The 52,884-nt window shown below is 50.9% G+C and carries 47 protein-coding genes and 1 tRNA gene (1 of these 48 running past the window's edge); 31 read left to right on the top strand and 17 right to left on the bottom strand.

Annotation, left to right across the window (positions count from 1 at the left end; genetic code table 11):
• Window positions 1-284: 284 nt before the first annotated feature.
• Window positions 285-1,283, top strand: coding sequence for a diguanylate cyclase domain-containing protein (locus JNC80_RS14575; protein WP_376710702.1), 999 nt, complete (start codon window positions 285-287; stop codon window positions 1,281-1,283).
• 339 nt (window positions 1,284-1,622) lie between these two features.
• On the opposite strand, the gene chrA is transcribed toward JNC80_RS14575, so the two are convergent.
• The 5 genes from chrA to JNC80_RS14550 form a co-directional block, all read right to left on the bottom strand.
• Window positions 1,623-3,026 (bottom strand): chromate efflux transporter, encoded by a 1,404-nt coding sequence (chrA, locus tag JNC80_RS14570; protein WP_376710701.1) that lies wholly within the window; start codon window positions 3,024-3,026, stop codon window positions 1,623-1,625.
• 11 nt (window positions 3,027-3,037) lie between these two features.
• Entirely contained in the window at window positions 3,038-3,856 is an 819-nt protein-coding gene (locus tag JNC80_RS14565; RefSeq protein ID WP_376710700.1) for a chromate resistance protein ChrB domain-containing protein, read from the bottom strand.
• 302 nt (window positions 3,857-4,158) lie between these two features.
• Entirely contained in the window at window positions 4,159-4,941 is a 783-nt protein-coding gene (locus JNC80_RS14560; RefSeq protein ID WP_376710699.1) for a hypothetical protein, read from the bottom strand.
• Window positions 4,942-4,952: 11 nt separating this feature from the next.
• A complete protein-coding gene (locus JNC80_RS14555; protein WP_376710715.1) occupies window positions 4,953-5,606 on the bottom strand; it encodes a HupE/UreJ family protein in 654 nt (217 codons plus the stop codon).
• Window positions 5,607-5,733: 127 nt separating this feature from the next.
• Window positions 5,734-6,120, bottom strand: coding sequence for a hypothetical protein (locus JNC80_RS14550; protein WP_376710698.1), 387 nt, complete (start codon window positions 6,118-6,120; stop codon window positions 5,734-5,736).
• A 70-nt stretch (window positions 6,121-6,190) separates the two neighbouring features.
• Between JNC80_RS14550 and JNC80_RS14545 the strand changes: the two genes are divergently transcribed.
• The 3 genes from JNC80_RS14545 to JNC80_RS14535 all read left to right on the top strand — a co-directional run bounded on the left by JNC80_RS14545 (window position 6,191) and on the right by JNC80_RS14535 (window position 8,375).
• Window positions 6,191-6,472, top strand: coding sequence for a metal-sensing transcriptional repressor (locus JNC80_RS14545; RefSeq protein ID WP_376710697.1), 282 nt, complete (start codon window positions 6,191-6,193; stop codon window positions 6,470-6,472).
• Window positions 6,473-6,597: 125 nt separating this feature from the next.
• Window positions 6,598-7,941, top strand: coding sequence for an MFS transporter (locus tag JNC80_RS14540; RefSeq protein ID WP_376710696.1), 1,344 nt, complete (start codon window positions 6,598-6,600; stop codon window positions 7,939-7,941).
• Window positions 7,938-8,375 (top strand): YqaA family protein, encoded by a 438-nt coding sequence (locus JNC80_RS14535; protein ID WP_376710695.1) that lies wholly within the window; start codon window positions 7,938-7,940, stop codon window positions 8,373-8,375. The genes JNC80_RS14540 and JNC80_RS14535 overlap by 4 nt, the downstream gene beginning before the upstream one ends.
• A 267-nt stretch (window positions 8,376-8,642) precedes the next feature.
• Here JNC80_RS14535 and JNC80_RS14530 read toward each other — a convergent pair whose 3' ends face one another.
• Together JNC80_RS14530 and JNC80_RS14525 are read right to left on the bottom strand one after the other, a co-directional pair.
• Window positions 8,643-9,443, bottom strand: a complete 801-nt coding sequence (locus tag JNC80_RS14530; RefSeq protein WP_376710694.1) for a hypothetical protein — start codon at window positions 9,441-9,443, stop codon at window positions 8,643-8,645.
• Window positions 9,444-9,557: 114 nt separating this feature from the next.
• On the bottom strand, window positions 9,558-9,890 hold the full coding sequence (locus JNC80_RS14525) for a hypothetical protein (RefSeq protein ID WP_376710693.1): 333 nt from the start codon (window positions 9,888-9,890) through the stop codon (window positions 9,558-9,560).
• 147 nt (window positions 9,891-10,037) lie between these two features.
• Here JNC80_RS14525 and JNC80_RS14520 point away from each other — a divergent pair, with 147 nt between their 5' ends.
• Window positions 10,038-10,370: a helix-turn-helix domain-containing protein gene (locus JNC80_RS14520; RefSeq protein ID WP_376710692.1), complete on the top strand. Its 333-nt coding sequence runs from the start codon at window positions 10,038-10,040 to the stop codon at window positions 10,368-10,370.
• An 18-nt stretch (window positions 10,371-10,388) separates the two neighbouring features.
• Here the strand turns inward: JNC80_RS14520 and JNC80_RS14515 are convergent, their stop codons facing one another.
• The 4 genes from JNC80_RS14515 to JNC80_RS14500 form a co-directional block, all read right to left on the bottom strand.
• Window positions 10,389-11,207, bottom strand: a complete 819-nt coding sequence (locus JNC80_RS14515; RefSeq protein WP_376710691.1) for a site-specific integrase — start codon at window positions 11,205-11,207, stop codon at window positions 10,389-10,391.
• A 211-nt stretch (window positions 11,208-11,418) separates the two neighbouring features.
• Window positions 11,419-12,519 (bottom strand): AAA family ATPase, encoded by a 1,101-nt coding sequence (locus JNC80_RS14510; RefSeq protein WP_376710690.1) that lies wholly within the window; start codon window positions 12,517-12,519, stop codon window positions 11,419-11,421.
• 306 nt (window positions 12,520-12,825) lie between these two features.
• Complete coding sequence (locus JNC80_RS14505) at window positions 12,826-14,559, bottom strand: tyrosine-type recombinase/integrase (protein WP_376710689.1); 1,734 nt, start codon at window positions 14,557-14,559, stop codon at window positions 12,826-12,828.
• Between the two features lie 95 nt (window positions 14,560-14,654).
• Window positions 14,655-14,744, bottom strand: a tRNA-Ser gene (locus JNC80_RS14500).
• 368 nt (window positions 14,745-15,112) lie between these two features.
• On the opposite strand from JNC80_RS14500, the gene rplU reads away from it, so the two are divergent.
• From rplU to JNC80_RS14440, 12 genes are all read left to right on the top strand, one after another.
• Window positions 15,113-15,496 (top strand): 50S ribosomal protein L21, encoded by a 384-nt coding sequence (gene rplU / locus JNC80_RS14495; RefSeq protein WP_022712234.1) that lies wholly within the window; start codon window positions 15,113-15,115, stop codon window positions 15,494-15,496.
• Window positions 15,497-15,520: 24 nt separating this feature from the next.
• Window positions 15,521-15,790 (top strand): 50S ribosomal protein L27, encoded by a 270-nt coding sequence (rpmA, locus tag JNC80_RS14490; protein ID WP_022712235.1) that lies wholly within the window; start codon window positions 15,521-15,523, stop codon window positions 15,788-15,790.
• Window positions 15,791-15,931: 141 nt separating this feature from the next.
• Window positions 15,932-16,603 (top strand): GNAT family N-acetyltransferase, encoded by a 672-nt coding sequence (locus JNC80_RS14485; protein ID WP_376710688.1) that lies wholly within the window; start codon window positions 15,932-15,934, stop codon window positions 16,601-16,603.
• 227 nt (window positions 16,604-16,830) lie between these two features.
• Entirely contained in the window at window positions 16,831-17,889 is a 1,059-nt protein-coding gene (obgE, locus tag JNC80_RS14480; RefSeq protein ID WP_376710687.1) for a GTPase ObgE, read from the top strand.
• A 7-nt stretch (window positions 17,890-17,896) separates the two neighbouring features.
• The gene (gene proB / locus JNC80_RS14475) at window positions 17,897-19,066 is read left to right on the top strand and encodes a glutamate 5-kinase (protein ID WP_376710686.1); all 1,170 of its coding nucleotides are present in this window, start codon (window positions 17,897-17,899) and stop codon (window positions 19,064-19,066) included.
• The gene (locus tag JNC80_RS14470; RefSeq protein ID WP_376710685.1) at window positions 19,056-20,336 is read left to right on the top strand and encodes a glutamate-5-semialdehyde dehydrogenase; all 1,281 of its coding nucleotides are present in this window, start codon (window positions 19,056-19,058) and stop codon (window positions 20,334-20,336) included. Before proB ends, JNC80_RS14470 begins: the two co-directional genes overlap by 11 nt.
• Before the next feature lie 21 nt (window positions 20,337-20,357).
• Window positions 20,358-21,017 carry a nicotinate-nucleotide adenylyltransferase gene (locus JNC80_RS14465; protein ID WP_376710714.1) on the top strand — a complete coding sequence of 220 codons (660 nt, stop codon included), beginning with the start codon at window positions 20,358-20,360 and terminating at the stop codon, window positions 21,015-21,017.
• 138 nt (window positions 21,018-21,155) lie between these two features.
• On the top strand, window positions 21,156-21,581 hold the full coding sequence (rsfS, locus tag JNC80_RS14460) for a ribosome silencing factor (protein WP_028233940.1): 426 nt from the start codon (window positions 21,156-21,158) through the stop codon (window positions 21,579-21,581).
• A gap of 95 nt (window positions 21,582-21,676) precedes the next feature.
• Window positions 21,677-22,159: a 23S rRNA (pseudouridine(1915)-N(3))-methyltransferase RlmH gene (gene rlmH, locus JNC80_RS14455; protein ID WP_151160304.1), complete on the top strand. Its 483-nt coding sequence runs from the start codon at window positions 21,677-21,679 to the stop codon at window positions 22,157-22,159.
• A gap of 200 nt (window positions 22,160-22,359) precedes the next feature.
• Complete coding sequence (locus tag JNC80_RS14450; RefSeq protein WP_376710713.1) at window positions 22,360-23,730, top strand: murein hydrolase activator EnvC family protein; 1,371 nt, start codon at window positions 22,360-22,362, stop codon at window positions 23,728-23,730.
• Window positions 23,720-25,057, top strand: a complete 1,338-nt coding sequence (locus JNC80_RS14445) for a S41 family peptidase (RefSeq protein WP_022712243.1) — start codon at window positions 23,720-23,722, stop codon at window positions 25,055-25,057. The genes JNC80_RS14450 and JNC80_RS14445 overlap by 11 nt, the downstream gene beginning before the upstream one ends.
• A 76-nt stretch (window positions 25,058-25,133) precedes the next feature.
• Window positions 25,134-25,646, top strand: a complete 513-nt coding sequence (locus JNC80_RS14440) for an RNA pyrophosphohydrolase (RefSeq protein WP_376710684.1) — start codon at window positions 25,134-25,136, stop codon at window positions 25,644-25,646.
• Window positions 25,647-25,711: 65 nt separating this feature from the next.
• Here JNC80_RS14440 and JNC80_RS14435 read toward each other — a convergent pair whose 3' ends face one another.
• Window positions 25,712-27,622 carry a PAS domain S-box protein gene (locus JNC80_RS14435; RefSeq protein ID WP_376710683.1) on the bottom strand — a complete coding sequence of 637 codons (1,911 nt, stop codon included), beginning with the start codon at window positions 27,620-27,622 and terminating at the stop codon, window positions 25,712-25,714.
• 349 nt (window positions 27,623-27,971) lie between these two features.
• On the opposite strand from JNC80_RS14435, the gene JNC80_RS14430 reads away from it, so the two are divergent.
• Both JNC80_RS14430 and JNC80_RS14425 read left to right on the top strand, forming a co-directional pair.
• Complete coding sequence (locus tag JNC80_RS14430) at window positions 27,972-28,226, top strand: GlsB/YeaQ/YmgE family stress response membrane protein (RefSeq protein WP_022709794.1); 255 nt, start codon at window positions 27,972-27,974, stop codon at window positions 28,224-28,226.
• Window positions 28,227-28,310: 84 nt separating this feature from the next.
• Window positions 28,311-28,970 (top strand): YoaK family protein, encoded by a 660-nt coding sequence (locus JNC80_RS14425; RefSeq protein WP_376710682.1) that lies wholly within the window; start codon window positions 28,311-28,313, stop codon window positions 28,968-28,970.
• A 9-nt stretch (window positions 28,971-28,979) separates the two neighbouring features.
• Here JNC80_RS14425 and JNC80_RS14420 read toward each other — a convergent pair whose 3' ends face one another.
• Entirely contained in the window at window positions 28,980-29,861 is an 882-nt protein-coding gene (locus tag JNC80_RS14420; RefSeq protein WP_376710681.1) for a LysR family transcriptional regulator, read from the bottom strand.
• 111 nt (window positions 29,862-29,972) lie between these two features.
• On the opposite strand from JNC80_RS14420, the gene JNC80_RS14415 reads away from it, so the two are divergent.
• The 4 genes from JNC80_RS14415 to JNC80_RS14400 all read left to right on the top strand — a co-directional run bounded on the left by JNC80_RS14415 (window position 29,973) and on the right by JNC80_RS14400 (window position 34,967).
• Window positions 29,973-31,469 carry a CoA-acylating methylmalonate-semialdehyde dehydrogenase gene (locus JNC80_RS14415; protein ID WP_376710712.1) on the top strand — a complete coding sequence of 499 codons (1,497 nt, stop codon included), beginning with the start codon at window positions 29,973-29,975 and terminating at the stop codon, window positions 31,467-31,469.
• 767 nt (window positions 31,470-32,236) lie between these two features.
• Complete coding sequence (locus tag JNC80_RS14410) at window positions 32,237-33,019, top strand: DUF6065 family protein (RefSeq protein ID WP_376710680.1); 783 nt, start codon at window positions 32,237-32,239, stop codon at window positions 33,017-33,019.
• Between the two features lie 108 nt (window positions 33,020-33,127).
• Window positions 33,128-34,015, top strand: coding sequence for a pyridoxal kinase PdxY (gene pdxY, locus JNC80_RS14405; protein ID WP_376710679.1), 888 nt, complete (start codon window positions 33,128-33,130; stop codon window positions 34,013-34,015).
• A 265-nt stretch (window positions 34,016-34,280) separates the two neighbouring features.
• A complete protein-coding gene (locus JNC80_RS14400) occupies window positions 34,281-34,967 on the top strand; it encodes a carbonic anhydrase (RefSeq protein WP_075657241.1) in 687 nt (228 codons plus the stop codon).
• A gap of 64 nt (window positions 34,968-35,031) precedes the next feature.
• On the opposite strand, the gene JNC80_RS14395 is transcribed toward JNC80_RS14400, so the two are convergent.
• Window positions 35,032-35,871 carry a lytic murein transglycosylase gene (locus tag JNC80_RS14395; protein ID WP_022709787.1) on the bottom strand — a complete coding sequence of 280 codons (840 nt, stop codon included), beginning with the start codon at window positions 35,869-35,871 and terminating at the stop codon, window positions 35,032-35,034.
• A gap of 521 nt (window positions 35,872-36,392) precedes the next feature.
• On the opposite strand from JNC80_RS14395, the gene ffh reads away from it, so the two are divergent.
• The 8 genes from ffh (at window position 36,393) to JNC80_RS14355 (ending at window position 47,850) form a co-directional block, all read left to right on the top strand.
• Entirely contained in the window at window positions 36,393-37,973 is a 1,581-nt protein-coding gene (gene ffh, locus JNC80_RS14390) for a signal recognition particle protein (RefSeq protein ID WP_376710678.1), read from the top strand.
• Entirely contained in the window at window positions 37,970-38,287 is a 318-nt protein-coding gene (locus tag JNC80_RS14385; RefSeq protein ID WP_028233597.1) for a chorismate mutase, read from the top strand. Before ffh ends, JNC80_RS14385 begins: the two co-directional genes overlap by 4 nt.
• A gap of 103 nt (window positions 38,288-38,390) precedes the next feature.
• The gene (gene rpsP, locus JNC80_RS14380; RefSeq protein ID WP_022710765.1) at window positions 38,391-38,810 is read left to right on the top strand and encodes a 30S ribosomal protein S16; all 420 of its coding nucleotides are present in this window, start codon (window positions 38,391-38,393) and stop codon (window positions 38,808-38,810) included.
• Window positions 38,811-39,130: 320 nt separating this feature from the next.
• Complete coding sequence (locus tag JNC80_RS14375; protein WP_376710677.1) at window positions 39,131-39,760, top strand: LemA family protein; 630 nt, start codon at window positions 39,131-39,133, stop codon at window positions 39,758-39,760.
• A 144-nt stretch (window positions 39,761-39,904) separates the two neighbouring features.
• On the top strand, window positions 39,905-40,699 hold the full coding sequence (locus JNC80_RS14370; protein ID WP_376710711.1) for a TPM domain-containing protein: 795 nt from the start codon (window positions 39,905-39,907) through the stop codon (window positions 40,697-40,699).
• Window positions 40,700-40,711: 12 nt separating this feature from the next.
• The gene (locus tag JNC80_RS14365; RefSeq protein WP_075657243.1) at window positions 40,712-41,359 is read left to right on the top strand and encodes a TPM domain-containing protein; all 648 of its coding nucleotides are present in this window, start codon (window positions 40,712-40,714) and stop codon (window positions 41,357-41,359) included.
• 198 nt (window positions 41,360-41,557) lie between these two features.
• Window positions 41,558-46,366: an NAD-glutamate dehydrogenase gene (locus JNC80_RS14360; protein WP_445482809.1), complete on the top strand. Its 4,809-nt coding sequence runs from the start codon at window positions 41,558-41,560 to the stop codon at window positions 46,364-46,366.
• A 164-nt stretch (window positions 46,367-46,530) separates the two neighbouring features.
• Complete coding sequence (locus JNC80_RS14355; protein WP_376710710.1) at window positions 46,531-47,850, top strand: MFS transporter; 1,320 nt, start codon at window positions 46,531-46,533, stop codon at window positions 47,848-47,850.
• Window positions 47,851-47,896: 46 nt separating this feature from the next.
• Here the strand turns inward: JNC80_RS14355 and purH are convergent, their stop codons facing one another.
• The 3 genes from purH to JNC80_RS14340 form a co-directional block, all read right to left on the bottom strand.
• Window positions 47,897-49,525 (bottom strand): bifunctional phosphoribosylaminoimidazolecarboxamide formyltransferase/IMP cyclohydrolase, encoded by a 1,629-nt coding sequence (gene purH, locus JNC80_RS14350; RefSeq protein WP_376710675.1) that lies wholly within the window; start codon window positions 49,523-49,525, stop codon window positions 47,897-47,899.
• A gap of 135 nt (window positions 49,526-49,660) precedes the next feature.
• Window positions 49,661-51,388: a heparinase II/III family protein gene (locus JNC80_RS14345; protein WP_376710674.1), complete on the bottom strand. Its 1,728-nt coding sequence runs from the start codon at window positions 51,386-51,388 to the stop codon at window positions 49,661-49,663.
• A gap of 176 nt (window positions 51,389-51,564) precedes the next feature.
• Window positions 51,565-52,884, bottom strand: the 3' portion of a protein-coding gene (locus tag JNC80_RS14340; RefSeq protein ID WP_376710673.1) for an RsmB/NOP family class I SAM-dependent RNA methyltransferase. Its footprint extends 120 nt past the window's final position; the window shows 1,320 of its 1,440 coding nt (coding positions 121-1,440); its start codon lies beyond the right edge, outside the window — the gene reads right to left on this strand; its stop codon occupies window positions 51,565-51,567.

The raw sequence follows: 52,884 nt of genomic DNA, 5'->3' as shown, positions 1-52,884 counted from the left end.
GTGCATAAAGCAGTGACAATCTACCACTTTATGCTTGATGGTGCAGCGCCAGCAAGAGAGGGAAACAAAGGTAAAACCTCTTCTGCCGTTATAAGCACGTTAATGTCATCTATTTACGTGTCGTGCTCTTCTTCGCAATGTCACCGATTCACGGTAACTTACTTCACATGCCTTTGTAGTGCGTGACCTAGATAGATTCATGCTGAAGTATGTTGCTTGGGGTTTAATAATTTAGAAGTTATGATTATATATAATTTCAGCTGTAACAAGCAGTAGGACTTTTTATGTCAGGCCAACTTCAGAAAGAAATCAAGCGTTTAAGACAAGAGTTGGCTGAAAAAGAGAAGCTTATAAAAGAGCAAGCTCAAACATTTTCACACTACAAAAAGATATATGGTCAGTCCTCTATCGTTGCCCAAATAGGTATTTGGGAGTGCGCGTTACCTACTGAGGAATTGACTTGGTCTGATTATACCTATGATCTGTTTGAATTGCCGCGAGGAACTCGACTTGATAGGTCTCATACTTTGGCTTGTTATACTGAAGCCTCTCGTGCGGAGCTTGTGAAGCGACGTTCAGATGCAATTGCTGCGCGTAGCGGTTTTACATTGGAAGCTGAAATAATAACTTTTGGCGGTAAGAGCCGCTGGATACGTATTACGGCATCAATTGAGTGTCAGAACGACATACCTGTTCGGATTTTTGGCATGAAACAAGATATCACTGATCAAAAACTGTCATTTGATCATATGATGTATCTTGCGGAATATGATCAGATGACTGGTTTAGCGAACAAAAGCCAATTCCTTCTGAAACTATCATCTGCCATTCAAGGAGATCAAGTAGCTAGCGGACATGGATATCTGTTGTTAATTGACTTGGATGGATTCAAGCCGATCAATGATGAATATGGCCACATCGCAGGTGATGAATGTCTGAAAGAAATAAGTAATCGACTAAAATCGATTAATCACTCTTATAAAGAGATATTCAGAATTGGTGGTGATGAGTTTGCCATTATCACTACTGACAGTCAGGACATAAAAGCTGTTCAAAAATTTGCACAGCGCATTATTGATTGTTTGAGCGAGCCATTCATATTCGAGAAGCAATTTCTGAAGCTCGGAGCGTCAATTGGCATCGCAAGAATAGTTGGTGATTCAGTACCGGACGTGTTTGTTAATGCAGATACGGCTTTATATGCGGCTAAAGCGGCAGGAAAGGCCACTTATCGTTGTTATAATCCGAATATGGGTAGCTGCGCAGTCCGTATTTCAGTGTGACCTTCTTCGCACTGCTAATGTAGCTTTTGACTGAGAATGGTCGACAGATAGTGTAAGTCAAGCCAATTAAAGTGAAACTATCATTCAATAATTAATTGATTTAATAGAATTAACTGGCGGAGAGGGTGGGAGAAGTTTCCTGTTTCCGCGTATTCAATAAATACAGTGCTTTACGCTTTTGCCCTCCATGGCGGCGAAAAATATATGTACCATATGCACGTATCAGTCGTATGGCATAGTTTTCAAAGCAATCAATGATGTTTTTAATTTGCAATTAATTGCAATTCTGTTGAGGCACATGTCACATAAACAAATGGACAAATTTTGTAGTCGTTGACGCTAGAAGCTGCCTTCGACGGCACGAAGAGCTAGTCCGGCAATTGCAGAGACAGCCAATGTCATCAACATTCCAGCTTTGAAACGAAACATTGCAATCATAGTTGCAAGTGTAAAGGCTGCGGCAGTCCAATCAATTGAACTAAGTATTGGCACATCCGGTCTGACACCCCATAAATCGAGTGATCTGACTTCGCGGAAGATCACATGCAGTGCGAACCAGAGTGCAAGATTAAGGATCACACCGACGACCGCGGCGGTTATGGCTGTAAGAATTGCAGAGGCGATCTTGTTGCCGCGCAGAGCTTCGCTATAAGGCGCACCGACGAAGATGAAGAGAAATGATGGCGCGAAGGTCACCCAAGTGGTGAGCAACGCCCCAAGACAACCTGCTAGCAGCGGGTCGAGCAGTCCTGGCGTGCGATAGGCAGCCAGGAACCCCACAAATTGCAACACCATAATAAGCGGACCAGGTGTTGTTTCAGCAAGGCCAAGCCCATCGACCATTTCTCCTGCTGTCAGCCAGGAAAAAGTATCTACAGCTGCCTGTGCTACATAGGATAAAACCGCATAAGCTCCACCAAATGTGACTATGGCCATCCCGCTAAAGAAAGTACCAATCTGCGCCCAGATACTGGATCCTTCAGAGATGAGCCACAGAAACAAGACAGGGCTAAGCCAAACAGGAAGCCAGACCAATAGTGTATAGATCGTATTCTTCATGGATGGTTCTGTATGAGTGAGTTCACCCCGATCAAACATCCGATCAATAATACCATCAAAGCCAGCTACCGTCCTTTTACCGGCATGCCCTTCGCCAGTGAAAAGCTTGGGTGCAATCTGATTGCCAATCCAACCTGACATTCCAGCTAATATGATGATAATTGGAAACGGAATGTGAAAAACGTAAATACCTATGAAAGCAGCAAATGCCATGCTGACCATGATACGGTTTTTCAGCGCTCGTTTTCCTATCCGTAATACAGCTTCTACAACTACAGCCAGCACGGCTGCCTTCACGCCGAAGAAAGCTGCATCAATGAAAGGAGTGTGCCGATAGAAGACGTAAAGGATGCTTAGACCGAGCATGACTAATGCACCGGGTAAAACAAAAAGCATCCCTGCTATTAGCCCGCCTTTTGTACGGTGCATGAGCCAGCCTATATAGGTAGCAAGCTGCTGTGCTTCTGGACCGGGAAGCAACATACAATAATTTAAAGCATGTAGAAAACGTTGCTCACTAATCCAGCCGCGATCCTCGACCAGCTCTTTGTGCATCAGAGCAATCTGGCCAGCTGGTCCGCCAAAACTAAGCATCCCGATCTTGGCCCAAACGCGGGTTGCTTCGGCAAAGCTTGGCACAGCATTTTCCACTGCAGCTGTATTTTTAGATGTGGTTATTGACATTGCCACTTCCCTCAAGCGGATTTAGTGGCTGATGGCCAGTTGTGTGTTTCTTCACTTGCGTCCCGACACCAACGGTAGAAAGCATCATAAAGCAACATACCAGCTTCGAGTTGTTCTAGGTCATCGCGAAACATGCGGGACAGGCCAAGGGATGCAGCCAAAAAGCCCGCCGCTTGCGGCGCCAGATCAAGCCGCGCTGTATCAGCGGCGCGTATTATCATTGCAAGCCGATCCAGAGGTGCTGATGATAGTCCTAACTCTTCAATCATGGTGTCAAATGTACAACGCTCGCCACGATGGCTCCAGAAGACATCTTCAATATCGAAAGGGGTAGCATTGAACTGCTCTGCGACAGACATGACTTCCGAAGCGGCTACGAATAGAAAAATAGCATTCGGATCAATAAAACGCCGGATCAGCCAAGGACATGCAATGCGATCGACCTTTGGGCGCGTGCGTGTGACCCAAATGGTTCGCCCTGTGCTATCACGCTTAGGTAGCTTGTCAGGCTTAATGAGTAATCCACCGGCTGCACGCCAAGCCTCAAATCCGCCTTCAAGTGTTTCAGCCCGAATGCCTTCATAACGAAGTCTGGCAGTAACACCCTGACCAAGTTTCCGACCCTGCTGGCAAACAACAATAACTGATTTTCCGGCAAAATCTTTCGACCAATTAGCAACACTAAGAGCTTCGCGACGGGCTGCTGCTGGCAGTAAGCGCGGGTCAGCGAGAGTATCTTCATCTATGCGCACATCAATAATGGTCGGTGATCCTGGCAAACCGATCAGGCGAATGAGTTGAGAAGTGGTAATTTCTGAATTTGACGGCATATCGTCCATCCCTTTGAATGGGAGTGTGGACGCGAACTTTGGGCTGCCGCCTCACGGGGTTGTCGCGGATAACCCCTTACTAAAATAATAGACACAGGCTGCAGCAAACGCAAGAACATTCACACACTCATCACCTGTCAGGCTGGTTGCTTCAGACATATTAGCAGATAAAAAAATCCAACATCCACCTCTATTGTCTGCACTTGGAGCAACTCTGCAAAAGGGTGTTTACCCCTACAAACGCTTTATTCTTACGTATGTAGGGGTATTCAATTCACAGTCTAATTGAGACTGAATGTGAATTATGTCATTGGCCTAATCTCTGAATATTGCCCATTTGTTTTGAGTGTAATTGTCACGTCTGCATCCGTTCTGTTTCGCCAGAACCAACCATGATTTCCAGTAAATGCCGCTTCTAATACACCAGTATCGTCACCAACACCCCGCCCTTTCTCATAAGAGACTTTGTTACCGCCGCCATCGCCATGTGTATCGAAATTCACAACTGCACCATTGGCTGTCCAAAAATATTCGACGCGTGCGCCCTCATTCATGACCATTTTCACCTCAATACCCTGACCGGGTGTCAAGACAAACGACATTTCATCAGAACGCTTTGACGGATCAGTCTGGGTAACTTCGGTTGAACTGCTGCCCTCTACACCTGCACGTGCCTCTGCCGCCGGTACAATTGAAATACTGGGGGCAACTGCAGGCTGGGTATTCTGAACCGGACTGGATGCCGCCTCTACAGGTGGAGGCATGTTACCCATAGCCGCAATAAGCATCTCGATACGGCCGAGCCTTTGCGTAATCGCTTGGATATCTTCGTTAATTACATTTGAGGTAACAGCATTGGTTTGCGCTGCGTCGTCAGCAGCTTCTTTAGCCAATTGCGTTTTAATTTCCCCCATCTCGGTCAAGCCAAGCAAACGGCCAACCCCCAACGGGTCTACTGCATACTCAGACGGGAGAACAACCGTCACCAAAATGGCGATTGCACTTAAACCCGCGAGAATGGTTGAGCGCTTGAGCTGTGCTGAGGTTGGCAAATCTGCACGGTTCGGAAGGTCTGTATTATACATTTATTTTGTCCTCAGGCTGACAGAATAAGACCGGCAAGCTGATATCCCATCAGCACAAATCCGGCGCACATCATTGCTACATTTACGGTATAGGCATATTTCCAAAAGCTACGGGTTCGTCTCCAATAGCCCATGAAGATCAATATCATGCTCAGAGCCAGCATTTGCCCGATCTCAACCCCTACGTTGAAGGCAAGCAGATTGGGCACCAAACCATCCGGTGAGATATTGTATTCAAGGATTTTCGTTGACAGGCCAAAACCGTGGAAAAATCCGAATATAAGTGTCGCCACCTTGGTGTTAGGCTGAAACCCGAACCAACGTTGAAACGCCCCCATATTGTCTAAGGCTTTGTAGACAACAGACAGACCAATAATCGCGTCGATTATATAGCTATTAATACCGATGTTAAAATAAACACCGAGCAACATAGTCGTTGAATGCCCAAGTGCAAAAAGACTGACATAAATACCAATATGTTTTAAACGATAGAGAAAGAAAATAACGCCAAACAAAAACAAAATATGATCATATCCAGTGACCATATGTTTAGCGCCAAGATAAATGAATGGCAGAATATTCACACCACTGATCTCTTGAATATACCCCTTGTCACCTTCTGCGACAGCGTGCGCGAGAGCAGCTTCATTTCCAAGCAGAAACATCTGCACAATTAATATTAATAATAATGCGGGCTTCAGCCACATATCGGCCTTTAGCCCAATTCGGTTATCCGAAGGGCGCATTCGTAGCTCCAATTCTTATCATTCCAAACCGCGTATAAGGAAGTTTTCAGAGGAATGAGTACAGTCTTGGAGGGCGTTCAAGCTGAAGGCGGCGATCCGACAAAACGTGATCTGCCAATAATAAAAGCCAACGCTGATTTGCTACAAAAAGTTTGACTGATTGGCGTTCGAGAATTGCCGGTACTTCATGAGAATGATCGGGTTGATGTTCATGAACATGACCCGCTATTTTTTCTGAAGCCTCACCATCAACATGCACATGGCTGCTATCGGAACGGACAGACTGCAATTCTGCATGACGAATAGTCTCATAACTCACTCGTGTAATGGAGCTGTCTGGCGCAGCAAGCCCGAAGAATGAAAATACAAGCGCCAATGCCACTGCGACTGCAGTTGCAATGTTCAAAAAATGAAGGCGCTGTTTAGTTTTCATCTAATTTTCATTATTGTAAAAGTGTTAATTTTCTATTGCTGTATCCCCTCGGGGGGGATAGGATGCCTATATGACTGAACATACACACAACCATGCGTCCCACCCTGATATTGTAAAACGTCTCAAGCGCGCTAGTGGCCATTTAATCAGCGTCATTAGTATGATTGAAGCCGAACGCCCGTGCTTAGATATTGCCCAGCAGCTTTATGCTGTTGAAAAAGCAATTGCTCAGGCGAAAAAGGCGCTCATTCAAGATCACTTGGACCATTGTCTTGAAGACGTGGTCGGAACGATCGAAAAAGATAAACGTAAAACGATCGAAGATTTTAAAGAGATCACAAAATATCTTTAACTGCGATTGCGTCATGAAGGACGGCTTTCCGGCCTCTATCAGTCCTGCCCACATATGGGATGCAAAAAATACTGACTTGTTCACGAGAAACCTATCACGGCACACAGACTTGAAAGCATCCAAGCATGTTAAAGATACTAGAGAACCGTACGTATCGGCACTTATTTTTAGCCCAGGTCATTGCTCTGATTGGTACAGGGCTTGCCACTGTTGCTCTCGGTCTGCTGGCATATGATCTGGCAGGAAATGAAGCCGGTGCCGTACTTGGCACCGCTCTTGCAATTAAAATGATTGCCTATGTCGGCGTAGCACCGGTAGCCGCAGCATTTGCGGATCGCCTGCCTCGTCGTACCATGCTTGTATGTTTGGATCTCGTACGTGCATCCGTAGCCCTGCTTCTGCCTTTCGTTACAGAAATCTGGCAGGTTTATGTTTTAATATTTGTGCTGCAATCCGCATCGGCAGGCTTCACGCCAACTTTTCAGGCCACTATTCCAGACGTGCTTCCCGATGAAAAAGAATATACCAGAGCCCTCTCACTATCGCGTTTAGCTTATGACCTTGAAAGCGTTGTTAGCCCGATGTTGGCTGCCGCATTATTGACAGTCATCAGCTTTCACAATCTCTTTGCCGGCACTGTGGTGGGTTTTCTTGTTTCTGCGGCTTTGGTCGTTTCAGTCGTACTGCCAAGCCCTAAACCAGCAGAAAAACGCGGCGTTTATGATAGAACAACACGAGGCATGCGGATCTATCTGGCCACACCACGTCTACGCGGTTTATTAGCGCTCAATCTGGCCGTCGCGGCAGCAAGTGCCATGGTCATTGTAAACACCGTGGTTATTGTTCAGGGAATATACGGCCTTGATCAGAGTTCGACGGCCATTGCTCTTGCAGCGTTTGGTGGCGGCTCTATGATTGCAGCATTCGCATTACCAAAACTACTCGACAATATACCGGATCGTAACGCAATGTTTGCGGGCGCTACCATTTTGGTTATCGGCCTGATTGCAGGAACAATCGTTGCAAACTACTGGGTTTTATTGCCGCTTTGGTTTGCACTGGGCTTTGGATATTCGCTGACACAAACACCTTCAGGACGCTTGTTGCGCAGATCGGCTCATGCCGAAGATCGTCCGGCCATCTTTGCCGCACAGTTTGCCTTATCACATGCATGCTGGCTGATTACCTATCCTGTAGCTGGATGGTTTGGTGCCAAAGCAGGAATGCCAGCAACATTCTCTATCCTTGCGGTTATAGCAACTGCCGCGGTAATACTGGCATCCCGTGTCTGGCCATCTGCTGACCCAGAAGAACATGAGCATGAACACAACAATTTAGACGCGGAACACCCCCATCTAGAAGGCGCACACCTCCATAATGGTGTCTATAAACATTCACACACCTATGTCATAGACAGCCATCACACACGCTGGCCAAGCTCCGTTATGAGAGACGATGCCGCTCAATGATTGATATCGCCGCTTATGCGGGACTTTTCTTCAGTGCATTGGTTGCGGCAACGCTGCTACCAATGCAATCTGAGGCAGTATTAGTTGGGCTGCTTGTAAGTGGTAAACAGTCCCCCGCATTTTTAATAGTCGTAGCAAGTCTCGGAAACATACTAGGCGCGGTGATTAACTGGCTTCTGGGTAAAGGAATTGAACATTATAGAGACCGCTCATGGTTTCCTGCTAAAGGAACCGCGCTGACGCGAGCACAAATGTGGTATGCTCGTTATGGAAAGTGGTCTCTATTATTAAGCTGGTTACCAATCGTAGGGGATCCGCTCACTGTCGTTGCTGGTATCATGCGCGAACCTCTACGGTCATTTATCGTGCTTGTGGCAATAGGAAAAATCGCTCGCTATCTCCTCATTGGCATAGCAACACTCAGTGCAATATAATGATAGAGACCTGCTTGAGCCGCGATAATTGCTAGTTATCCAAACTGACAAATATCTTCTAAGAGGCCGTGTGCAATTAATTGCACTCCGTTTGGAGTTCAAACCCAAAAGCGTCCTGCTCTGCCTCGGTATTTTTTATTGTTCTCTTCCCCGTAAGTGAAAAGAGAGCGTAGCGATCTTTTCATCTTATCTATATGTCCGTTTCTCTGTCCCTCTGGTTAAATAGATAAGTTATAATTTATTACAGTGGACATAGAGTAGTGGACATTAACCCTTCGCCACTGTTTGTTTCTGAAGCTTGGCTATTTTTGTCATCAATCTATTAGCTTCTTTGATAGGTACGCTGCCTTCTGACTGTAAGGTAGTTAGGTACGTTTCTAGTGCGATGTCAGGGTTTTTTAAAACTACTGGAAGATTAGGCCAATGGTAAAATTTGGTTTCACGTTCTTCGGCTTTAATGCGCGCCATAAACATTTCCCAGCCGTCGTACTTTACGACACACTTGAGTACTTCTTGAGCGTCTTCTCCGAAGATTTGGACTATTCCTCGCAGATATCCCATATGACTTGGCTGGACCGTGAGTGAGATTTTTTCACCAGCTTTTAGTTTCTCTAAATTTGATGCACCTTGCATTGCTTTCGCAATGTGGTTTTCTAAACGCTCGACCAATTGCGGCTGTTGCTCTGTAACTGCAAACTCAAAATTGGGCAGAGTATTTAGTTTGATTTTGAGGTTTCGAGCTAAGTCTGCGTTGAAGAACACTAATCCATGCACCCACGTTCTGCGTAGAAACGCGACATGATCGGATTGGCACATACCTGAACCAACACGAAGCAAAACATATTTGCCCTCTTTGCTATTCAATAAATCAAGATATCGAAACGTGTTGTGATGCTTTTCTAAAACTCGTCTGATCGTGCGCTCATTTACGTTCAACTGCGATGCAATTAAAATGCGCGTGCTTTTTAGCCAGAAATAGCCTTCAAACTCATACGTGCTATTTTGTGTAACATATTCAGCTAGTTTGGCTGCTGTTCCCTTGAGCTTTTCAACTTCTACGCTGTTCATATACTCCACTCTCGGAATGATACTGATGAAACAACGTATAATTACTGTTTATTGATAAGAGCTTTCCCTTATGAATAAAGTTTGTCACTCAAGTTTTGCATGCAGTTGGACGGTTTACCAAAATACCGCAATTCCAATAATCGCAGCGGCAACCAGTAATGCCGCAATCATTGCATATCGATTTTTAGATGGTTTTGTATTCGCAGGGCTTTGCATCATTTTCCCTTTAGCAGATTGATAGTCTTCTCTGCTCAGTTGCCCAGCTAAATATTGCACACGTAAATCTAGAAGCTGCTCGGGAAGAGATGCCTTGCCCTTGGGGGACTGCGTTACCTGATCTTTCGAGCTAGCTCTTTCTCGGTTTGGTACAGAGAGAATAGTCTTCTTCTGTTTCTCCGATGCTACCTGATCGCTTGACCGGTGATCCGTATTTTTGCGCAGCCCCATAACAACCTCGGTGCAGTGTTGATGATGTCCTCTACCCGTAAGCTATTTATCTGATGTTGCAAGTAGATGGCGGAAATAAAGTTTTCCGCAATCCTAATCACTGCTTTTTGACCAAGTTGCCACGTACACACATCACTGGAGTGTGCCATGGATGATTTACGCAAAAGATTTGGTCGTTTGGTTGCTGTGCATCGGCGTAAGGCCGGTATGACGCAAGAACAGCTTTCTGCTGTTGCGAATATAAGCGTTGATATGATCTCCAAAATCGAAACGGGAGCAACCGGAGCGCGCTTTCCGTTTATTGAACGCTTGGCTGAAGCTTTGAAGGTTGATGCGGCGGAACTGTTTACATCTGAGTTGCCAACAACAAGGCGCAATCCTGCTCTCTCCGAATTGAATATCCGGTTGTCCGGCTTGGATGAAGGTGAGCTGTTATGGGTCAAAGGCATCATTGAAGCCGCACTGAAGCCAAGAAAATAACGGCGCATATCTCAACACTTATAGAACCCGCGTTATCGCAGCATCATTGAACAGATCGGTATCACGTATATAGCGGTTCAGGCTGGTTTCGGATTTATGGCCTGTTGTTTGTCTGATCTTATAGCTTGATGCTCCGGCTTGTGCTGCCGAGGTTGCAAAGCCTGCACGTAATGAGTGACCAGAGTAATGTGCTGGGTCATAGCCAGCTTCAGCTATACGGGATTTTACAACAGTGCTGACCGCTTCACCGGAAATGCGCTGGTTGCTGATATTGCCGTGCTTATCAATGCCACGGAATAGAGCGCCTTCACAAATATCAGCCAGACTGATCCATGCCTGAATGGCCTGAACTGCACAATGACGGGTTCGGCCAAATGGAACAGCGATCATTCTGCCCTGTCCTTCCTGATCGGTCTTTGACTGCCGCAGGTGAACAAGCAATCCCTTGGTCACAAACTCAAGATCATCAAAGTCAAGGTTAGCCAGCTCTGATCGGCGCATTGCTGTGGTGAAACCGAGAAGCAGTAAGGCACGGTCACGAATATCTTTCGGGCGATTACTCAACTTGGATAAGACTGCAAAGAGATCATCACGCAGCAAAGCAGTCGCCTGCCGCTGCTTCACACCATAAGAACGTCTGATACCTCGCATTGTCGCTCTTACCAGTTCCGACTTTGCCGGATCGTCATATCCAAGTGCTTTGTGCGCTTTAGACATTGCAATCAATCTTCGTTGAATTGTGGCCACAGCATATTTGCCAGCCATCTCAACAAGATATTCAGCAATGCCTTCTGGTGTTGCGGGGAGACTGCGCTGTGTGGAGGCGTAATGCGCCATATCTGCCCTGTAGGCGCGTTTAGTATTGTCAGAGACGGATTGATGCAGAACTGCTTGAACGGCCGCTGGGGCGGCGTTAATCGCATCAACCCTAAGATTGCAATTAATTGCACAAGCATTTTCGTCAAAGGGTTCTGTGCAATTAATTGCAATTTGGCTTTCGTGATCGTTGGAGACCAGCTCTTGATGGTGTCGAGCGAACATCATGACCTCAATCCATGTCGCTTATTTGCTGCATGAACAGCTCACGGCGAATGGCATTCAGATGACCAAGATTGTTCCGTACAACTTTGATTAATTTACTCACAGCATGAAGCGGAGCACCGCATGGCTCGAAGTCGCTTTCAGTGCCTAGTCTTTCCAGTTCTGCGCAGCCAGCCCATACGAGCTGTCGCGATATAGGAACGGCATCCACATAATAAGCTGCCATTGCGACAGCATCCCGTATTCTGAAGTCCGGTATGTAATGATTGAAGCAATCTGCCACTTCAGCATTTTGCACAGAGAACCGTGTGATCGCCAGTTTGCCAATGCGGGTATGCTTATCAAAACAATAGAGCGGCATGCCATGAACGTATTCGGATGCTGATAGCTTCTTGTCCTGTATGTAGGGGGCAAATCGGGGCGAGGTCATAAATGCTTCCATCCACAAAACCGGAAGCATAATGCACATTGGTTCACGGGTTCGACGGCAAGCAATCGATGTGATCTCCAGCAGATCACGTGGAACACCGGCTTCAGCGAAACTGACCAGCAAGCCAGCAAGATTACCTGCACCTACGCGCTTCTCCCCTCGGGCTTCAATTCCCGAGGAATACCACGCTGCAACACCTCTAAGAACCAATGGGAGTTGTAAACTAACTGCCATTGTAATTCTCTCATCAACAGAGCTGCTACCAACACGGCAGCGCAATGGCTCGAAGGCAGAGTGTTTTCTGGCAGCGCAAGCCAGATAATCGGTAGACCGGTCTTTGGGACCATCACACAGGCAGCGCACAACACTGGCAATCACGGCCAAGCTCTTATCAGCACCGCCACGCCATTTTGCATCGCATGCAAGAGCCGCAAATGTGATGGCATTTATAGAGGCAATGCCGATGTCCTCAAAGGCGATAATTAACAGGCGTCGCCAAATCGCATTCCCTCTCAGGGTGTGAAACCGATAGGCAGCTTGTACTGCAATATCATACTCACCGCGCCGGATTGCCTTTTGCAACAGGCTGGATGCCTGCCAAGGATCAGCCGAATTTATAAAGTTGTCTATAAATTCAAAGGAAGGATTTTTCGTTGGTGTCATAGAGCCGTTGTTCATTACAGATTTCCATAGTTTTCTCTATGAAAAATCGTAGCAAATACCGACCTAAGTCCAAGTAATTATTCGATTAGTTCAATAATTATCATTCCCGATACTATGCGTTTCTTCTTAGTAATATAGCTACCCCATTTGGGATGGAAAATGGGGTGGCGTGGGGTTGTGTCGCTCTTGTGTCAGCCTCAGGCCGCGACAACCGGATTTTGTGCAATTAATTGCACAAGAGAGCCTTGGCAATTCATTTAAAACCGTGTGCAATCGTTTGCACTTGAGTGCGTTCGCTAGCCAGCAGTCTCATTTGTCTGGTTATTCATCTGTCAGCATATCTTTCCAAAGCGCTTCAAGTACTGGATAGGCTATTTGATCAATGCTTGGTTGGAGGAGTGCTGCAGTCGGTCTTGAGCCATAGCTTTTATGTGCATCTTTTGAGCCCGCTGACGAGTGCCCAAGCAGATGTCTGCTGATGTTTTCAGAAACCTGTGCTTCATTCAGGGCATCCGTAAAATTATGCCGGAATGAATGGAAAGCTGTTTTTGGGCGACGAATATTAGTTTTTTTCATATAGAGGGACCACCATTTTGAGAAGTTTCCAGAGTAGCTTCCTGATGCAGTAGGCTCAATTTCATGGAAAATTCGTGATCGTTTTGCTGCCTGAGCATCCCTGTAGAACTCTAGGAACCCGAGGTTCAATAAATGCTTGTGTAAAGGCACAATTCTAATCGACGTTTTCGTTTTGAGTTTTTTGTTGCTAGCCTCATCGAGACATACATCGAAGAACCATACGCCTTCTTCTTGCTTTAAATCATCAACGCCAAGCTGTATAATTTCTGCAAGACGCATGCCAGAGTACAGAGCTACTAGTGGTATCCAGTAATAGGCATCTTTTATTTTATAGCTGCCAATTACGCTGCGGCGTGAAGCGGACTTGCTACCACGGTACAGTGGGGAGGTGAATATTTTTTCCAGCTGCGACTTCGAATAAGGATTGCGTGCATCAATCGGCGCCTCCTTTGCATTCGTTGTAAGCTTGATATTGCGACCTGGCATATCTGAAATACGCTCTTCATCTACTGCCCATTTTAAGAAAGTGCGTATCATGGAAAAATATTTGTCTTGTGTTCTGTAAGACAGTTTTTCATTGGCTTCTGTATCAATGTTAGGGGCGATGTATTTTTTAGCTAGAGGGGTGTTCGCCAACAATATCTTTGGAGGTAAACTCATGAGTGTGTCTCTGATTTTTATAATGTCGTCTTTGTTTACCTCAGTTATTTTTTTATCATCGCCAGTGACGGAAGTGAGTAAGTTGAGGGATCGTAAATGATCTCCTTGTGTTTTATCGGTCCAGCTGGTTTTTCTTAGTTTTACGTAATCCTGAATTGCATCTGACAACAGCAAGGACGGTTTATCATTCTTATCGGTTTCTTCCTCTTCACTCATAGGGTGCGGGGGAATATGGGTCGGCATAATCCCGTTAAATATCGGGTCGGTCGTATAACCCTTGTAGGGTGTTCCGCTTAGTTCGGAGATTAAATAGCTCTTGCGTAAAATCATTGCTTTAGTAATGGTCCGGCGCAGATAATCACGCATTTCCAGATCTGTTTTCTCTGGGGCTAATTCTTTCAATATAAGTTCTGCATCATGAGTGCAGAGTACATCGTATTTTCCGGTTGTAAGCGTCTGTTGAAGCTTCTTCCTGCTTTCTTGAATGCTGAATATTTCTTCGTCGACATTGATCAGCGGATCGTCAATCACGTCAGTCGCGAATTCAAGCGCTCGGTTGAGTTCATCTTGGAAGTACCTGCGCGCAACTTCGTGTATTTGCGCAATCGTAATTTTGGCCAAGTTTTCCTCCCGAAAGAAAATGTCGAATGAGTTGCTCAGAAAGCGGCATCTGATTTTCGCTAGCGAACGATTATCTGTTTGTAAGGAGAACTTGATTTCTAAAGCTTTAACTGCTGGGCGCCATTTATGTGGCACCGTTGCACGAAAGTAGAAAATGTTGCCGCGACGAGAGAGGCGAGGCATGTTTTTACGAGACAAATTGTACCCCGATGTACCAATGAAATGTACCAGTGCCTCGGTGGCATACGCATCGCAAAGTATTATTGAATTGTTTTAAGGGGTTATCATAAAACTGGCGGAGAGGGTGGGATTCGAACCCACGATGGAGTTGCCCCCACGCCGCATTTCGAGTGCGGTACTTTCAACCACTCAGCCACCTCTCCGCTGTGTCATCATATGAAAGTTTCAGACTAAACAATCTGTTTTCATATCAAATCATGCGATTTGCTGAATGTGTGTCGCGCTCATAACGCGGACAGCGGATTTAGACAAGTCCTAATCGTTCAGAACGCACCATAATTTCGCAGATAATGTGCTTTATGGTCCGAAAAACCTTGACGCGGCGGTGTTTTTGCCACTATATGCGGCCACGTCGCAGGAGGATGAGAATCCCCTTTGACTTTTGTTGTGTGTTTATCAGACCTTAAACTGATGTTTTTGCTAAGATAAATAATCAAACTGTCACGACTGACAAGAAGACGGTCCCTGCCTCGCGGGAGAACCGGAAACGAACGACCCGAAAGGAAAACAAATGTTCGCAGTCATTAAGACAGGTGGTAAGCAGTATCGCGTTGCCGCCAATGATGTGCTTAAAGTTGAAAAAGTTGCCGGTGAAGCCGGTGATGTTGTAGAATTTGCAGAAGTTCTGATCGTTGGCGAAGGTGAAAACGCCACTGTTGGTGCTCCGCGCGTTGAAGGTGCTGTTGTAACTGCGGAAGTAGTTGAACAGGGCCGTGCGAAAAAAGTTATCGCGTTCAAGAAGCGTCGCCGTCAGAACTCCAAGCGTACACGCGGTCATCGTCAGGAACTGACGACAATCCGCATTTCGGAAATCCTCACCGGTGGCGCAAAGCCATCCGCTAAAGCAAAGGCCGCGCCGAAAAAGGCTGCGCCAAAAGCTGAAGCTGCTGAGTAATCAACGAATTAAAGGAGAATACCGATGGCACATAAGAAAGCTGGCGGTTCATCGCGTAACGGTCGCGATTCAGAGTCGAAACGCCTTGGCGTGAAAAAATTCGGTAGCGAAGCTGTTATCGCAGGCAACATCATTGTTCGCCAGCGCGGTACCCAGTGGCATCCGGGTGCAAATGTCGGCATGGGTAAAGATCATACCTTGTTCGCAAAGGCTGACGGCGTTGTGTCTTTCAAGACAAAAGCAAACGGCCGAACCTTTGTATCCGTGAACCCGATGGCTGAAGCTGCGGAGTAACCGGTGCTCCATTCATATACCGGTGTTCCTGTTGAACCCGATATATGAAGCCGCTTTACGGACAAAATATTGAAGGGGAGACGGGAAACCGTCTCCCCTTTTATTTTTCCCGGAGGATGGCCGGCAGGCCTGAAAGCAACAATGACAAAATTGCAGAGCGGAACAGAATTAAGAAGCGAAAGCAGACAGGCTGCACTGGCGACGGATGATGACCTCAGAGGTGCGGGGCTGACAGGAGCCTATGGTGCGAAAGTGACTTTGCGGGATTCCCCAGTGCAGCTCACAGAGCGTCTTGTGCTGCGCCCGCCGCATGAAGAAGATATTGATGCGGTCGCTGCATTAGCAAACAATATTAATGTGGCGCGTATGCTGGCGCGGTTGCCTTATCCATATTCGCGCGAACATGCGGTTAATTTTATCAAGCTTGCAGCGTCCGGTGCGATCGGGCAATTTGTTTATGCGATTACACTTGCCGATACGGGCGAGTTTATCGGCGGCCTTACATTGCACGATCATAAATATGGCCCCGGCTATGAGATCGGCTATTGGCTGGGTGAGTCTTACTGGGGCAAGGGCTATGCCACAGAAGCAACGACGGCTTTGATCGATTTGTCGTTCCGTGAATTGTCGCTGGAGCAGATTTATATCAGTGCGCAAAGCCGCAATGAAGGCTCAAAGCGTGTGATTGAGAAATGCGGTTTCAGGCATACGGGCTCTGCCATAGGCCACTCTGTTGTTGACGGAGATGTGCCGGTTGAGTGTTATATCATGACCCGTCAGCAATGGCTGGAATTGCGTGGTGCAGGGCAATAATGCTCTGCACTGCGACATAAGGATAAAAGCCGCTGCTCACTTTGTGTGCGTCTGCACTGAAACTATAGTTTGCAACTGCAGCGGGCGGCGGTTTTCAAGTCCGGTTTTTTGCTGTATTGGCTCAGTTTAAATATCTCAGTTAAAATTGCGGTCGCATATATCTGCAATTTATTACCTCTTAATATCGGACTATCCGACAGCCGGCCTGTGCCGGAAAAGGCAAGCACATGAAGTTCCTCGACCAGACAAAAATTTATATCCGCTCCGGAAATGGCGGTGCTGGCGCGGTTTCGTTCCGGCGCGAAAAATTTCTGGAATTCGGCGGCCCTGACGGCGGTGACGGCGGTCGCGGCGGTGATGTCTGGGCTGTGGTCGTGGATGGTCTGAATACACTGATCGACTATCGTTATCAGCAGCATTTCCGGGCGAAAACCGGTATGCACGGCATGGGTCGTAATATGACCGGCGGTAAAGGCGATGACGTCATTCTTAAAGTGCCGGTTGGCACGCAGATTTTTGAAGAAGACAATGAAACGCTGATCTGCGATCTGACCACAGTCGGGCAGCGCTACCGTCTTGCCAAAGGCGGTAATGGCGGTTTCGGTAACCTGCATTTCAAAACCTCGACCAATCAGGCGCCGCGTCGTGCCAATCCGGGTCTGGAAGGTATTGAGCGCACCTTGTGGCTGCGCCTGAAGCTGATTGCGGATGCGGGTCTCGTTGGTCTGCCAAATGCCGGTAAATCGACTTTCCTTGCCAGTGTGACCGCTGCCAAGCCGAAGATCGCTGACTATCCTTTCACTACACTGCATCCGAATCTTGGTGTTGCCCGTGTGGATGCGCGTGAATTTGTGATCGCGGATATTCCGGGGCTGATCGAAGGTGCGAGCGAAGGCATTGGTCTTGGTGACCGTTTCCTCGGTCATGTGGAGCGCACCCGTGTGCTGCTGCATCTGGTTTCGGCACAGGAAGAAGATGTGGCCAAAGCCTATAAGGTTATCCGCGGTGAGCTGGAAGCCTATGGTCATGGTCTGACTGATAAGATTGAGATTGTCGCATTGTCACAGGCAGATACGCTTGATCCCGATGCGCGCAAAGACAAGATGAAGGCGCTGAAAAAAGCGTGTGGTCGTGAGCCTCTGTTGCTGTCAGCTGTGAGCCGTGAAGGAATTGAAACCACTTTGCGCGAACTGGCACGCATTATTGATCAGAGCCGTGCGGAAGAGGCTGATCTGGAAGCTGCGAAAGCGGACGCTAAAGCCAAGTCGGATTACAAAGGTAAGTGAGCAGATCATGACGATCGGGGCGCTGAAGAATTATCGTCGTATTGTTATCAAAATCGGCTCGGCGCTTCTGGTTGATCGTGCTCAGGGGTTGAAGCAGAACTGGCTGACAAGTCTTGCTGCCGATATTGCGGCTTTGCAGGTGCAAGGTGTGGAAGTTTTGGTTGTGTCTTCCGGTGCGGTTGCATTGGGGCGCACCGTTTTGGGGCTGCCTTCCGGTACGGTGAAGCTTGAGGAAAGTCAGGCATCAGCGGCAGCAGGGCAGATTGCATTGGCGAAAGCCTATGCTGATGTGCTGGGTGCGCATCAGATTATGGCAGGGCAGGTGCTGCTCACATTGTCTGATACGGAAGAGCGCCGTCGCTATCTCAATGCCCGTGCAACGATTGAAACGCTGCTGAAACTCAAGGCCGTGCCGGTTATCAATGAGAATGATACGGTAGCGACCAACGAAATCCGTTATGGCGATAATGATCGCTTAGCTGCCCGTGTTGCCACGATGATCGGCGCTGATCTGCTCATTCTGTTGTCTGATATTGATGGCCTTTATACCGCGCCGCCGCATAAAGATCCGAATGCGCAGTTTTTGCCGGTCGTGGAAGCCATTACACCGGATATTGAAGCGATGGCTGGTGCTGCCGCTTCTGAATTGTCGCGTGGTGGCATGAAGACCAAGCTGGATGCCGGTAAGATTGCCAATGCGGCCGGAACTGCGATGATTATCACCTCCGGTACGCGGATGAACCCGCTGGCGGCAATTGATCGTGGTGAGCGGTCAACCCTGTTCAAAGCCTCCGATGCGCCGGTCAATGCATGGAAAATCTGGATTTCCGGTCATCTCGATGCCGCAGGGCAATTGGTGATTGATGATGGTGCTTTGAAAGCGCTGAAATCAGGTAAGTCTCTTTTGCCTGCCGGTGTGCGGGAAGTACGCGGTGATTTCCAGCGCGGCGATACGGTTTCCATTCTCAACTTGGAAGGCCGTGAGGTTGCCCGTGGTCTGGCCGGTTATGATGCTGCCGATGCCGTGAAGATTGCTGGCCATAAGAGCGGTGAGATTGAGGAAATTCTCGGCTATTTCGCGCGTTCTTCGATGGTGCACCGCAATGATCTGGTGATCCGTGGCAGCCGTGCGCAAGGTGCTGCGAGCGCTGAGGGGGAAATGTGCAATGCAGGATAAGCAGGACACTCTGGCAGTTGCTGAACTGATGGCAGAGCTTGGCCGCAAAGCGCGTGCTGCGGCTGGCCCGCTGGCGATTGCCAGTGCCGAGCGCAAACATGCAGCTTTGATTGCTATGGCCGATGCCTTGCTGCGTCGCAAAGATCTGATCCTTAATGCCAATGTGCTGGATGTTGCAGCAGCGGAAGCTGTCGGCACTGCTGCGTCTTTCATTGACCGACTGAAACTGGATGAAACACGTATCCGTGCAATGGCCGATGGTATTCGCGCGATTGCGGCCTTGAGAGATCCGGTCGGTGAAGTGATGACCGAATGGGATCGCCCGAATGGTCTGCATATTGAACGCGTACGCACGCCGCTTGGCGTGATCGGCGTGATTTATGAAAGCCGTCCGAATGTGACAGCCGATGCCGGTGCGCTCTGCCTGAAAGCCGGTAATGCGGTGATCCTGCGCGGTGGTTCGGATTCCGCCCATTCATCCCGTGAAATTCATGCCGCATTGGCTGAAGGCTTGAAGGCCGCAGGTTTGCCGGAAGCTGCTATTCAGATGGTGCCGGTGACAGATCGTGCCGCCGTTGGTGAAATGCTCAAAGGTCTGCACGGTGCGATTGATGTGATTGTGCCGCGTGGCGGTAAAAGCCTTGTTGCCCGCGTGCAGGAAGAGGCGCGGGTGCCGGTTTTCGCGCATCTCGAAGGCCTGTGCCATGTTTATATTGATGCCAGCGCTGATCTGGAAATGGCAAAGAAGATCGTTCTCAATGCCAAAATGCGCCGCACTGGTATTTGTGGCGCAGCAGAGACTTTGCTGGTTGACCGCAAAGTGGCTGAGACGCATTTGGTGCCGGTACTGGATGAGCTGGCAAAAGCCGGTTGTGTGTTCCGTGGTGATGCAGAAGTATGCGCGCTATATTCTCAGGCTGAACCGGCGACTGCGGAAGACTGGTCAACGGAATATCTGGATGCGATCATTTCCGTGGCGCTGGTTGACGGAATTGATGGTGCGCTGACGCATATCAACCGCTATTCATCCCATCATACAGAGGCTGTGATTGCTGAAGATGTTGTGGTTGTTGAGCGCTTCTTCAACGAGATTGATTCAGCCATTTTGCTGCACAATGCTTCAACGCAATTTGCCGATGGCGGTGAGTTTGGCATGGGCGCGGAAATCGGTATCGCGACCGGTAAAATGCATGCGCGCGGACCGGTTGGTGTGGAACAGCTCACTTCGTTTAAATATCGCGTGCGCGGTAACGGACAGACACGGGTTTAAACAGCGCTCATGTCCAAACCAGTGAAAGATCAATCAGGCAAGACCGCAGTGCCGCAAGCGTTTCAGGATGTTGCTGAAGACTATCTGCACATGCCCGTTGCACCGGCTGGCGCTAAAATTGGCCTGTTCGGTGGTTCTTTCAACCCGCCTCATGCAGGCCATGTTCTGGTGGCAGAATTGGCACTGGAACGGCTGGGGCTGGATCAGGTCTGGTGGGTGGTGACACCCGGCAATCCGCTGAAAGATGTGAACGAACTGGCACCGCTGTCCAAACGGATCGCGCTGAGTGAAGAGCTTATCACTGATAAGAGAATTCATGTTACGGCATTTGAAGCCAGTTATCAGGTGCGTTATACGGCAGATACGCTGGCGCTGGTGCGCAAACACAATCCGGACAAGCATCTGGTCTGGATTATGGGCGCGGATAATCTGATGAATTTCCATCACTGGCAGGAATGGGATGAGATTGCCCGTACCTATCCGATTGCTGTCATCAACCGGCCGGGTTCGAATATGGCGGCGGAAGATTCCGTGATGGCGCAGCAGTTTGAGGCGGCACGCCTGCCTGAAACAGATGCTGCAAAACTTGCAACACAGCCGGCTCCGGCATGGGTTTTTATCCACGGGCCGCAGTCTGATCTTTCATCCACGCAATTGCGCCGGCAAGAGATGAGAGAATAAGACGCAAAATCAGCAGGTTATTTTTCCTGTCAAATTTCCATGAGCCCGTGTCTTGAAACAGACACAGGACTCTGCCACTTTTATAGTTACACGGGGAGTAGTTGCCGTGTGGCGTTGTTCTTTACGGAAAGGTACTCATTGAGAACAGCAATTGAAAAGAAGGGTGTTACCACGCCTTCACCAGCTGAGGTCAGCGGCGAAGCCACTGTGTCTCATGCTTTAGAGGTTCTGCTTGCAAGCCTTGATGACTCCAAGGCAGAAGATATCATTTCCATTGATCTGCGCGGTAAATCCGCTTTGGGCGATTATATGGTGATCGCTTCCGGTCGCTCCCAGCGCCATGTCGGTGCTGTGGCCGATCATATGCTGCGTGCGCTGAAAGAAATCGGTGTGCGTGATGTTCAGATCGAAGGTCTTGAAGCAGCAGACTGGGTTCTGGTCGATACGGGTGATATCATCATCCACATTTTCCATCCGGAAGTCCGTGAGTTCTATAATATCGAAAAAATCTGGCTCACACCGGAAGCGGATGAATTTAATCCGCGTAAAAAGTCAGTGCATTAATTTGCACGATGATTTGTAAGATCAGGCATGCCGGATTGTGACGGCATGCTGCTTAAACTGCCTGACATGTTATGGCAGGCAGAGGTTTTTTGATTATGCGTGTTACAGTTTTTGCGGTTGGAAAAATGAAAGCCGGTCCCGAACGGGAACTGGCCGAGCGTTATTTTGACCGTTTTGCCAAGTCCGGAACGGCCCTGGGATTTGAGTTTACCGGCGTCAGTGAGATTACCGAAAGCAGGGGCGGCAATGCGGATCAGCGTAAGGCCGATGAAGCTGCACGTGTTTATGAAGCACTGGATAATGGCGCAGCGCTGATCCTGCTGGATGAGCGCGGTAAAGAACTTGGTTCTGAAGCCTTTGCCGAGCAAATGGGAAAAATCCGTGACGGTGGCAAGAGGCAGCTGATTTTAGCGATCGGCGGGCCGGACGGTCATGATCCGCAATTACGAGCGCGGGCAGATCTGGTGCTGGCAATGGGCAAAATGACATGGCCGCACCAGCTGGCGCGTATTCTGATTGCCGAGCAATTATACCGTGCGGTAACTATTCTTTCCGGACATCCGTATCATCGGGTGTAATTTGAACGTATCCCGAAAAGTGCGAAGCGCCTACGCGGGGAAATCAGTTCACCGGACTGATTTTTTATCCCCCGATCAGATAAGATACGCGTAATCACAAATAAATAGAGCATTTACAGACGGATTTTGACACGGAAAATCTTTGTTATAGATTCACCGCTATAACTGAGTGATCGCAACGGATCAGTATTCGAATTTTGATGAATAATAGCAGCATTTTCTTCCGGCTTTTTAAGATGAGCCGCATTTGTGCCGGACAGGCCAGATGCGTGTTTTCTGCCGGTTTGTTGCTGCTGTTGCCGGTTCCGGCTCTTGCGCAGGAGGCAGCACCATCCGCTCCTCCGCCGGTGCCGCTGGAAGAACAGCATCAAAAAGTCTCGGGCAGTCTGGATGCTATCAACAGCGAGATTGCGCTTTCCAAAGAAAAACTGCAGCAGCTGGAAACAAGCGTTTCAGAACTGAAAAAAGATCAGGCAACAATTACTGCCGCATTGATCCAGTCTGCCAAGACAGACAAGAAACTCTCGGAAGATATTGAGGCCGCGGGGCAGAAACTGACTGCGCTCAGCGAGCAGGAAGACGGTATCCGGCTGTCATTGCGTTCCCGCCGTAAAGTGCTGGCGGAAGTACTGGCAGCTTTGCAGCGTATGGGACTGAACCCGCCGCCTGCCATTCTCGTGCGCCCTGATGATGCGCTGTCTTCTGTGCGTTCTGCTGTACTGCTTGGTGCGGTGGTACCGGAAATGCGGGCGCAGACGCTGGAACTGATGGCTGATCTGAAAGAGATGCAGCGCTTGCAGGCTTCGATCAAAGATGAGCAGGAGCGGCTGATTGCCAGCCGCACTGCGCAACTTGAAGAGCGCCAGAAACAGGAACTGCTGCTGGAAGAAAAGCAAAAGCTTTACAGCCAGTCTGAAGAAGAATTGCAGACTGAACGTGCCCATGCCGCAGAACTGGCGAAAAAAGCAACCAGCCTGAAAGATCTGATTGCCTCGTTGCAGGAGCGGATGGATAAAGTCCGCACGGCGGCGGATGCCGCACGCGATGCCGAGCAGCAGCGACTGGCCGACGGGCAGGAGCGCGCAGCACAGTCCGGCGAGAATTCGCTGGTGTCCCGTGCGAATTTTGCATCTCTGCGCGGGCAACTTGTGCTACCGGCCAGCGGCAAGATTGTACAAAAATTCGGTCAGAAAGATGATTTTGGCCGCCCGCGTGCAGGAGAAATGCTGCAAACGCCGCAAAACGCCACGATTACGTCACCTTCTGATGGCGTTGTACTTTATGCGGGGCCCTTTCGTTCCTACGGACAACTCTTAATCCTTGATGTTGGCAGCGGATATCATATCGTGATGGCAGGATTAAGCAGAATCAATGTTGCGCAGGGCCGGTTTGTGCTGGCGGGTGAGCCGGTCGGAACCATGGGAGATAAGCTTTTAACCAGTGTTGCTTCACTGGGGAGTGGTAATTCTTCACCGATGCTTTACATAGAATTTCGAAAAGATGGGAAATCCGTCGATCCGACCCCGTGGTGGACCGACAGGCATTCCGGAAGGACACAAGATGATACGTAAACTGTCGCTTCTTTTCGCAGGTGCCTTGATGGGGGCTTCGGCGATGGTTGCTGTGCAGGGGGCTCCGGCTTCAAGTGCAAATGCTGCCAGTAATGATACCTATAAAGAACTCGCAATTTTCGGCGATATTTTTGAACGTGTGCGCCAGCAATATGTGACGCCGCCGGAAGATAAGAAGCTGATAGAAACCGCCATCAACGGTATGCTGACCTCGCTTGATCCGCATTCCTCTTATCTCAACCCTGAAGCAGCGCAGGATATGCGCGTGCAGACAAAGGGTGAGTTCGGCGGTCTTGGTATCGAAGTGACGATGGAAAATGATCTGGTTAAGGTCATTGCACCGATTGATGATACACCGGCATCGAAAGCCGGCGTTCTCGCCGGTGACCTGATCACGCAGATCAATGGCGCGGAAGTGCGCGGCTTGTCGCTGAATGATGCTGTCGACAAGATGCGCGGGCCGGTTGATGAGGCGATTGAACTGACCCTGATCCGTCAGGGTGCAGACAAGCCGATCAAACTGTCGATCAAACGTGCGATCATCAAGGTCAAAGCTGTCCGCTACCGCGTTGAGAATGATGTCGGTTATCTGCGTGTGATTTCCTTCACCGAGAAAACCTCTGACGATCTGACAAAAGCGATCAAGGATATTCAGTCACAGATTCCTGAGAACAAGCTCAAAGGCTATGTGCTCGATCTGCGTCTCAATCCGGGTGGTCTGCTCGATCAGGCTGTGTCTGTATCGGATGCGTTCCTTGACAAGGGCGAGGTTGTTTCAACCCGTGGCCGTGACCCGCAGGATGTTACCCGTTTTGATGCCCGCGCAGGCGATCTGACTAAAGGCAAACCTGTTATCGTTCTGATCAATGGCGGTTCGGCCAGTGCGTCTGAAATTGTGGCCGGTGCCTTGCAGGATCACCGCCGTGCAACGGTTCTGGGGACACAGTCCTTCGGTAAGGGCTCTGTGCAGACCATTATTCCGCTTGGTGAAAACGGCTCGCTGCGTCTGACGACAGCGCTCTATTACACCCCATCAGGCAAGTCGATTCAGGGCAAGGGCATTACACCGGATATCAAGGTGGAACAGCCGCTGCCGGATGAGCTGAAAGGCCGTGATGTCACAACCAAAGGTGAGGCCGGACTGAAAGGCCATATCAAGGGCGCTGAGGAAGATGACAGTGGTTCAGGTTCTTCGGCCTATGTGCCGCTGGAGCCCAAGGACGACATTCAGCTTGGCGAAGCTCTGAAGCTGCTGCGCGGTGAAATGGCCAATGCGGCATTCCCGCCGGATCCTAAGAAAGATCTGCCAAAGCCTGATAAACAATAAGCTTGTACACTTCAGAAAAACGCGGGGCAGTCCCCGCGTTTTTTGTCTCTGGTGATAAATAAACGGAATGAAAAACATGACTGAAAAGCGTGACCCCGCATCGCTGCCTTATCGCCCTTGTGTAGGCATTATGGTTTTGAACAGTGAAGGCAAAGTCTGGGCAGGACGCCGCATCATTGAGCCGAATGGTGAGATGGAAGGTGCAACACAGCTTTGGCAGATGCCGCAGGGTGGTATTGATGCCGGTGAAGATCCGGCAACGGCATCGCTGCGCGAGCTCTATGAAGAAACAGGAATGCGCAGCGTCAGCCTTTTGGCAGAAGCGCCGAACTGGATCAATTATGACCTGCCGGAACATCTGATCGGTATTGCCTTAAATGGCAAATATCGCGGTCAGACACAGCGCTGGTTTGCCTATCGTTTTGAGGGCGATGAAAGCGAGATTGCAATCAACCCGCCACCGGGCGGACATGATGCTGAATTTGATATGTGGGCATGGAAACCGATGATGGAGCTGCCGGAACTGATCGTTCCGTTCAAGCGCCCTGTTTATGACGAAGTCATTCAGGCTTTCAGACATCTGGTCTGAGATTTTATCTCTTACAAAAGCGCCGCTCTTTCGGACGCCTATCTTGTCCGAAAGAGCGGTGTTTTTTATGCCGGATCGTAGCGCATATTATTGGCCGGAGCATCGAGCCTGAACTCCAGCCCCTGCGATAAATAATGCAGCTCGGCAGAGCCGCCGAGACTGGCTGCAAGGGTACGCTCAATCAGGCGGGAACCGAAGCCGCGCCGCGCAGGCTTCTCCACTCGCGGGCCGTTCTTTTCTATCCAGTAGAACCGGAAACGGCCGTTTTCCACACGCCAGCTGATTTCGATATGTCCGTCAGGTGTTGAGAGCGCACCATATTTGACGGCATTGGTGCCAAGCTCATGCAGAGCCATGACCATGGATAAAGCCTGCCGTGAACCAAGCGTCACGGGAATGCCGCTGATGCTGATCCGTTTTTCACCGGCTCCGGCATGAACGGACAGGCTGTTGGTGACAATATCTGCAAGTTCGGCACTGACAGATTTTGCCCCTTGGGTCAGCACGTCCTGTGCCTTGCTCAGCGCCATAATACGGGCTTCGAAGGCGGCTCTTGCATCTTCCGCGCTGGTCGTACTGCGCAATGTCTGATTGGCAATGCCCTGAATAACCGCAAGAATGTTCTTACTGCGATGGGCCAGTTCTGCGGTCAGCATAGCCTGTTGTTCTTCTGCATTTTTGCGGTTTGTAATATCCTGTACGATACCACGCATGCGCATCACAGCACCCTGATCGTCGCTGATGAGTTCCGTTGAAAGTGCAGCCCAGCGTTGTTCATTATTATCCAGCCGGTGAATAAGATATTCGCTATAGCCGGAACGGGGCAAAGCCAGAGAACCGGATTTTGCCGTATCAGTTTTGTGTTCGCCACTGTTGCGAGGTGACATCAGCTTTTCAAAAAGCTCAATCGTAATATTGGTGTCCGGTGCAATGCCGTAAATCTGCCGGATCTGGTTGGTGACAGTGATGGTGCGGCTGATCAGATTTATATCGAATGCCCCGATCCCGCCGGCCTCCTGAGAAAGACGAAGCATTTCTTCCTGTTCGCGCAGGCGTTCCTGCTGCTCGCGAACGAATGTGCGGTCCATAAGGATTTTGAGAAAACCCTGCATATGCCCGTCCTGATCGTAGAGCGGCAAAAGCTGGCCGCTTGCCCAGAACCGGCTGCCATCCTTGCGCATATGCCAGCGCTCCACTGCATCCTGCCTGTGATGCAAGGCGCTGACACGGCGCATTTCCGGTACATTTTTCTCACGCTCTTCCGGTGTGAACAGGATATCGACGGAAGATTTCAGCACTTCCTCTTCTGTCCAGCCGAATAATCTGCGCGCGCCTGCATTCCAGCTGGTGACCTGACCGCTCAGTGTTGTGGTGATAATCGCATAGTCCAGAGCATTATCGATAATAAGCTGGTTCAGCTGCTCTTTGTGTTGCTGCCGGTGATGGCGCGCTTGCATCTCCATATGCGAACCGGCAATCTGTGCCAGCCTGCGAAAATCCTTGAGTTGCTCGGCAGATAAATGGCGCGGCTTTTTATCGAGTATCAGCATTGTGCCGAAAATGGTGCCGTCATGGCCGGTCAGTTTTATTCCGGCATAAAAACGGTAAGGCGAGGTTCCGGTTACAAACGGTTCGCCGGCAAAGAGCGGCGTTGTGCTTGCATCGCTGACGATAAAAATATCATCGGCGAGCAATGTCTGGCGGCAAAAATTATGTCCGGGAGGAGGGGCGTTCAGCGTCAGGCCGTAAACGGCTTTAAAAATCTGCTGCTCTTGGGAAATGAGATTGATAGCCGCGACCGGTGCGTCGCAAAGTCTGGCAGTCAGCGCTACCAGATTATCAAGAACAGGATCATTTTGTCCGTTCATGATTGTAAAGCGCGGTAAAACAGCCTGAAATAATGAAGATGCTTCGGACAATCCGAAAAGATTACTGACTGAGGTATCCCATCTGGCTTCCACCTGCGTATCCCCCATGCGAGCTTGTACTTTAGCAAATGTATAAATTTACACGATTTTAACAAGCGGAATATTTGGAGGGCAGTATCTCTGATTTTGAGGATGAAAATAAGGCGTTTCTTAAAATAGTGTTAATTTGCAAAGCCGGGCTTTGTATTGTCTGTTTATGTTTGTGCCTTGTGTTTATGAAAAACCGGCTCCTGATTTTACCGGCACTGCTCTGATCCTGTTATATTTATTGATTTTATTATGCAGCCATGTGGTCTTTAATGCGTTATCCTGATGATGCGACCGGTCATTGTTGTCGGAATAATGAGCGGAATGCAGTAAATTCTGAAATAGGCAGCAATTAATATCGGAGATAATAATGGGTGCAGAAAGTTTACTGGTCTTTCTTATCGTAGGTCTCGTCGCCGGCTGGCTCGCGGGTCAGGTCGTGCGCGGTGGTGGTTTCGGTTTGCTCGGAAATCTCGTCGTTGGTGTGATCGGCGCGTTTCTGGCTGGCTGGTTGTTGCCGCGTCTTGGTTTCGCGATTGGCGGCGGTGTCATTGCCGCGATTGTGAATGCATTTATCGGTGCTGTTATCTTGCTGGTTATACTGAGACTTGTAAAACGAGCGTGATCTTTTAAAATTCATTGTTACAGCCTGCCGGAACAGAGTCCGGCGGGCTTTCATTTGTCCTGACGCTTGTTTTAGTGAGTTGTGATGACGCCTCCCGCCCGTTTGCTGACCGGTTTGGTTCTCACTGCCGTTGCCGGTTTTGTTGATGCGCTCGCTTTCATTGAGCTGGGCGGTTATTTTGCTTCTTTCATGAGCGGGAATACAACGCAGCTCGGGCTGGCAATGAGCGGGCCCGATGGTCGCGCGCTGCAATTGCTGCGCGGACAAAGCCTGTTTATGCCGCTGCTGCTGATCGGGCTGTTTTTCAGCGGGGCGTTTCTTGCGTCTTTTATCAGTGCCCGTGAGCAACACTGGTATTCAGCACGGGTTATGCTGCTGGTTATCACGTTTCTTTTAAGCACCATGCTGCTTGGTCAGATCCAAGGATTGGCATCAATGCCGGTCATTTTGCTGGCGGCGGCAATGGGGGCGCAAAATGCTGTGTTTAAACCGCATGGGGCAGCACGGCTTGGCACAACTTTTGTGACCGGAACGATTTTTAACGCCGCGAATGATCTGGCGCATAGTTTACGCGGACAGGCTCCGCGGTACCGCTGGCTGCAGCATATTTATGTGTGGCTTTCACTGGTCTTTGGTGCAGCCTGCGGGGCCGTTTTATATACCGGCACAGGTATCTGGTCGCTTTTACTGCCCGTCGCAGTTCTGACCCTGATGCTGGTCTTTTACCGGCTCAAAGAGAAGTGAGCATCGCGCCTAAATAAATAAATGGCGCTCCTGCTCCACCAGACCGGAAATGTAATCGGCAACAATATGGATGCGGCGCAAGGTGCGGGCTGTTTCATGATAGGACAGCCAGTAGGAGCGCTTGATACGTTTATGGGGCAATATTTCGGTCAGATCGGAATATTCGCGGGCAATGAAACCGTGTAAAATACCGATGCCGGCTGCGGCTTTGACAGCTTCAACCTGTCCCAAAGCACTCGAAACCTCAAAGGCAGGCTGCCAGTCGCGGCTGATTTCCCGTGCATAATCCAGTGTCGGCGTGGCAACCAGATCCTCCACATAGCCGATCAGCCGGTGATGATTTAAATCCTCAACAGTGTGCGGTGTGCCGTAACGTTCAAGGTAGTCTTTGTGCGCATAAAGGCCGAGATTGTAGCCGGTGAGTTTACGGGCAATCAGTCTGCCGGTCTCCGGTCGCTCGACACTGATGGCAATATCAACTTCACGGCGTGAGAGTGAGAAAGAGCGGGGAACGGGCACGAGCTGAATGGTCAGATCGGGATAGAGTGCTGAGAAACGCGCCAGTCTGGGGCTGAGAAAATTCACGCCGAAGCCGTCCGGTGCGCCGATCCTGATTGTACCGGCCACAGTAATATCCGCATTGGCCAGATGGGCATGGGCGCTGAGCATTTCTGCTTCCATTTTTTCTGCGGAGAGCAGAAATTCTTCACCGGCCTGCGTGAGTTCCGAGCCATTGGTGCGCCTGTTGATTAATGTGGTTTTCAGGCTGCCTTCAAGCGCTGTGAGCCTGCGTGAGACTGTTGTGTGATTAAGGCCGAGCTTCTTGGCCGCGCCGAGAATTTGTCCGGAGCGGGCAACAGCCAGAAATATGCGAATATCATCCCAGTTCATGACTTAAGCTTATATATATTTTTGCACAACGGATACGCTTTTCACCTACTTGAAAACTATTTTTTGCAGGGCGATGATGGAGCAGAGTTTTAAATTCGGGAGAGAGTTGTGATGAGACAGGTCGGGCATTTTATCGGCGGCAAGCATGTGGCAGGCGCAAGCGGCCGGACGACTGAATTTTATCAGCCTATGGATGGTGCGGTGCTGGGGCAGGTTGCTCTGGCGACCAAAGACGAAGTGCGTGCAGCGGTCGAAAATGCCAAGGCGGCGCAGCCTGGCTGGGCTGCAACCAACCCGCAGCGCCGTGCGCGTGTTTTGCGCAAATTTCTGGAACTGGTTGAAGCCGAATATGACAGCCTCGCGGAATTGCTGGCGCGTGAACACGGTAAAACCATTCCTGATGCCAAGGGTGATATTCAGCGCGGTCTGGAAGTGATCGAATTCTGCCTTGGTGCGCCGCATCTGCTGAAAGGTGAATTTACAGATGCTGCCGGTACCGGCATTGATGTCTATTCCATGCGCCAGCCGCTCGGTGTTGTGGCCGGTATCACGCCATTCAACTTTCCGGCGATGATCCCGCTGTGGAAGGCTGGCCCAGCGATTGCTTGCGGCAATGCCTTTATTCTCAAACCTTCCGAGCGTGATCCGGGCGTGCCGATGCGTTTTGCGGAATTGTTTATGGAAGCCGGTCTGCCAGCCGGTATTTTCAACGTGGTCAATGGCGATAAAGATGCGGTTGATGCGCTGCTGGATGATCCGGATGTCAAGGCAATCGGCTTTGTCGGCTCCACCCCGATTGCGCAATATATTTACGCACGCGGCTGCGCTAATGGTAAGCGCGTTCAGTGTTTCGGTGGTGCCAAAAACCACATGATCATTATGCCGGATGCGGATATGGATCAGACGGTTGATGCGCTGATCGGTGCCGGTTATGGTTCTGCCGGTGAGCGTTGTATGGCGATCTCAGTTGCTATTCCGGTCGGTCATGACACCGCCGAGCGTCTGATGGATAAGCTCATTCCGCGTGTCGAAGCGCTGAAGGTTGGCCCGTCAACGGATGTATCTGCGGATTACGGCCCGTTAGTGACAAAACAGGCTCTGGATCGTGTACGCGGTTATGTTGATCTTGGTGTGGAAGAGGGTGCCAAGCTGGTTGTTGACGGCCGCAATTTCAAAATGCAGGGCTATGAAAACGGTTTCTATCTTGGCGGCTGCCTGTTCGATCATGTGACCAGAGATATGCGCATTTACAAGGAAGAGATTTTCGGCCCTGTGCTCAGCGTTGTCCGTGCCAAGACTTATGAAGAAGCACTTTCCCTGCCGAATGACCATGAATATGGCAATGGTGTCGCGATCTTCACCCGTGATGGTGATGCCGCCCGCGACTTTGCCTCCCGTGTTCAGGTTGGCATGGTTGGTGTGAATGTGCCGATCCCTGTACCGATTGCCTATTACACATTCGGCGGCTGGAAAGGCTCCGGTTTCGGTGATCTTAACCAGCACGGCCCTGATGCTTTCCGCTTCTACACCAAGACCAAAACCGTGACCTCACGCTGGCCGTCGGGTGTTAAGGATGGTGCAGAGTTCGTCATTCCGACAATGAGCTAACACCCGACTTTTATCTGTTTGCATGTCCTCACCACTTCGTGGCTGCGGCATGCGGCGGGGTGTTAAGGATGGAGCTGAGTTTGTCATTCCGACCATGAGCTAACACCCGACTTTTATCTGTTTGCATGTCCTCACCACTTCGTGGCTGCGGGCATGCGGCAGGGTGCTAAGGATGGTGCAGAGTTCGTCATTCCGACCATGAGCTAACACCCGACTTTTATCTGTTTGCATGTCCTCACCGCTTCGTGGCTGCGGGCATGCGGCGGGTGTTAAGGATGGTTCAGAGTTCGTCATTCCGACAATGAGCTAACACCCGACTTTTATCTGTTTGCATGTCCTCACCACTTCGTGGCTGCGGGCATGCGGCGGGGTGTTAAGGATGGTGCAGAGTTTGTCATTCCGACAATGAGTTGATATTTCGGCTCTGGCGGGCTGCAAATGGCACTTTGCTCCACTTGCATTTTGAGTTTTTCATTAACCCTAATCAGGCTAATGAGGGCTCACATATTTTAGTACGCTCCGCTCCGGTTTTCGCAAAGCATCACATTCGCCACGCCATAACCAAAATATTGGCAGCATCTCATCCTGAAACCCCGTTTGCAAAAACGGAGTTTTTATTATGCATGCAAGGTCACAATTGGTGGACTTTCCTGACAAAACCGCCAGTGAACAAAACCCGTTGCTCCGTGCCATTGATAAACAACCTGCGGTGACCGGACTTCTTCCTGTCGCCAACGGGTGTTTCCTGACATGCGGAGTTGTGCATCATGTATCTGGAATGTTTTCGCGTTATGGAGAATGCGCCACAGATTATTTCCGGTCGTGCCGAGCGTGACTGGATGGATGGTTTTCACATCCGGTTTCCCTATCGCTGTCTGCCATTGACTATGGCCAATACGACAGGTTGGGAAATTCTGTGCCCGACAGATATCCGGATTTGCTGGAATGGCGGTAAGGATAAGACGGATGTCACTATATCTTGCCGCGATCGTGAATTTTCACATTTTGTGGAATCGCATTTCAGCCACGGCGTTGTGACTTTCCATACCGGCTATCTGTTCCGAACACCGCCGCAATGCGCATTGCTGGCAGGTGGTGCGCCCAACCATGTTAAGGATGGTATTCAGCCTCTGACCGGTCTTGTCGAGACAGACTGGCTGCCTTTTCCCTTTACCATGAACTGGATCATGACCCGTCCGGGCATTGTGCGTTTTAAAAAGGGGGAGCCGTTCTGTTTTATCCAACTGACGGAGCATCATAAAATGGATGCGGTCAAGCCGGTGATCCGCAGGATCGAGGACGCACCGGTTTTGCAGCAGGAATATGAAGCATGGTCAAAGGTACGCCGCGAATTTAATCAGAACCTTATGAATGGTGATGCGCAGACTGTTAAACAGGCATGGCAAAAATTTTATTTCAAAGGCGAAAAGCCGGATTCTGAAGGTGAGGGGCAGGCGGAAGGGCATGTGAATAAACGACGTTTACATATGCCGGAAATCGCAGATCAGTCACCTGTTGAGATGCCTGCAGAAAGTGTGGCTGACGCCTGAGAGACAGATTATCGTCTTTGCAGCCCTGTTTCTTATAAAATTGACTTTACTATAGAATCCGGCGGGGGTTCTATAGCGACATATTTATATTCATGCCGGATATCTTCCATGACCGTTTCTGCGCCGACAAGCACCAATGCCGTAATCGTTATTTCCAGCCATGTGGTGCGTGGCTCTATCGGCAACAGAGCAGCTGTCTTTGCACTGGAGCGGCTTGGCTATCCGGTTTGGGCTGTGCCGACCGTTATTCTGCCATGGCATCCGGGGCACGGGCCTGCGGGTCGGATTATTCCTGATGCCGCGCAGTTTTCTTCCTTGATCGGTGATCTTGAACGCGCGCCATGGCTGGGTGAGGTGAGTGCTGTACTGACCGGCTTTATGAGCAATGCTGCGCAGGTTGAAGCCGTCGCGCATCTCATAACTGCCATGAAAGCTAAAAATCCGAACCTGCAATATATTTGCGATCCTGTGATCGGGGATATGAAGGGGCTTTATGTGGCGGAAAGCACAGCCATTGCCATTCGTGATCTGTTGCTGCCGCTGGCCGATATCGCCACACCGAACCGTTATGAGCTGGGCTGGCTGACGGGAACGGAACCGGCTGACAATCAGCAATTGATGGAAGCCGCTTTGCGTGCAGGGCCGGAGACCATGCTGGTCACTTCTGCCTTTGCGCTGATGCGCGATAGTATCAGTAATGTTCTGGTGACGCGGACGCAGGCTTTGATGGCCGAACACCGGATTGTTCACGGACCCGGCAATGGTATGGGCGATCTGACCTCGGCTTTGTTCCTTGCCCGTAAGATGAGCGGCATGAATGAAGAAAAATCATTGCAGCTGACCACAGCTGCCGTGTTTGAAATTCTTGCCCGCGCAGCGAAACGCGGTGCGGATGAACTGATGCTGGAGGCCGATGCAGCGAGTCTGGAGCGGCCGATGGCTATGGTGCAGTTGCGCCGTCTGGTTCATCCAAATCACGGCCAGGTCGCGGGATGAGCGCCTTAGAGGCGCTCTTTTTGCATTGTGGGGCATCAAAGATTGAAATTTTTTGTAGATAAAATTTTTTTTGATAGATTGTTTGATGCGATCAAAAAGAGCGGAAAATAGTTTGATTTTGGATGAAAACAGGTTGTTTTTGCCGGTTTGAGCCGAAAAATGCAGGGTAAATTGAGCAAGGCAATTTCTGCCCGATGTCTGTGCTGTGTGAAATTCTGATTAATCTTTGATTGATCTTGGCAAAATATGGGTTTATCGAAAAATCATGGTAGATCTTCCAGACACACTCCTCGCCGGTTACCGCAACTTCATGGCATCGGATTTTGCCGATGAAAGAATGCGCTATAAGGAACTCGCAGATCAGGGGCAGACACCGGAAACGATGGTCATTGCCTGCTGTGATTCCCGCGCAGCGCCGGAAATCATTTTCAATACCCGTCCGGGTGAAATCTTTGTTTTGCGCAATGTCGCGAATCTCATCCCGCCCTATGAGCCGGATGGTGAATATCATGCTGCTTCTGCAGCACTGGAATTCGCTGTGCAGAGCCTCAAGGTCAAGCATATTGTTGTGCTTGGTCACGGGCGATGCGGTGGCATTAAAGCGGCGCTAGATACGGATAGCAGCCCGCTGTCTCCGGGTGACTTTATCGGCAAATGGATGAGCCTGCTGGCACCGGCTGCAGAGAATGTCACATCCAACACGCTGATGACACAGACAGAGCGGCAGACTGCGCTTGAGCGTATTTCAATCCGCTTCTCCCTGAATAATCTGCGCAGTTTTCCATGTGTTGATATTCTGGAGAAAAAGGGGCGTCTCTCCCTGCATGGTGCATGGTTCGATATTTCGACCGGTGAATTGTGGGTGATGGATTCGCAGACCGGCGATTTTATTCGTCCGGATACGGATGAAATGCCGGTGCAGCCTGAAAGTAATGAAACACCGGCTGCCTGAACCTGAATTCAGATAATAAAAAAACCGGCTTTTCAGCCGGTTTTTTGTTGTCTTTAAGTGACGATTATTTACCGTCGATGGCCTGACCCATAATGGCAATAGCCTGCTGGTAAACGGTTGCAGCGTTCCAGCCCTGAATTGCCACATAGTTTGGCTGACCCTGCTGGTAGCCTGCACCGGCGCGCCAGCCGTGAGCTTTCAGGAAGTTGGCGGTCGAAGCCAGCGCATCGGCGCGGGAGCCAACCATGTCGATATGGCCATTGCCGTCGCCGTCCGCACCAAATTTAATGACGCTGGATGGCAGGAACTGTGTCTGACCGATTTCACCATGCATTGCCCCAACAGCATTCGGGCTGAGATCGCCGCGCTGAATCAGCTGCAGAGCTGCATAAAGTTCATTGGTGAAGAATTCCGAGCGGCGGCAGTCATAGGCCAGTGTTGCAACAGCTGAAAGTGTGTGCTGTTTGCCAAGATAATTGCCAAAGCCGGTTTCCATGCCCCAGATGGCCAGCAACGGGCCGGCAGGAACGCCGTAGCGCTGTTCAATCTTGGCGAACAGGGCTGCATTCTGCTTTTTCAGGGTTTTACCACGATTGATGATTGTGGTTGAACCGCGCTTCTTCATGAAGTCGTCGAGTGACAGCTTGAAGCTTTTCTGGTTGCGGTCAGCATTAATGGTTGCTGTTGCGTATTTTACATTGTCCAGAGCGGACAATGCATTGCCTTTGATGCCGCGCGCTGCTGCTTCCTGTTTGAAGCCCTGCACCCATGCCGGAAAGCCTGCGCCGGTATTGCCGCACTGGGCTGCCTGTGCAACGCCGGAAACGGCCAGCACAGCGATTGATCCGCCGATTACACGAATTGCCAACTGGCGGAGAGAAGATTTGATAGTCTTTGACTGCATGAAGCTGCCTCGTTAGAACTTTGCTCGGATGCTTTATAGATTTATATGGTTAACAGGGTTTTACAGAAAATATAATTCCGGCCTGTATATATATGAATGACGGCGATGTCTGTTGAATGTGGTCTGAATGAGGCGCAATGTTTTTGTACAGTCCCGTTTGAGCCTGACCGCGTTTTTTAGGTCACAGTTTAAAATGGGCGGAAGCATTTTATATTTAATCACGCGTCTGATGATTGCTTCCTCTGTAAAGGACGCAGCAAAAGCTTGACTCATAAACTGCAGATCATGTAAAGAACGCGCGATAATTCCGCTATGAGTATATGTTCTCAGGCAGCCGACCGGGACCCGTATGGTATAAAGAGATCCCGGAGGTCAACATCCGACAGCGCAGAGCGCCCTCGGGTGCTGTTTTGCTTTGGATGCAGCTCCGGTTTATAAACCGTCTGTCATATATGATTTCGGGATGAACCTGCACTCAGATCCGGCACATGACCGGTCTGAACAGAGATTGGGAAATTTGGATGTTTGAATCACTTCAGGAGCGTCTTGGCTCTATTCTGAACGGTCTGACCGGACGCGGGGCTCTCTCCGAGTCCGATGTTGCAGGCGCGTTGCGAGAAGTGCGCCGTGCGCTGATTGAAGCGGATGTGTCGCTGGAAGTGGTTCGCTCATTTACTGACCGCGTACGTGAAAAAGCGGTTGGTGCGGAAATTCTGAAAAGCATCAAGCCTGGTCAGATGGTCGTTAAGATCGTCCATGACGAACTGGTGGAAATGCTTGGCACCGAAGGTGTGTCCATTGATCTGAATGCACCGGCACCGGTTGTGATCATGATGGTCGGTTTGCAGGGGTCGGGTAAAACCACCACCACCGGTAAACTTGCCAAGCGCCTGACAGATCGCCAGAAGAAAAAAGTTCTGATGGCCTCGCTGGATACGCGCCGTCCTGCTGCGCAGGAACAGCTGCGCCAGCTCGGTATTCAGACCAGTGTTGATACATTGCCGGTTATTGCCGGTCAGTCACCGGTTGAGATTGCCGCGCGCGCCGTACAGGCTGCGAAGCTCGGCGGTCATGATGTGGTGATCCTCGATACTGCGGGTCGTACGCATATTGACGAACCGCTGATGGTGGAAATGGCGGATATCCGCAAAGCCGCCAATCCGCATGAAATTCTGCTGGTTGCCGACAGTCTGACCGGTCAGGACGCCGTTAATCTGGCGCGTAACTTTGATGAGCGCGTTGGTATTACCGGTATCGTTCTGACCCGTATGGACGGTGACGGTCGCGGCGGTGCGGCGCTTTCGATGCGTGCGGTTACCGGCAAGCCGATTAAAGCGATTGCTACCGGCGAAAAAATGGATGCGCTGGAGGAGTTTTATCCGAAGCGTATCGCTGACCGTATTCTCGGCATGGGTGACATTGTTTCGCTCGTCGAAAAAGCGGCTGAAACCATTGATGCTGAAAAAGCAGCTGCAATGGCCAAGAAAATGCAGGCCGGCAAGTTCGATCTCAATGATCTGGCCGAGCAGCTCAAGCAGATGAAAAAGCTGGGCGGTATGGGCGGTATCATGGGTATGATGCCGGGCATGGCAGGCATGAAAGACAAGGCAGCAGCTGCCGGTCTTGATGACAAGCTGTTTGACCGCCAGCTCGCAATTATCGGTTCTATGACCAAGGCTGAACGCGCCAATCCGGATTTGCTGAAGCATAGCCGCAAGCAGCGTATTGCCAAAGGTTCAGGCAGCAATGCTGCTGACATTAACAAGCTTCTGAAAATGCATCGCCAGATGGCCGATATGATGAAAGTCATGGGCAAAGGCAAAGGCGGCATGATGAAACAGATGATGGGCGGCCTTGCCGGTAAAATGGGACTTGGTGGTCTCGGCGGCATGGGGGGCCTCGGGGGCGGAATGCCGGATCTGTCTAAAATGGACCCGAAACAGCTGGAAGCTCTGCAGAAACAGGCTGAAGCAGCCGGTTTTGGTAAGAGCGGCGGTATGCCGGGTCTCGGTGGTGGCCAAGGGTTGGGATTGCCGGGCCTTGGCGGTCCGAAACTTCCTGGTCTTGGCGGCGGTCTGCCTGGCCTGCCTAAGAAGAAGTGAGCACGATGAGCGAACAACAGACAATTCCTGCCGAACTGCTCGCTTTGCGTGCATCTATCGATAATATTGATGCGGCGCTGATCCATATGCTTGCTGAGCGTTTTCGCTGCACAAAAGCTGTCGGTGTCCTGAAAGCCGAGCGCGGTCTGGCCGCTGCTGATCCGGCGCGTGAAAAACGACAAGTGGAACGTCTGCGTAACCTTGCGCAGGACGCCAGTCTCGACCCTGATTTTGCTGAGAAATTCCTGAACTTCATCGTGAAGGAAGTGATCCGGCATCATGAGCATACCGCCGCAAACCATACCGGACAGTGATGTTCGTTTTGCGGTGCAAAAAACCATTGCGATCGTTTTAACGGTCGTATTTCAGAAATTGTTACTGTTTAAGTGACACGACATAAACTTTAAGGAAAACACTATGTCCCTGAAAATCCGTCTGGCACGCGCTGGCTCCAAGAAGCGCCCTTACTACCACATCGTTGTTGCAGACGTTCGCGCACCACGCGACGGCCGTTTCATCGAAAAGCTGGGTTCATGGAATGCAACCCTTGCTAACAAAGAAGAGCGCGTTGTTGTTAATGCAGAACGCATTCAGTATTGGATCGGTCACGGCGCACAGCCAACAGACCGCGTTCTGCGCTTCCTCGATCAGGCTGGTATTGCTAAGCGTGAAGCCGGCAACAACCCAACCAAAGGCGTACCAGGCAAAAAAGCTCAGGAACGTCTGGCAATGGCTAAGCAGGCTGAAGAAGAAGCCGCTGCAAAGGCTGCAGAAGCCGCTGAAGCAGCAGCTGCTGCCGCTGCTGCGCCTGCTGAAGAAGCTCCAGCTGCAGAGTAATTCTGAGCAAAGCATTTCCAGAAAAAGTGGGTACCGCCTTCGCGGGGAAATCAGTTCACAGGACTGATTTCTTTTCCCGCTTCGATGCGTAGGATAATGCGCTAAATAAAAATAGAGTTTTTGCGGGTTAATATCCGTGATTAAAAATACCGTGCCTCTGTAAAGCGGCACGGTATTTTTTTGTTTTGAAATACCGGTTTGAAAAGCTACGCATTATTTGTATTTTTCATATTTATTAAGTGTGTATTTTCAAATGGGATTTTGCGGTTTATTTATAATCAATGATCTGCGCGAAACTTGTGCAAGATGAGGAGATATCCATGACCGGTCAGACTTCTGCTGTAACAACATTTCCGCTGAAAATGCGCTCGCTGCTAACGCTTGTTGTGTTGATGTTCATGCCACTTCTGGCAGCATGCGGTTTCAACACTATTCCGACCAATGAGGAAAAGGCAAAGGCGGCATGGAGTGAGGTACTGAACCAGTATCAGCGCCGTACCGATCTTATTCCTAATCTGGTGGAAACCGTTAAAGGCTATGCTGCCCATGAGCAGGAAACGCTGACTGCGGTGATTGAAGCCCGTTCCAAGGCAACGCAGACACAGATTTCTCCGGAAATGCTGAATAATCCGGAATTGTTCAAACAGTTTCAGGATAATCAGGCCAATCTCAGCAGTGCTCTGTCCCGTCTGATGGTTGTGGTTGAGAAATATCCTGATCTGAAAGCCAATCAGAACTTCCTCGCGCTGCAATCACAGCTGGAAGGCACGGAAAACCGTATTGCTGTGGCACGTCGCGATTATATTGAAGCGGTACGCGTTTATAATACTGGCCTGAAGACCATGCCGACCATGTTGTGGAAGACATTGTGGTTCTGGAACAATGAGCCGATGCCGACTTTCACCATTGATCCGGCTTCTCAGGCCGCTCCTAAAGTACAGTTCAACTGATGATAGCGGGCAGGAGAAATCCTGCCCGTTCAACTTTTGCTGGCAATTTAGGAGAATGGTATGATTTCTGCCCGTCTCGCCGGTCTGCGTATCATTCCGGAACAAGCTGCTTTCCGGTTTGCACTGAAAATGTTTCTGGCGGTGCTGCTGCTGGCATTCGCAAATCTGGCCTATGCGCAAAGCACGGATAAACCGGCCATTGCTTTAACCGATCGTGTGGTTGATGCGGCGGGTGTGTTGTCCTTTGCGCAGCAGCAGGAGCTGATTGCCAAACTCAGCGCCTATGAAAAAGAGTCATCCGATCAGATTGTGGTGGCAACGGTTCCAAGCCTCAATGGTACGGATATTGAGACCTATGCTAACCGGCTCTATCGTGCATGGGGTATTGGCCAGAAGAGCGAGAATAACGGTATTTTGCTGCTGGTAGCGCCCAATGAACGCAAAGTGCGTATTGAGGTCGGCTATGGTCTGGAGGGCACGGTAACGGATGCTCTCTCGGCAATCATTATCCAGAATGCGATCATTCCTGAATTCCGCAATGGCGACTATGGCACAGGCATTACCAAAGGTGTCGATGATATTTTGCAGGTTCTGCGCGGAGAAGGTGCGGAATTACAGGCGCGTGCAAAACGCAATCAAAAAGAGGCTGCTGACCAGACGGACTGGATTGAAGTTATTTTTCTGATTTTCTGGATCAGTATTTTTTTCGGCGGTTTTGGTTTTACTTTGCTGGCTCCGGTTTTCGGCAGAAAAATCGGCCCCGGCCGATATGAATGGCTGGGTGTGACGATTGCATTGGGCGGCGGCGGTGGTTCTTCAGGGCGCGGCGGCTATGGAGGTGGTTTCGGTGGTGGCTTTGGCGGTGGTTCATCGGGTGGTGGCGGCTTTTCCGGTGGCGGTGGTTCATCGGGTGGTGGCGGCGCATCGGGCAGCTGGTAAAGGGGCAGGGCTATGACACATTCTCAGCGTAACCATATTTCTCAGGAAGACCGTCAGCGTATTGCCTCTGCCATTCGCGATGCGGAAGCGCAAACAGGCGGCGAAATTTATGCTGTTCTGGCGCAGCGCAGCGATGATTATTTTTATGTGGCGGGTTTTATTGCTTGTTGTGGTATGATCGTAACGGCAGTGATTGCTGCCTTTGTGGCGCATTATTACTGGTTTGATCTGTCACTGCCGAAATTCGCACTGGCTATTCTGGCGGCCTTCATATGTCTGGTTGCGCTTTTGGCTTTTGTACCTGCATTGCGCATGGTGCTGGTGCCGCATCGGGTGCGCTACCGGCGGGCACATCTGAATGCCTTACAGCAATTTATCGCCCGTAATGTGCATCTGACCAATAAACGCACGGGTATCCTGTTATTCGTCTCCCTCGCTGAACGCTATGCGGAAGTGGTGGCTGATGCGGGAATTAATGAGCGGGTCGATCAGCAGGAATGGAATGCGATTGTTGCCACGCTCAGCCGCCATGCAGCACAGGGAAGTGTTGCGGAAGGGTTTGTTGAGTCGATTGCCAAAGCCGGCAACCTGCTGGCGCAGCATTTTCCTAAAGAGGACGGCGACAAAAACGAGCTGGAAGACCATCTGGTGGAACTATAAGAATTTTATCCACCGCTGATTTTTATTTTTGCAGCGGGTTTATGATTTTTAAGAACGATTTAATTTCACTTTTGCTTGTTTGCGGGTGAAAAAATCGAAAAAAACGGTTCTTTTGTCACAATTTGCTTGTTATTTGAGAGAAAGAGCAGGCCGAAGGTAATTTAGGCAGAGGCGGTCTGTATAATGAGGAGTTTTACAGTGAGTGCCGATACAGACCATACCGCTCAGACCAAATTCGTTGTCGATTATCAGAATATCTCTGAGCCTGTAGCTTCTCAGTTCGCCAAGCTGTTGTTTGAATGGGCACCGGCGGAAGATATTGCCGCCTATGATGCCGGTGATATGGAAGAAGCTGCAAAGCTCGCTTTGAAAGCTCTTGGTTCCTATCAGGCCGATAAGCCAGTCATCAGCGTCGATAATGACAGTATTCTGCGCCGTCGCGGCCGTCCGCTGACCGTTGTAACTCTGATCAACCGCAATATGCCGTTTCTGCTCGATTCGACGATGGCGGAAATTCTCGAACGTTCCGGCATGATCTATATGGTTGTGCATCCGGTGCTCAATGTTGCCTTTAACGGCAGCAGCTATGAGGTTCATGGCGAAGCAACCTCCGGTAAATCCGTTACAGGTACGGAACAGGTCAGTGTTATTCAGCTGCATCTGCCGCAACTGGATGAAAGCGCAAGAACAGCTCTGGAGCAGGCGCTCGGAATGGTGCTGGGGCAGGTTTATGCTGCTGTCAGTGACTGGAAACCGATGCTGGCGCGTCTTGATGAGGTGATTGCCTCTTACAGCGCTGTCAAAGGTCTGCCGGGAACAGCGGAAGGACGTGAAGCTATTGCGCTGCTCAAATGGCTGCGCGATGGTAATTTCACATTTCTGGGTATGCGTGAATTCCGTTACGATGCGGCTCAGGGTACGCTCATTCAGGCCGATGCACCATCACTGGGTATTCTGCGTGATGAAGCCGTTCGTGTTTTGCGTCAGGGGCAGGATAATGCTTCGATCGCACAGGAATTGCAGGACTTCCTCAAAGGTTCTGAAAGCCTGCTGATTACCAAAGGCAACAGCCGCTCGCTCGTCCATCGCCGCGAATATATCGACTATATCGGTATCAAACTGTTTGATGCAGACGGTAAAGTAACCGGCGAAATGCGTCTGGTCGGATTGTTCACTTCGACGGCCTATACGTCTTTCCTGAGCACGATTCCTTATCTGCGCGGTAAAGCGGAAGCAGTAATCGGTCGTCTGGGCTTCAATGCTGCTGACCATTCCGGCAAGGCTCTGGTGCGAGTGCTGGAAGATTATCCGCGTGATGACATGTTCCAGATTGATCTGGATGCCCTGACCGATCATGCTGAACTGATCGTGGCATTGGATGAGCGTCCGCGTGTGCGTGTGCTGCCGCGTATTGACCGTTTCAGCCGTTTTGTCAGTGTGCTGGTCTATCTGCCGCGCGACCGCTATGACTCGGTGGTGCGTGAAGCAATCAGCAATTATCTGATGGATGTTTATCACGGGGAATCCGTGGAGTTCCATCCGGTTTTCCTTGATAAAGGCGTGACCCGCGTTCAGTTCATCATCCGCCGCCATGACGGCAGCGTGAGCGAAATGGCTCGCGAGGCTCTGGAAAAGCAGATCCGCAGTTTCGTTCGCACATGGGAAGATGGTGTGCGTGATGCGGCAGAGGAAAGCTCACAGACTTTCGCCCCGCGTGTGATCAGTCTGGCTTCCGGTTTTCCGGAATCCTATCGTGAGACTTTTAATGAGTCCGAAGCACTTGTTGATGCCGTACGTATTGAGGCGCTGACCGAAGAAAATCCGCTTTATGTCGATTTTTATCGTTATGACACACAGGAACCGCAGGCGGCTTTCCTGAAACTCTATCATTTCGGTGAGGCACTGGCGCTGTCGCAGCGCGTGCCGCTGCTTGAGAATATGGGTTTCCGTGTCATCAGCGAACAGACCTTCGCTCTTCCGGTGCAGACGGCTACCGGTGGCAAGAACATGGTGCATGTCCATGATATGCTGATTGTCAGCGCATCGGACAAAGCCGTTGATCTCAGCGATGATGGTGATCTGCTGGATGATGTGTTCCGCACTGTATGGAGCGGACAGGCAGATAATGACGGTTATAATGGCCTTGCCCAGAGCGGACGTCTGACAGCGCGCCAGATTATGATCCTGCGTATGTATGGCCGTTATCTGCAGCAGGCCGGTATCACCTATTCGCAGGACTTTATTGCTGCGGCACTCAATCGTTACCCGGACATTGCCGCGCATCTCTACACATTGTTTGACCTGCGCTTTAATCCGGCACTGGCAAAACAGGCGGATACAGAAGCGAAAGAACGCGCTGTTGTTGAAGCCATTGAGACAGCTTTGCAGGCTGTACCAAGCATTGATGATGACCAGATTTTGCGCCGTTACCGTAATCTGGTTGAAGCTTCTCTGCGCACCAATGCCTATATGCATGATAAGGACGGCAATGCGCCGGTGACACTGGCGATCAAGCTTAACCCGCGTGCTGTTGACGGCCTGCCGGAACCACGCCCTTACCGCGAAATCTTCGTCTACGGGCCGGAAGTGGAAGGTGTTCACCTGCGCTTTGGCGCTGTGGCACGTGGCGGCCTGCGCTGGTCTGACCGTGCGCAGGATTACCGCACAGAAGTGCTGGGTCTGGTTAAGGCACAGCAGGTAAAGAATGCGGTGATCGTGCCGGGTGGTGCCAAGGGCGGCTTCTATCCGAAGCGTCTGCCGGTTGGCGGCGACCGCAATGCGGTATTTGAAGCCGGGCGTGCGGCCTATATCACTTTCATTTCAACCATGGTTTCCATCACCGATAATATTATCGAAGGCAAGATCGTGCCGCCGGTCGATGTTATCCGTCAGGACAGTGATGATCCGTATTTCGTGGTTGCGGCGGATAAGGGCACAGCCACTTTCTCCGATACGGCCAATGCGATCAGTCAGGCACAGCATTTCTGGCTGGATGATGCTTTTGCTTCCGGTGGTTCAGCCGGTTATGACCATAAGAAAATGGCCATTACCGCCCGTGGCGCATGGGAGGCAGTGAAGCGTCATTTCCGCGAAATGGATATTGATATCCAGACCACGCCATTCACTGTTGCCGGTGTGGGCGATATGTCCGGTGACGTATTCGGTAACGGCATGTTGCTGTCGCCGAAAATCAAACTGGTAGCTGCATTTGACCATCGCGACATCTTTATTGATCCGATGCCGGATACCGATATCGGTTTTGCGGAACGTCAGCGTCTGTTCAACGTGCCGCGCTCCAGCTGGCAGGATTATGACCACTCCAAAATCTCTGCCGGTGGCGGTGTATTCAGCCGCTCGCAGAAGGTGATTACGCTTTCTGAAGCGGCAGCCGAGGCCATTGGTCTGGGCAAACTGACCGCAAGCCCGAATGAAGTGATCGGTGCGATCCTGCGTGCGCAGGTTGATCTGCTGTGGTTCGGTGGTATCGGCACTTATATTCGTGCGAACGAAGAAAGCGATGCGCAGGTCGGTGACCGCGCCAATGATGCGATCCGTATTACCGGTCGAGAGGTTCGCGCCAAGGTGATCGGTGAGGGCGCTAATCTGGGTGCCACCCAGCGCGGCCGTATTGAATACAGCCTCAATGGCGGTCGTTGTAATACGGATGCGATTGACAATTCGGCCGGCGTGAATTCGTCGGACGTTGAGGTCAATATCAAGATTGCTCTGACACCAAGCCTGCAGGATGGCCGTCTGACCCGTGAAGCACGCGACGTGCTGCTCGCGCAGATGACTGATGAAGTGGCAGCACTGGTGCTGCATAATAATTATGAGCAACCACTGGCTCTGTCGCTGGTTGAAAAACGCGGTGCATCCGAACTGCCATATCTGATGCGGATGATGTCGTCTCTGGAACGCCGCAAACTGCTGGATCGCAAGGTGGAATATCTGCCGGATGATCAGGTGCTCGCAGACCGCCAGAAACGCGGAGAGGCGCTGACCCGTCCTGAACTGGCCGTGCTTCTGGCCTATGGCAAAATGGTACTGTCCGATGATCTGATCGCCAGCAATCTGCCGGATGATACCTATCTGCATTCGCGCCTGTTCGGCTATTTCCCGCAGGAAATGCAGGAGCGATTTGCCAAGGACATTACCCATCACCGTCTGCATCGCGAAATCATTGCAACGCTCCTGTCCAATGATGCGATTAATCGTTGCGGGCCAACATTTATCAGTCGTCTGAATGATCTGACAGCTGAGGCACCGGCAGAAATTCTGCGGTCTTATGTGGCTGTGGCTGATGGTTTTGAAACCGAGCAGCTCTATCAGGCGATCAATGCGCTGGATAATAAGATTCCGGGTAAAGTGCAGAATGAATTCTATGCGCTGGTAGGGGAAATGCTGTTCTCAACCACCGCATGGGTGCTGCGCAATAACCGCTTTGATGCGACTTTGAGTGAAATGGTCAGCGCGGTGAAGCGGACACGCATGGCGCTGGAGCCGAAGCTCGAAGAGCTGATGCCTGATTTCATTGCTGATCTGATTACAGCAGATACGGCAAAATATATCGCTAAAGGTGCCGGTGAAGCGCTGGCGCGCAAACTTGCCCGACTGCAGTCGGCTAAGCTGATGGCGGATATTGCGCTGATTGCCTATCAGGGCAAGGCAGAGCTGATGACGGCTGCAACTGCTTATTTCAAAATTGTTGATGCTTTCCGTATTGCCAATATTGAAAAGGCTGCGTCTGCGGTGCCGGTGACGGATTATTATGATGGTCTGGCATTGTCGCGTGCGACAGACACGATCACACAGGCAACCCGTGCTGTGACGATGGAAGCGCTCACCAAATTCAAAGGTGAGACCGATCCGGTACAGAGCTGGCTGACCCGTGATGCCGAGCGGATTGACGGTGTGCGTCAGCGCATGATTGCACTGACAGAAGGCGGAGATCTGAGTGTTTCCCGTCTGGCCGTGGCAGCCGGTTTCATGGCGGATCTTGCGGGCTGATCATCGCTTGATTAACGACATAACAGAAAGGGCTGGTGTTAAACCGGCCCTTTTGTTTTAAATAGCCGAAATGATGAATTGGGGGCAGTGATTTGAGCATCACACATCCGTCTGCAGAACGACCGGCGCATGACAGCGTGTGGAACAAAGGCATCTGGGGCTGGATGTTTTTCGACTGGGCGGCTCAGCCGTTTTTTACCGTCGTAACCACTTTCATTTTTGGCCCTTATTTTATCTCGCGTATGTCGGCTGATCCGGTGGCAGGACAGGCGGCATGGGGCTACGGCGTGGCTTTTGCCGGTATCGTCATCGCAATCCTGTCTCCGGCGCTGGGTTCTATTGCGGATAAAACCGGTGCAAGAAAACCGTGGATCGGTTTCTTTGCAGTCATCAAAATCATAAGCCTGTCTTTGCTATGGTATGCCGAGCCGGGATCAAGCTATGTCTGGGTTCTGCTGGCCTTCATCTGCGCTTCTGTTGCCGCAGAATTCTCCATTGTTTTCAATGATTCCATGATGCCGAGGCTGATCCCAGCCTCGCATATCGGGCGGGTGTCTAATTTTGCATGGGGGCTGGGTTATCTCGCCGGTATGATCGTGCTGATCTTTGTTGTCACCTGTCTGGCGGCATCGCCGGAAACAGGCAAAACGCTGATCGGCATTGAACCACTCTGGCATCTGGATGCACTGAAAGGTGAGGATGCCCGTATCACGGGGCCGATTGCAGCGCTGTGGTATCTGATTTTCATTCTGCCGATGTTTATCTTCACGCCGGATCAGGAAAAGGGCATGGGGCTGAAAGCCGCCATTGGCGAAGGTCTGGCAGAGCTGAAAGAAACGCTGCATGAAGTGCGCAAAAAGGCGGCTCTGTTCCGTTTTCTGATCGCTCGGATGATCTATCAGGATGGCGTCAATGCATTGCTGGCGCTGGGCGGCGGTTTTGCTGCGGCGATGTTCGGCTGGTCGATCACCGAGATTGGTCTGTTTGGTATTATCCTCAATGTTGTGGCGATTTTCGGCTGCTGGTTTGCCAGCTATGTCGATAGTTGGTTTGGCTCCAAATGGGTGGTGGTGATATCGCTGGTGCTGTTGCTGATCGCCACATTGGGTATTGTTTCCACAGGGCCGGATTATACGCTTTATGGTCTGGTGCATTTTCCGCCGGACAGTAATACGGGGCTGTTTTCCTCCGGTGGGGAAAAAGCCTATCTGGCCTTCGGGATGTTGATCGGCATCGCTTTCGGGCCGGTGCAGGCATCTTCCCGCTCGTGGTTCGCCCGCAGTGTCGAGCCGCATGAGGCTGGGCGCTATTTCGGTATTTATGCGCTGGCGGGCAGGGCAACCAGTTTTCTGGCACCGTTTCTGGTGGCGAGCATGACAGCGGCCAGCGGCTCACCGCGCCTTGGCATTGCAGTGCTGGTACTGTTCTTCGTGGCTGGTTTATATCTGGCGGTCAGAACGCCTTATCCGGCAAAATCCGAATAATAAAAAAGGCGGCTGAAAAGCCGCCTTTTTTATTTGAGTATGCCTGTTAGTGGCGGAAGTGGCGCATGCCTGTAAAGACCATGGCAATGCCTGCTGCATCAGCAGCTTTAATCACTTCATCATCACGCATAGAACCACCCGGCTGGATAACAGCTGTGGCACCGGCTTCAACAGCCGAGATCAGGCCGTCAGCAAACGGGAAGAACGCATCAGAGGCTACAACTGAGCCTTTGGTCAGTGGTTCGCCCCCAATACCCCCATTGGCGGCAACGGCTGCTGCATCTTCTGCCTTGCGTGCTGCAATACGGGAAGAGTCGATGCGGCTCATCTGGCCTGCGCCAACGCCAACAGTTGCGCCGTCTTTAACATAGACAATCGCATTGGACTTGACGTGTTTGGCAACACGGAAGGCAAATTTCAGGTCGATCATTTCCTGTTCGGTCGGCGCACGCTTGGTCACGACTTTAAGGTCGAGATCATCAACATTGCCATTGTCGCGGTTCTGGATCAGCAGGCCACCAGCAACGGTTTTCGCAGCAATGCCCGGTGCGCGGACATCCGGCAGACCGCCGGTAACGAGCAAACGCAGGTTTTTCTTGGCGGCAACTATGGCCTGTGCTTCCGGTGTCGCGTCCGGTGCGATAATCACTTCAGTGAAAATCTTGACGATTTCCTCAGCAGCTTCCGCATCCAGTGTACGGTTGAGAGCGACAATACCACCGAAGGCTGAAACTGTATCGCAGGCATAGGCCTTGAGATAAGCCTCTTTCAGCGATGTGCCTTCAGCTACACCGCATGGATTGGCGTGTTTGATGATGGCAACGGCTGCGACCTTCGCCGGATCAAATTCTGCTACTAGCTCATATGCTGCATCGGTGTCATTGATGTTATTGTAGGAAAGCTGCTTGCCCTGAAGCTGGGTGGCAGTGGCCACACCGGCGCGGGTTTCACCGGTCAGATAGAAGCCTGCCTGCTGGTGCGGGTTTTCACCATAGCGCATTACGGAATGCAGTTTACCGGCGAGTGCACGGTGCAGCGGGGCTTCTTCTTTTGTAGTTTCAGCAAACCAGCCGGAGATCGCGGCATCATAAGCGGCAGTACGGGCAAAAGCCTTACCGGCCATGCGCTGACGGAAGGCATAAGGCAAAGAGCCATTGCCGGTTTCCAGTTCAGCAACAACGCTGCCATAATCGTTAGGATCGGTGACAATCGTCACATAAGCATGGTTCTTGGCGGAAGCACGGATCATCGCAGGGCCGCCGATGTCGATATTTTCAACGGTGGTGTCGTAATCACCGCCCTGATAGCGCACTTCTTCAAACGGATAGAGATTGATTACTACCAGATCGATGCCGGTAATATTGTGGGCTTCCATCGCCGCAACATGTTCCGGATCATTACGCACAGCGAGCAGACCGCCGTGAACGCCCGGGTGCAATGTCTTGACGCGGCCATCCATGATCTCAGGGAAATTGGTAATTTCCGAAACGTCGCGCACCGGAATACCCGCTGCTGCGATGGATTTGGCGGTACCGCCGGTGGACAGAAGCTCAACGCCCTTTGCGTGCAAAGCGCGGGCAAAGTCTACCAGACCGGTTTTATCCGATACGGAAAGCAGTGCGCGGCGCACAGGGAAAAGATCAGGAGCGGGAATATGTTTGGAGCTGACAGCCATGACGGTCTCTTTGTGCTTTATGTCGGGACAATGCGTCTGGACGGATCTGATTACCCGTCACATACATCAATCCGGTAAAGTGGGACAAAGGCGGCGTATCACAGGCGCGCGAGGAATCCTAGATTTTTATGACATTCATACATACTGACCGAGGCCGGTGCGGGTAAAGCGCCAGCTGACATGGTCACTCTCTGTTGCAGAGAAGGTCAACACGATCTGGCGCGAGCGCACAGGGCCACGGAAACCGGCGAAGAAGATGGAATCTTCAAGCTGCGGCATGACATCAGCGCAGGAAAAAGCCCAGCTGTCATCGTGATCGGCGGTCAGATGCACCACGCCGTCTTCATCCATGCGGATATAGACCTGCGGATGAATATGAAAGCGCACTGTCACCAGATCGGAGTGTTGCTTGTTTTTACCGCTGCGCGTGGTTTTCAGATGCGATTTGATAAAGCGGTCAACACCTTCAATCAGACTGCCATTATGAGACAGCACAACCTGCCGCTCATGGGTATAACCGAAAAGCCGTACATAGCCGTCATGACTGGCAACAAAACCCTGTTCGCCCATGCCTTCCAGCCGCTGACGTCTGACGCTGGTCGGGCCTGCAATAATCGGCGTGCCTAGAACGCTGGAAATGCTGGAATTGAGGCTGAAACGGCACGAAGACGTGTCGTTGATCGTCGCCGTGGAATGGGCCGCTGTGGTGCGGCCAAGCGGCCGGAATTCCGGCGGGCCGTAACGGTCAATACCGGAATTGACAATATAACGCTGGCGACCCGAGGACATTTCAAATGCCAGACAACCGGCATGGGCATCGCGTGATGCGGTGACCGGTGGCGGCAGACCCGTATCGGCAATGATTGTGGTCGAGCCCATATGCAGGCGCTCATAGCCGGAATGCGGCGCATGAGTGAGCGGCGCGCCGTCTGTCTCGTCATGGCGCAGCACGGAAATCAGACGCTCCGGCAAGGTAGGCCCCACGCCATTGAACAATGCCAGACTGCCGTCCTGATGACGGAAGAAGCGTAAGGCTGGCAGCATACGCTCAACGGTTTCAATCAGAGCTTTGGGCGGCGATTCATTGCCGTTGCTATAGGTCTGGCGCAGTGGCAGCAGATCGGCCAGTAACTCCAGAATGGCGGCAGGATTGCGCGAAATATGGCCGCCATCGGCCAGTATCTGCCGGTTCAGCTCATATTCAAGATGGCGGCGTGCTGAGCGCGCCATGGATTGCGAGACCGGCAGTGCAAGACTGGCAAAAGCCAGCGCAATACGTGCGCGTAATTTGTCTTCACCATCATCCATCACACCGGTCATGGTGCGCAAATAGCGTACCTGCATCGCCAGCGAGCGCATGAATTTGCGATAGGTGGCAAGATCTGAGGTGGCAAGAATAATGTTGGAATGCTGGAGCCAGGCGATAATGCGCTGCGCGGTAATTTCCGGCGACCAGGCAATGCCTTCAATGCGCTTGCCATGCATACGGATCCAGTCTTCGACCAGAGCGCGGGCATTGACCATAGCCAGTTCGGTTCCGGCGGCGCGCATATTGCGTAACCAGCCAAAGGAATGCAGCGAGGCTTCCCATGCATCTGTCGGTGGTTCAATGGCAAAAGGGGAGATGCCGCCGGTTTCCACCAGACGACCGGCCAGCGCATAGCGGCCGTGATAAAATTCCTGTGCCAGCTGCGGATCGGCAACGCGCAAATCCGGCGGGGCAATCAGAACCCGCTCCGGTGTAAAGCCGGAAAAACGCCAGCGAAACATCGGCCCGCGCCGCACACGTCTGCTGAAACGTCGCCAGCCTTGGGCAACGGCCAGTGTCCACAGATGCGGGGTTTCGCTCAGCGCGACATTCACGGCAGGGTACTCCTTAGAGCGTATCGGTACGGACAAATCCGGTGGCGATATACTTCGTTATTCATGCGCTATGATCTATCATTCCACGGCAATAGTGAACTCTTTGTTAACCAAGAGCTGCGGAATGATGTGGATCGGCATGTTTTTTAAGAAACAGATAAGTTATTGGCTGGTTTTCAGGCCGGACGACGGAAGCGCGCAGCAAAGAAACCGTCAAGACCGGCCATTTTCGGCTCATCATGAGGCAAATCAGCAGGCGTTGAACGCAGGAAGCCCTGATCTGTAATCAGCTGTTCCATTCCCTTCAGTTCTTGCACCTTGAATGGTTCGGATTTCAGCACGCCTTCTGCAAGAATAGCCTGCGCCATATCTTCACCTTCCTCGCGGTTAAGCGAGCAATTGGAGAAGACAATAATGCCGTCCGGTTTGACCAGAGAAATGGCATGACGAAGAAGTTTGGCCTGTACCTGTGCCAGCCGGACAATATCATCCGGTGTTTTTGTCCAGAGTACATCCGGATGGCGGCGCACTGTGCCGGTGGATGAGCAAGGCGCATCCAGCAGAATGGCGTCAAACAACTCGTCTGTCTGATAGTCGAGAATATTGGTCGCGATCAGCTCTGCGTCCAGTTGCAGACGGTCGAGATTGCTTTTCAGACGCTTGAGGCGGTTCTTATTGATATCGAATGCGGTGACTTTAGCTCCGGCCATAATCAGCTGGGCAGTTTTGCCGCCGGGTGCGGCGCAAAGATCGGCAACGCGTTTGCCTTTGATGTCACCGAGCAAAGTTGCAGGCAGGCTTGCTGCTGCATCCTGCACCCACCATTCGCCTTCCGCAAAACCTTCCAGTGCGGTGAGGGCACCTTCAAAAGAACCAAGACGTACAGAACCGTTTGGCAGCAGCGTGCCGCCGAGTTTTTCAGCCCATTCTGCCGGATTGCTTTTAACCGTCAGATCAATGGAAGGCTCATAGGCCTGCATCGCCAGAATGGCTTCGGCCTGTTTCTTGCCATAGGTTTTAGTCAGGCTTTCAATATACCATTCAGGGCCGTTCGGAATTTTCAGCTCGATAGCGCGTTCTTTATTGCGGGTGAGGCGGCGCAGCACGGCATTGACGAGGCTGGCATATTTGCGGTTGCGCGGATCGATATTGGCGGAGGTTACAGCCAGATCAACGGCTGCATGATCCGGCACGTCGAGATAGAGAATCTGTGCCGCACCGACATGGAGCAATTGCTGCAAGGCAGTCGCATTGGCAGGCAGCGGACGGTCGAGCAGCTTGCACAAGGCTGTTTCAATGGTGTTGCGATTGCGCAAGGCGGTGCCGAGAATAGCGCGCACAAGCGAACGGTCGCGGTCATCCAGTTCCATATATTGCGGGTGACCGTGATGCGCATCCGTGAGACCGTCCAGCGATGTGTTTTTGGCAACCACGGCATTGAGCAGTTTGGCGGCACACTGGCGCACATTCAGACCCGGATGCTCTGCTTCAAGCTT

The sequence above is a fragment of the Pseudochrobactrum lubricantis genome, assembly GCF_041929865.1.
Lineage (GTDB): Bacteria > Pseudomonadota > Alphaproteobacteria > Rhizobiales > Rhizobiaceae > Pseudochrobactrum > Pseudochrobactrum saccharolyticum.
Note: the sequence above shows the minus strand (reverse complement) of the source record. Positions and strands in the feature narration are given on the sequence as shown.

Excerpts from the sequence above, each read along its gene's own strand:
- JNC80_RS14575 (WP_376710702.1), top strand. The coding sequence starts at position 285 with ATGTCAGGCCAACTTCAGAAAGAAATCAAGCGTTTAAGACAAGAGTTG.
- chrA (WP_376710701.1), bottom strand. The coding sequence starts at position 3,026 with ATGTCAATAACCACATCTAAAAATACAGCTGCAGTGGAAAATGCTGTG.
- JNC80_RS14565 (WP_376710700.1), bottom strand. The coding sequence starts at position 3,856 with ATGCCGTCAAATTCAGAAATTACCACTTCTCAACTCATTCGCCTGATC.
- JNC80_RS14560 (WP_376710699.1), bottom strand. The coding sequence starts at position 4,941 with ATGTATAATACAGACCTTCCGAACCGTGCAGATTTGCCAACCTCAGCA.
- JNC80_RS14555 (WP_376710715.1), bottom strand. The coding sequence starts at position 5,606 with ATGTTTCTGCTTGGAAATGAAGCTGCTCTCGCGCACGCTGTCGCAGAA.
- JNC80_RS14550 (WP_376710698.1), bottom strand. The coding sequence starts at position 6,120 with ATGAAAACTAAACAGCGCCTTCATTTTTTGAACATTGCAACTGCAGTC.
- JNC80_RS14545 (WP_376710697.1), top strand. The coding sequence starts at position 6,191 with ATGACTGAACATACACACAACCATGCGTCCCACCCTGATATTGTAAAA.
- JNC80_RS14540 (WP_376710696.1), top strand. The coding sequence starts at position 6,598 with ATGTTAAAGATACTAGAGAACCGTACGTATCGGCACTTATTTTTAGCC.
- JNC80_RS14535 (WP_376710695.1), top strand. The coding sequence starts at position 7,938 with ATGATTGATATCGCCGCTTATGCGGGACTTTTCTTCAGTGCATTGGTT.
- JNC80_RS14530 (WP_376710694.1), bottom strand. The coding sequence starts at position 9,443 with ATGAACAGCGTAGAAGTTGAAAAGCTCAAGGGAACAGCAGCCAAACTA.
- JNC80_RS14525 (WP_376710693.1), bottom strand. The coding sequence starts at position 9,890 with ATGGGGCTGCGCAAAAATACGGATCACCGGTCAAGCGATCAGGTAGCA.
- JNC80_RS14520 (WP_376710692.1), top strand. The coding sequence starts at position 10,038 with ATGGATGATTTACGCAAAAGATTTGGTCGTTTGGTTGCTGTGCATCGG.
- JNC80_RS14515 (WP_376710691.1), bottom strand. The coding sequence starts at position 11,207 with ATGGCGCATTACGCCTCCACACAGCGCAGTCTCCCCGCAACACCAGAA.
- JNC80_RS14510 (WP_376710690.1), bottom strand. The coding sequence starts at position 12,519 with ATGAACAACGGCTCTATGACACCAACGAAAAATCCTTCCTTTGAATTT.
- rplU (WP_022712234.1), top strand. The coding sequence starts at position 15,113 with ATGTTCGCAGTCATTAAGACAGGTGGTAAGCAGTATCGCGTTGCCGCC.
- rpmA (WP_022712235.1), top strand. The coding sequence starts at position 15,521 with ATGGCACATAAGAAAGCTGGCGGTTCATCGCGTAACGGTCGCGATTCA.
- JNC80_RS14485 (WP_376710688.1), top strand. The coding sequence starts at position 15,932 with ATGACAAAATTGCAGAGCGGAACAGAATTAAGAAGCGAAAGCAGACAG.
- obgE (WP_376710687.1), top strand. The coding sequence starts at position 16,831 with ATGAAGTTCCTCGACCAGACAAAAATTTATATCCGCTCCGGAAATGGC.
- proB (WP_376710686.1), top strand. The coding sequence starts at position 17,897 with ATGACGATCGGGGCGCTGAAGAATTATCGTCGTATTGTTATCAAAATC.
- JNC80_RS14470 (WP_376710685.1), top strand. The coding sequence starts at position 19,056 with ATGCAGGATAAGCAGGACACTCTGGCAGTTGCTGAACTGATGGCAGAG.
- rlmH (WP_151160304.1), top strand. The coding sequence starts at position 21,677 with ATGCGTGTTACAGTTTTTGCGGTTGGAAAAATGAAAGCCGGTCCCGAA.
- JNC80_RS14450 (WP_376710713.1), top strand. The coding sequence starts at position 22,360 with ATGAATAATAGCAGCATTTTCTTCCGGCTTTTTAAGATGAGCCGCATT.
- JNC80_RS14445 (WP_022712243.1), top strand. The coding sequence starts at position 23,720 with ATGATACGTAAACTGTCGCTTCTTTTCGCAGGTGCCTTGATGGGGGCT.
- JNC80_RS14440 (WP_376710684.1), top strand. The coding sequence starts at position 25,134 with ATGACTGAAAAGCGTGACCCCGCATCGCTGCCTTATCGCCCTTGTGTA.
- JNC80_RS14435 (WP_376710683.1), bottom strand. The coding sequence starts at position 27,622 with ATGGGGGATACGCAGGTGGAAGCCAGATGGGATACCTCAGTCAGTAAT.
- JNC80_RS14430 (WP_022709794.1), top strand. The coding sequence starts at position 27,972 with ATGGGTGCAGAAAGTTTACTGGTCTTTCTTATCGTAGGTCTCGTCGCC.
- JNC80_RS14425 (WP_376710682.1), top strand. The coding sequence starts at position 28,311 with ATGACGCCTCCCGCCCGTTTGCTGACCGGTTTGGTTCTCACTGCCGTT.
- JNC80_RS14420 (WP_376710681.1), bottom strand. The coding sequence starts at position 29,861 with ATGAACTGGGATGATATTCGCATATTTCTGGCTGTTGCCCGCTCCGGA.
- JNC80_RS14415 (WP_376710712.1), top strand. The coding sequence starts at position 29,973 with ATGAGACAGGTCGGGCATTTTATCGGCGGCAAGCATGTGGCAGGCGCA.
- JNC80_RS14410 (WP_376710680.1), top strand. The coding sequence starts at position 32,237 with ATGTATCTGGAATGTTTTCGCGTTATGGAGAATGCGCCACAGATTATT.
- pdxY (WP_376710679.1), top strand. The coding sequence starts at position 33,128 with ATGACCGTTTCTGCGCCGACAAGCACCAATGCCGTAATCGTTATTTCC.
- JNC80_RS14400 (WP_075657241.1), top strand. The coding sequence starts at position 34,281 with ATGGTAGATCTTCCAGACACACTCCTCGCCGGTTACCGCAACTTCATG.
- JNC80_RS14395 (WP_022709787.1), bottom strand. The coding sequence starts at position 35,871 with ATGCAGTCAAAGACTATCAAATCTTCTCTCCGCCAGTTGGCAATTCGT.
- ffh (WP_376710678.1), top strand. The coding sequence starts at position 36,393 with ATGTTTGAATCACTTCAGGAGCGTCTTGGCTCTATTCTGAACGGTCTG.
- rpsP (WP_022710765.1), top strand. The coding sequence starts at position 38,391 with ATGTCCCTGAAAATCCGTCTGGCACGCGCTGGCTCCAAGAAGCGCCCT.
- JNC80_RS14375 (WP_376710677.1), top strand. The coding sequence starts at position 39,131 with ATGACCGGTCAGACTTCTGCTGTAACAACATTTCCGCTGAAAATGCGC.
- JNC80_RS14365 (WP_075657243.1), top strand. The coding sequence starts at position 40,712 with ATGACACATTCTCAGCGTAACCATATTTCTCAGGAAGACCGTCAGCGT.
- JNC80_RS14355 (WP_376710710.1), top strand. The coding sequence starts at position 46,531 with ATGTTTTTCGACTGGGCGGCTCAGCCGTTTTTTACCGTCGTAACCACT.
- purH (WP_376710675.1), bottom strand. The coding sequence starts at position 49,525 with ATGGCTGTCAGCTCCAAACATATTCCCGCTCCTGATCTTTTCCCTGTG.